50 protein-coding genes (2 of these 50 only partly in view) are annotated in these 56,786 nt (G+C 70.4%); 24 read left to right on the forward strand and 26 right to left on the reverse strand.

What is annotated here, in order from left to right; translation table 11 throughout:
• A protein-coding gene (locus tag AB0436_RS17700; protein ID WP_366468801.1) for a helix-turn-helix transcriptional regulator crosses the window boundary here: on the reverse strand, positions 1-215 show its beginning. The gene continues 652 nt to the left of window position 1, outside the view; only the first 215 of its 867 coding nucleotides appear in the window; the start codon lies at positions 213-215; its stop codon lies off the left edge, out of view.
• Positions 216-477: 262 nt separating this feature from the next.
• Here AB0436_RS17700 and AB0436_RS17705 point away from each other — a divergent pair, with 262 nt between their 5' ends.
• Positions 478-831: an ATP-binding protein gene (locus AB0436_RS17705; protein WP_366468802.1), complete on the forward strand. Its 354-nt coding sequence runs from the start codon at positions 478-480 to the stop codon at positions 829-831.
• A gap of 92 nt (positions 832-923) precedes the next feature.
• On the forward strand, positions 924-1,307 hold the full coding sequence (locus AB0436_RS17710; RefSeq protein WP_366468803.1) for a DUF6302 family protein: 384 nt from the start codon (positions 924-926) through the stop codon (positions 1,305-1,307).
• Positions 1,308-1,359: 52 nt separating this feature from the next.
• Here AB0436_RS17710 and AB0436_RS17715 read toward each other — a convergent pair whose 3' ends face one another.
• Complete coding sequence (locus tag AB0436_RS17715; RefSeq protein ID WP_366468804.1) at positions 1,360-1,953, reverse strand: class F sortase; 594 nt, start codon at positions 1,951-1,953, stop codon at positions 1,360-1,362.
• 125 nt (positions 1,954-2,078) lie between these two features.
• Positions 2,079-2,693 carry a hypothetical protein gene (locus tag AB0436_RS17720; protein WP_366468805.1) on the reverse strand — a complete coding sequence of 205 codons (615 nt, stop codon included), beginning with the start codon at positions 2,691-2,693 and terminating at the stop codon, positions 2,079-2,081.
• 264 nt (positions 2,694-2,957) lie between these two features.
• On the opposite strand from AB0436_RS17720, the gene AB0436_RS17725 reads away from it, so the two are divergent.
• On the forward strand, positions 2,958-4,112 hold the full coding sequence (locus tag AB0436_RS17725) for a D-alanyl-D-alanine carboxypeptidase (protein ID WP_366468806.1): 1,155 nt from the start codon (positions 2,958-2,960) through the stop codon (positions 4,110-4,112).
• A gap of 53 nt (positions 4,113-4,165) precedes the next feature.
• Here the strand turns inward: AB0436_RS17725 and AB0436_RS17730 are convergent, their stop codons facing one another.
• On the reverse strand, positions 4,166-5,014 hold the full coding sequence (locus AB0436_RS17730) for a UbiA family prenyltransferase (RefSeq protein ID WP_366469106.1): 849 nt from the start codon (positions 5,012-5,014) through the stop codon (positions 4,166-4,168).
• Between the two features lie 155 nt (positions 5,015-5,169).
• Here AB0436_RS17730 and AB0436_RS17735 point away from each other — a divergent pair, with 155 nt between their 5' ends.
• From AB0436_RS17735 to AB0436_RS17745, 3 genes are read left to right on the forward strand one after another with little or no spacing between them, the layout of a single operon-like run.
• Entirely contained in the window at positions 5,170-6,237 is a 1,068-nt protein-coding gene (locus AB0436_RS17735) for a 3-oxoacyl-[acyl-carrier-protein] synthase III C-terminal domain-containing protein (RefSeq protein WP_366468807.1), read from the forward strand.
• Between the two features lie 13 nt (positions 6,238-6,250).
• Positions 6,251-6,796, forward strand: a complete 546-nt coding sequence (locus AB0436_RS17740; RefSeq protein ID WP_366468808.1) for an isoprenylcysteine carboxyl methyltransferase family protein — start codon at positions 6,251-6,253, stop codon at positions 6,794-6,796.
• A complete protein-coding gene (locus AB0436_RS17745) occupies positions 6,793-7,806 on the forward strand; it encodes an NAD(P)/FAD-dependent oxidoreductase (protein WP_366468809.1) in 1,014 nt (337 codons plus the stop codon). The genes AB0436_RS17740 and AB0436_RS17745 overlap by 4 nt, the downstream gene beginning before the upstream one ends.
• Positions 7,807-7,911: 105 nt before the next feature.
• Here the strand turns inward: AB0436_RS17745 and AB0436_RS17750 are convergent, their stop codons facing one another.
• The 6 genes from AB0436_RS17750 to AB0436_RS17775 form a co-directional block, all read right to left on the reverse strand.
• Entirely contained in the window at positions 7,912-9,315 is a 1,404-nt protein-coding gene (locus AB0436_RS17750) for an LLM class flavin-dependent oxidoreductase (RefSeq protein ID WP_366468810.1), read from the reverse strand.
• On the reverse strand, positions 9,296-10,102 hold the full coding sequence (locus AB0436_RS17755; RefSeq protein ID WP_366468811.1) for an ABC transporter ATP-binding protein: 807 nt from the start codon (positions 10,100-10,102) through the stop codon (positions 9,296-9,298). Before AB0436_RS17755 ends, AB0436_RS17750 begins: the two co-directional genes overlap by 20 nt.
• Positions 10,078-10,977: an ABC transporter permease gene (locus tag AB0436_RS17760; RefSeq protein ID WP_366468812.1), complete on the reverse strand. Its 900-nt coding sequence runs from the start codon at positions 10,975-10,977 to the stop codon at positions 10,078-10,080. The genes AB0436_RS17755 and AB0436_RS17760 overlap by 25 nt, the downstream gene beginning before the upstream one ends.
• A gap of 3 nt (positions 10,978-10,980) precedes the next feature.
• Positions 10,981-12,039: an ABC transporter substrate-binding protein gene (locus AB0436_RS17765; protein WP_366468813.1), complete on the reverse strand. Its 1,059-nt coding sequence runs from the start codon at positions 12,037-12,039 to the stop codon at positions 10,981-10,983.
• A 54-nt stretch (positions 12,040-12,093) separates the two neighbouring features.
• Positions 12,094-12,597 (reverse strand): flavin reductase family protein, encoded by a 504-nt coding sequence (locus AB0436_RS17770; RefSeq protein WP_366468814.1) that lies wholly within the window; start codon positions 12,595-12,597, stop codon positions 12,094-12,096.
• A gap of 286 nt (positions 12,598-12,883) precedes the next feature.
• Positions 12,884-14,137 carry an ROK family transcriptional regulator gene (locus AB0436_RS17775; protein ID WP_366468815.1) on the reverse strand — a complete coding sequence of 418 codons (1,254 nt, stop codon included), beginning with the start codon at positions 14,135-14,137 and terminating at the stop codon, positions 12,884-12,886.
• Between the two features lie 422 nt (positions 14,138-14,559).
• On the opposite strand from AB0436_RS17775, the gene AB0436_RS17780 reads away from it, so the two are divergent.
• Positions 14,560-18,855, forward strand: a complete 4,296-nt coding sequence (locus AB0436_RS17780; protein WP_366468816.1) for a discoidin domain-containing protein — start codon at positions 14,560-14,562, stop codon at positions 18,853-18,855.
• 83 nt (positions 18,856-18,938) lie between these two features.
• Here AB0436_RS17780 and AB0436_RS17785 read toward each other — a convergent pair whose 3' ends face one another.
• Positions 18,939-19,727 (reverse strand): SAM-dependent methyltransferase, encoded by a 789-nt coding sequence (locus tag AB0436_RS17785; protein WP_366468817.1) that lies wholly within the window; start codon positions 19,725-19,727, stop codon positions 18,939-18,941.
• Between the two features lie 201 nt (positions 19,728-19,928).
• On the opposite strand from AB0436_RS17785, the gene AB0436_RS17790 reads away from it, so the two are divergent.
• From AB0436_RS17790 to AB0436_RS17810, 5 genes are all read left to right on the forward strand, one after another.
• Positions 19,929-21,563 carry an FUSC family protein gene (locus tag AB0436_RS17790; protein WP_366468818.1) on the forward strand — a complete coding sequence of 545 codons (1,635 nt, stop codon included), beginning with the start codon at positions 19,929-19,931 and terminating at the stop codon, positions 21,561-21,563.
• A 49-nt stretch (positions 21,564-21,612) separates the two neighbouring features.
• Positions 21,613-22,119, forward strand: a complete 507-nt coding sequence (locus AB0436_RS17795) for a MarR family transcriptional regulator (protein ID WP_366468819.1) — start codon at positions 21,613-21,615, stop codon at positions 22,117-22,119.
• A gap of 134 nt (positions 22,120-22,253) precedes the next feature.
• On the forward strand, positions 22,254-22,433 hold the full coding sequence (locus AB0436_RS17800) for a hypothetical protein (RefSeq protein WP_366468820.1): 180 nt from the start codon (positions 22,254-22,256) through the stop codon (positions 22,431-22,433).
• A 142-nt stretch (positions 22,434-22,575) separates the two neighbouring features.
• Positions 22,576-23,562, forward strand: coding sequence for a glycosyltransferase family 2 protein (locus AB0436_RS17805; protein ID WP_366469107.1), 987 nt, complete (start codon positions 22,576-22,578; stop codon positions 23,560-23,562).
• A complete protein-coding gene (locus AB0436_RS17810) occupies positions 23,559-24,026 on the forward strand; it encodes a GtrA family protein (protein ID WP_366468821.1) in 468 nt (155 codons plus the stop codon). The genes AB0436_RS17805 and AB0436_RS17810 overlap by 4 nt, the downstream gene beginning before the upstream one ends.
• Here the strand turns inward: AB0436_RS17810 and AB0436_RS17815 are convergent.
• The 6 genes from AB0436_RS17815 to AB0436_RS17840 form a co-directional block, all read right to left on the reverse strand.
• Positions 24,001-25,413 carry a DUF6056 family protein gene (locus tag AB0436_RS17815; protein ID WP_366468822.1) on the reverse strand — a complete coding sequence of 471 codons (1,413 nt, stop codon included), beginning with the start codon at positions 25,411-25,413 and terminating at the stop codon, positions 24,001-24,003. The two genes, AB0436_RS17810 and AB0436_RS17815, sit on opposite strands and share 26 nt — an antisense overlap.
• 224 nt (positions 25,414-25,637) lie before the next feature.
• Positions 25,638-26,786, reverse strand: a complete 1,149-nt coding sequence (locus tag AB0436_RS17820; RefSeq protein WP_366469108.1) for an XdhC/CoxI family protein — start codon at positions 26,784-26,786, stop codon at positions 25,638-25,640.
• A 30-nt stretch (positions 26,787-26,816) separates the two neighbouring features.
• Positions 26,817-28,295 (reverse strand): NCS2 family permease, encoded by a 1,479-nt coding sequence (locus AB0436_RS17825; protein ID WP_366468823.1) that lies wholly within the window; start codon positions 28,293-28,295, stop codon positions 26,817-26,819.
• A gap of 220 nt (positions 28,296-28,515) precedes the next feature.
• Positions 28,516-30,924, reverse strand: a complete 2,409-nt coding sequence (locus AB0436_RS17830; protein WP_366468824.1) for a molybdopterin cofactor-binding domain-containing protein — start codon at positions 30,922-30,924, stop codon at positions 28,516-28,518.
• A gap of 2 nt (positions 30,925-30,926) precedes the next feature.
• Positions 30,927-31,520, reverse strand: a complete 594-nt coding sequence (locus tag AB0436_RS17835) for a (2Fe-2S)-binding protein (RefSeq protein WP_366468825.1) — start codon at positions 31,518-31,520, stop codon at positions 30,927-30,929.
• Positions 31,511-32,410, reverse strand: a complete 900-nt coding sequence (locus tag AB0436_RS17840) for an FAD binding domain-containing protein (RefSeq protein ID WP_366468827.1) — start codon at positions 32,408-32,410, stop codon at positions 31,511-31,513. Before AB0436_RS17840 ends, AB0436_RS17835 begins: the two co-directional genes overlap by 10 nt.
• Positions 32,411-32,682: 272 nt before the next feature.
• On the opposite strand from AB0436_RS17840, the gene AB0436_RS17845 reads away from it, so the two are divergent.
• A complete protein-coding gene (locus AB0436_RS17845; protein WP_366469110.1) occupies positions 32,683-34,383 on the forward strand; it encodes a PucR family transcriptional regulator ligand-binding domain-containing protein in 1,701 nt (566 codons plus the stop codon).
• Positions 34,384-34,541: 158 nt separating this feature from the next.
• The gene (locus AB0436_RS17850; RefSeq protein ID WP_366468828.1) at positions 34,542-35,312 is read left to right on the forward strand and encodes a hypothetical protein; all 771 of its coding nucleotides are present in this window, start codon (positions 34,542-34,544) and stop codon (positions 35,310-35,312) included.
• Positions 35,313-35,334: 22 nt separating this feature from the next.
• On the opposite strand, the gene AB0436_RS17855 is transcribed toward AB0436_RS17850, so the two are convergent.
• Positions 35,335-36,159, reverse strand: coding sequence for a GntR family transcriptional regulator (locus AB0436_RS17855; protein ID WP_366468829.1), 825 nt, complete (start codon positions 36,157-36,159; stop codon positions 35,335-35,337).
• Positions 36,160-36,277: 118 nt separating this feature from the next.
• Between AB0436_RS17855 and AB0436_RS17860 the strand changes: the two genes are divergently transcribed.
• From AB0436_RS17860 to AB0436_RS17870, 3 genes are all read left to right on the forward strand, one after another.
• A complete protein-coding gene (locus tag AB0436_RS17860) occupies positions 36,278-37,129 on the forward strand; it encodes a (2Fe-2S)-binding protein (RefSeq protein WP_366468830.1) in 852 nt (283 codons plus the stop codon).
• A 166-nt stretch (positions 37,130-37,295) separates the two neighbouring features.
• Positions 37,296-38,324 carry a DUF2637 domain-containing protein gene (locus tag AB0436_RS17865; protein WP_366468831.1) on the forward strand — a complete coding sequence of 343 codons (1,029 nt, stop codon included), beginning with the start codon at positions 37,296-37,298 and terminating at the stop codon, positions 38,322-38,324.
• A gap of 117 nt (positions 38,325-38,441) precedes the next feature.
• Positions 38,442-41,504, forward strand: a complete 3,063-nt coding sequence (locus AB0436_RS17870) for a glycoside hydrolase family 38 C-terminal domain-containing protein (RefSeq protein WP_366468832.1) — start codon at positions 38,442-38,444, stop codon at positions 41,502-41,504.
• Positions 41,505-41,549: 45 nt separating this feature from the next.
• Here AB0436_RS17870 and AB0436_RS17875 read toward each other — a convergent pair whose 3' ends face one another.
• Positions 41,550-43,292, reverse strand: a complete 1,743-nt coding sequence (locus AB0436_RS17875) for a pyruvate dehydrogenase (RefSeq protein WP_366468833.1) — start codon at positions 43,290-43,292, stop codon at positions 41,550-41,552.
• A gap of 81 nt (positions 43,293-43,373) precedes the next feature.
• Positions 43,374-44,732, reverse strand: a complete 1,359-nt coding sequence (locus AB0436_RS17880; RefSeq protein WP_366468834.1) for a protein phosphatase 2C domain-containing protein — start codon at positions 44,730-44,732, stop codon at positions 43,374-43,376.
• Positions 44,733-44,935: 203 nt separating this feature from the next.
• On the opposite strand from AB0436_RS17880, the gene AB0436_RS17885 reads away from it, so the two are divergent.
• Positions 44,936-45,418, forward strand: coding sequence for a DUF456 domain-containing protein (locus AB0436_RS17885; RefSeq protein WP_366468835.1), 483 nt, complete (start codon positions 44,936-44,938; stop codon positions 45,416-45,418).
• Between the two features lie 45 nt (positions 45,419-45,463).
• A complete protein-coding gene (locus AB0436_RS17890) occupies positions 45,464-45,847 on the forward strand; it encodes a PPOX class F420-dependent oxidoreductase (protein ID WP_366468836.1) in 384 nt (127 codons plus the stop codon).
• Here AB0436_RS17890 and AB0436_RS17895 read toward each other — a convergent pair.
• The 4 genes from AB0436_RS17895 to AB0436_RS17910 all read right to left on the reverse strand — a co-directional run bounded on the left by AB0436_RS17895 (position 45,844) and on the right by AB0436_RS17910 (position 50,214).
• On the reverse strand, positions 45,844-47,211 hold the full coding sequence (locus AB0436_RS17895) for an AlkA N-terminal domain-containing protein (protein ID WP_366469111.1): 1,368 nt from the start codon (positions 47,209-47,211) through the stop codon (positions 45,844-45,846). The genes AB0436_RS17890 and AB0436_RS17895 overlap by 4 nt on opposite strands.
• A gap of 115 nt (positions 47,212-47,326) precedes the next feature.
• Complete coding sequence (gene rsgA, locus AB0436_RS17900) at positions 47,327-48,451, reverse strand: ribosome small subunit-dependent GTPase A (protein ID WP_366468837.1); 1,125 nt, start codon at positions 48,449-48,451, stop codon at positions 47,327-47,329.
• Between the two features lie 255 nt (positions 48,452-48,706).
• On the reverse strand, positions 48,707-49,594 hold the full coding sequence (locus tag AB0436_RS17905) for a hypothetical protein (RefSeq protein ID WP_366468838.1): 888 nt from the start codon (positions 49,592-49,594) through the stop codon (positions 48,707-48,709).
• Entirely contained in the window at positions 49,591-50,214 is a 624-nt protein-coding gene (locus tag AB0436_RS17910) for an RNA polymerase sigma factor (protein ID WP_366468839.1), read from the reverse strand. The genes AB0436_RS17905 and AB0436_RS17910 overlap by 4 nt, the downstream gene beginning before the upstream one ends.
• A gap of 266 nt (positions 50,215-50,480) precedes the next feature.
• Between AB0436_RS17910 and AB0436_RS17915 the strand changes: the two genes are divergently transcribed.
• Entirely contained in the window at positions 50,481-50,963 is a 483-nt protein-coding gene (locus AB0436_RS17915; protein WP_366468840.1) for a DUF1877 family protein, read from the forward strand.
• Between the two features lie 38 nt (positions 50,964-51,001).
• Here AB0436_RS17915 and AB0436_RS17920 read toward each other — a convergent pair whose 3' ends face one another.
• The gene (locus tag AB0436_RS17920; protein ID WP_366469112.1) at positions 51,002-51,985 is read right to left on the reverse strand and encodes a L,D-transpeptidase; all 984 of its coding nucleotides are present in this window, start codon (positions 51,983-51,985) and stop codon (positions 51,002-51,004) included.
• Positions 51,986-52,161: 176 nt separating this feature from the next.
• Between AB0436_RS17920 and AB0436_RS17925 the strand changes: the two genes are divergently transcribed.
• Positions 52,162-52,536 (forward strand): hypothetical protein, encoded by a 375-nt coding sequence (locus tag AB0436_RS17925; RefSeq protein ID WP_366468841.1) that lies wholly within the window; start codon positions 52,162-52,164, stop codon positions 52,534-52,536.
• 58 nt (positions 52,537-52,594) lie between these two features.
• Positions 52,595-52,987, forward strand: a complete 393-nt coding sequence (locus tag AB0436_RS17930; protein WP_366468842.1) for a VOC family protein — start codon at positions 52,595-52,597, stop codon at positions 52,985-52,987.
• A 179-nt stretch (positions 52,988-53,166) separates the two neighbouring features.
• On the opposite strand, the gene AB0436_RS17935 is transcribed toward AB0436_RS17930, so the two are convergent.
• Positions 53,167-54,330 (reverse strand): YihY/virulence factor BrkB family protein, encoded by a 1,164-nt coding sequence (locus AB0436_RS17935; protein WP_366468843.1) that lies wholly within the window; start codon positions 54,328-54,330, stop codon positions 53,167-53,169.
• A 17-nt stretch (positions 54,331-54,347) separates the two neighbouring features.
• On the opposite strand from AB0436_RS17935, the gene AB0436_RS17940 reads away from it, so the two are divergent.
• Together AB0436_RS17940 and AB0436_RS17945 are read left to right on the forward strand one after the other, a co-directional pair.
• The gene (locus AB0436_RS17940; protein WP_366468844.1) at positions 54,348-55,988 is read left to right on the forward strand and encodes an acyl-CoA dehydrogenase family protein; all 1,641 of its coding nucleotides are present in this window, start codon (positions 54,348-54,350) and stop codon (positions 55,986-55,988) included.
• Positions 55,989-56,286: 298 nt separating this feature from the next.
• A protein-coding gene (locus AB0436_RS17945) for a GAF domain-containing protein (RefSeq protein WP_366468845.1) crosses the window boundary here: on the forward strand, positions 56,287-56,786 show its 5' end (the start). Its footprint extends 790 nt past the window's final position; only the first 500 of its 1,290 coding nucleotides appear in the window; it begins with the start codon at positions 56,287-56,289; its stop codon lies beyond the right edge, outside the window.

The following is a 56,786-nucleotide window of genomic DNA, read 5'->3' on the forward strand; positions in this document are numbered from 1 at the left end:
GCCGGTACGGCGTAGTGCGCCAGCAGTTGACGGACGTAAGGGAGCTTCAAGCCGACTTCGGCCTTCTCCATGCGCCTGATGGTCACCGGTGTGACATCGATGGCCTTCGCGGCCTCGTCGAAGGTCACTCCGGCTGATTCGCGCAATGCTCCCAACCGCTTGCTCAGAACGATGCGCAGGACGGTCGGCGCGGTGCCCGCTTTCGCTTCGCTCACGTATTCGCTACCTCCTGACTGATCATCACGAGCCGTAGTGTGCCAGGCGATTGGCGCGAGAGACAGATGGGTGAGGGCAATCTGAAATTATCAGGTTGCCGGTTGCGATGTGACGGCGTCAGCGAGCATAGTGAACCTCGTGACTCACAGCGCTGATGTCAGAAGCCAGGGACAACTTCCGTTACACACAGGAAGTTTGCACACGGACCAGCGACGGATCGAACACAGGCACGTGTTCACCGTCCCCGGATCTCCGGACTCCGTGGCGGATGCCAGACGCCGCACTCGTGACCGTCTGCGACTGTGGGGGCTTGCGGAGGACACGTGTGATCTCACTGTGCTCATCGTCTCCGAACTCGTCACCAACGCGGTGCGTCACACCGCCAGCACCGCCGTGCTGTGTCAGGTACGCAGCAGCACCGACGGACTGGTGCATGTCGAGGTGCAGGATGAAGGCACCTGCGGCCCCAAGCCCCGGAAACTCGTGCCGGGTCCGGATGCGGAAAGCGGGCGCGGGCTGCTGCTGGTGGACGCCCTGACCGAGGACTGGGGCATCAGAACCGCGGATCCGGCTGCGGGCCGCACCGTGTGGGCGACGCTCCGCGCCATGGCATGAAGGGCCGGACCCGTGATGCAGAGCTTGACGGAACCGACGACCGATCCGGGAGATGACGCGTCGTGAGCAGTGCCCCTTCGACCGTGCCACCCATGGGAGTCAGTCTGTTGCCGGCCCCGGACGCGCACGATTACGCCGCTTACGCCGAAGCCCTGGAGGACTCCGGGCTGCTGGCAGGCGCCGTCGCGGTCAAGGTGTCCCGGATCCCGCTGCTGGCCGTCCCGGTCGGCGGCACCCGCCGGGGCGGATGTCTGGTCGTCGGTACGAACTGCCGCACCGCCCTGGCCATCTGTGACGCGCTCGCCGGCTGGACCGGATTCCCGGAGGTGCGGGTCATGGAGTCCCGCCGCAAGTGGGTGGTGGCCTGGGGCGAGAGCGAACCCGAGCCGGGCTGGGACCTGGTGCACCCCGACCGCCTGCGCTTCTACGGCTATGCCCCCGCCGCGGTCGCCCGGCGGGCCGCAGTAGGCGTCTGACGGTGTACGGCGGCGGCCTCTGCCGGGCACAAGCCGGCCAGCAGGCAACAGATCAGCCACGCGACGAAGTCAGCCGCGCGAAGACGACGACGTTCCCGTCGTAACCGGTCGAGGTCGAATAGGCGCCGCCGCAGGTGATGACCCGGAGTTCGGGCCGACCGGTGCCGCCGTAGACCTGCTGGGCGGGGAACCCCTTCTTCATGAAGGTCTTGACGCTGTAGACGTCGAACACAGCGGTACGGCCGTCCGCTCGCCGTACGTCGATGTGCGCGCCCTTCCGCAGTTCGCCCAGGCGGAAGAACACCGCGGGGCCGGACAGGTTGTCCACATGCCCGACGACCACCGCGGTGCCGTGCTCCCCCGGCGTGACCGATCCGGTGTACCAGCCGGCCAGATTCTTGTTCTCCGGTGGCGGCGCGTCGATCCAGCCGTCCTTGCCCCGGCCCACTTCGGTGACCGGTGCGTCGACGCCGATGGCGGGGATCAGCACCCGCCCGGCACGGGAGGCCGGGAGCGCAGTGACCGAATCCGGCCTCGGGTCGCTGGCCACGCCGTCCGCGACGGACGCTGCCTCCGGCTGCGGAGGGCCCGAGCCCTCGGCGCCGTTGCGCACCAGGGCGATTCCGGCGAGCAGCACGAGCGCCACGGCACCCCAGTGGGACCGGGTCCGGGAACGGGCGCGGTGGCGGTCGCCGTGGTGCGGGACGCCGGGGCAGGCCGTGCCCCGCCATACCCGCACGTCCGGGGCGGGCGCGCCGCTCCCCGTACGGGTCAGGTCCGGTCCCGGAGGGCCCGGCGGCGCAGGTGGAGCACCCCGCCGAGGGCGGCGGCGATGAGCACGCCGCCGGCCACCAGCTCGGCCGGGTCGGTGCCGGTGATCGAGCCGCCCAGACCCGCGTTGACGCCCTTGTCGGCCGCGCCTGGCCCATCCGGCCTACCGGCCTGGTCCCCCCAGCCCGTCTCGTCTCCCTTGCCGTACTGGTTCGGCTTACCGGTCTCATCGCCCTTGCCGTGCTGATCCGGCTTACCGCTTTCGTCACCCTTGCCGGTGGAGACCGTCAGCGGGGTGGTGCCCGTTTCGCCGTCGCAGTCGAAGGTGATGTCGTACTGGACGCCCGGCTTGGCCTCCGGGTCGACCACCGCCTTCGTCGGCTTGCCCTTCTTGACGGTGACGGTGTCGAAGACCCCGGAAGTGACGGTGACGCTCGGGGCGTCACAGCCGGTCACGGTCAGAGTGACCGTGCCGCCGGGCGCGACCGAGGCCGGTGTCGCGGTGTATCCGAAGGAAGTGATGCCGCTGTCGTCGCCGGCGGTCGCAGCCGGGGCGGACAGCGATATCGCGGCAACGCTCAGCAGGGCGGCGGAACCGATACTCGTCCAGCGCATGGGTGTACCTTCCAGCAGAGAATTGCGGCATTTATCGGCACTTAGCAACAAATGCACGCCCTTGCTGGGCAGGCTAGGCCGGTAGTGATCACCTCGCGAGCCCGGTCACCCGAACGAGTCTCCCGCTTGCGCCGAATCGGCCGTGTCTCTCCCTGCGGACGACCGTGCGACGGGACATGTCCGGGCCCGTTCGCCGTACACGAGGGACAGCTCCGGTGCGGTGCCCGAGATGCGGGCAACCATGCTCCTTTTTACCTTAGCTGAATGATCATCAGACCCCTCGTACGAAGTCTCTGTGCGGGCGCCATGGTGTTGGCCGCGAGCATCGGCTTCATCGCTCCCGGCGTCGCGTCCCCGCCATCCGACCAGCACCGTGCCCCCCGCGCCCCCGCTCTGCCCGAGGGGCTGTCCGCCCTGTCCTGGGTGGTCGCCGACGCCACCACGGGCGACGTCCTGGCATCCAGGGCACCCCATATGCACCTCCCCCCGGCCAGCACTCTCAAGACCCTCTTCGCCCTCACCGTGCTGCCCAAGCTCCCTGCGGAGAAGCTGCACACCGTGTCGCCCGCGGATCTGGCCGGCCTCGGCGCGGGGAGCAGTCAGGTCGGTGTCCAGGAGGGGCGTGCCTACCGGGTGGCGGATCTGTGGCGCGGGGTCTTCCTCCGTTCGGGTGGCGACGCGGTGCATGTGCTGGCCGCCATGAACGGGGGTGTGCAGAAGACCATCGCCGACATGCGGCAACGGGCCGAGGAGCTGGGCGCCGACGACACCCGGGTCATGTCCCCGGACGGTTACGACACACCGGGGCAGTATTCCTCCGCCTACGACCTCGCCCTGTTCGGCAGGGCCGGCCTGGCCGACCCGGCGTTCGCCCAGTACTGCTCGACCGCCGTCGCGTCGTTTCCCGGCGGTGTGGACAGCGATGGCCGGGTGGGCTCCTCCTTCGAGATCCAGAACACCAACCGGCTGCTGACCGGTACCACGGACGTCGACCCTTATCCGGGGCTCATCGGGATCAAGAACGGTTACACCACGCTGGCCGGCAACACCCTGATCGCGGCCGCCCACCGCGGGAACCGGACGCTGATCGTGACGGTCATGAACCCTCAGGCGGGTTCCGTGTACGAGGAGGCGCGTTCGCTCCTCGACTGGGGCTTCGCCGCCGACGACAAGGTGCAGCCGGTGGGAGCGCTGCGACCCGCCGGGGTGAATCCCGCCGTACTTCACCGGGCGAAGGCGAACACGAAGCCGACAGCGGAAGCAGCGCCGCTGCCCGCCCAGGCGCCTCCGGCCGACGGCACGTCGCACAGCGACGCCCACGCAGGCCTCATGTCACCGATCGGGATGGCGGCAGTCGGGGCTCTGCTCGTCTCGCTGGTGGGCTCGCTGTGGCTGCTCCGCCGACGGATGCGACGCTGACGGACAGGACGCCGGCCGGATGCGACGCTGACGGGTTGCCGTCCGCACGCCGTTCAGGAGATGCGGGTGCCGCTCGCCAGCAGCAGTGCCACGTCCACCACGGTCACCGCCACGGCCGCAGCGAACGCCGTACGCTCCCAGCGTCGCCCCAGCACGCTGCCCGCCGCCGCGATCCCCACCGCACACCCGAGCGCCATGGCGCCCCGGGTGCCCGGCGGACCGGCGGGACCGAGCACCAGAACGGCGGAGGCGGCCACCAGCGGTACCGGCAGCAACAGCCGGGCACCGTCAGGGCCGAGCCGCTGCGGCCAGCCACGCACCCCGGCCCGCAGATCGGCGCGGATGTCGGGCAGTACATCACCCAGGTGGGCGCCGACTCCCAGCAGCGCCCCCGCGGTGACGATCCACCAGGCCGGCGCGGGCGCTCCGGGGGAGCCGAGCGCGACGAAGGCCGGCAGACTGGCGAAGCCCAGTGCGTAGGGCAGCCAGGACCAGACGGTCGCCTTGAGCCGGAGGTTGTACGCCCACGCACCCGCGACGCCGAGCAGGTGGACGGCGCCCGCCCACGGACCGCAGCCGAACGACAGCGGTACACACAGCGCCAACGCCAGGAACGCGGCGGTCCATACCGTACGCACGCCGACCGCGCCGTCGACGACCGGCTTGCCGCGGCGGCCGGCCGCGATGTCCCTGCGGGCGTCGACCGCGTCGTTGCACCAGCCGACGGACAACTGCCCGGTGAGCACCGCGGCGACGGTCAGCACGCTGCGTGGACCGCTCTGTCCTGCGGTGACGGAGAGACCGGCCATCAGTGCGGTGACCGCCGCCACGGGCCCGGGATGACACGACCCGGCCAGTCCGGCCACCGCGGCGCCCCTTCGCGCGGCCGGCTCATCGGGCACTGACTGTTCGGGCGCCGGCTGCTCGGGAGTTCCCACCCGGCGATCGTAGGGGCCCGGGTTGAGCTCGGGCGGTACCGTTCAGGGTGTCGGGGCGCTCGCCGGGGGCAGGGATGCTGGAATGCAGAGGGGAACCCATCCCCCAGGCGGGAGAGCAGATGACCCGGATCGCAGCCGTCCACGGTGTCCTCGCACCACATCGGCACACGCAGAGCGAGATCACCGACATGGTGGCCCGTGTCTGCCTGCCCGAGGGTACCGACCGGCGGGTTCTCGACCGGCTTCATCGGAGCGCGAAGGTCCGCTCGCGTCATATGACGCTACCGCTCGAGCAGTACGAACGGCTGGACGGATTCGGCGCCGCCAACGACGCGTTCATCGCGGGCGCCACCGATCTCGGCGCCAGGGCCGTGCGGGGCGCGCTGCACGCGGCGGCCCTGTCGGCCACCGACGTGGACCTGTTGGTCTTCACCTCGGTCACCGGCATCGCGACCCCCTCGATCGATGCCCGGCTCGCGGGGCGGCTCGGGCTGCGCAGCGACGTCAAACGGCTCCCGCTCTTCGGCCTGGGCTGCGCCGGTGGCGCGGCCGGTCTGGCCCGGGTGCACGATTATCTGCTCGGCCGGCCGGATCAGGTGGCGGTGCTGCTCTCGGTGGAACTGTGTTCGCTCACGTTCCAGCGCCGGGACGCCTCGATGGCCAATCTGATCGCCACCGCCCTCTTCGGGGACGGCGCGGCCGCCGTCGTCGTCCGCGGCGCCGACCGCCCCGCCCCGGCACCCGGGACCGAGGGGCCGACGATCGTGGACACCCGCAGCCGGCTGTACCCCGACACCGAGCGGATCATGGGCTGGGACATCCGGAGCTCCGGCTTCCAGGTCGTCCTGGACGCCTCCGTCCCCGATGTGGTGCGCCGCCATCTCGCGGCGGACGTCGAGGCGTTCCTCAGCGAGCACGGCCTGAAGACCAAGGATGTGGCAGCCTGGGTCTGCCACCCGGGCGGTCCCAAGGTGCTCGATGCGGTCACCGAGGCGCTCGAACTGCCCGACGGCGCACTGGACATCACCTGGCGCCATCTGGCCGACGTGGGCAATCTGTCCTCGTCGTCCGTGCTCCATGTGCTGCGCGACACGCTGGCGGAGCACCGCCCGCCGCCGGGCACCCCGGGGCTGCTGCTTGCCATGGGGCCGGGCTTCTGCTGCGAACTGGTGCTGCTGCGCTGGTAGGTCGGAGGACCGCATGATCTGGTACGTACTGCTGGTGGCCGTCGTCGCGGCCGAGCGGATCGCCGAACTCGTCGTCGCCCGGCGCAATGAGCGGTGGAGCATGGCACGCGGGGCGACGGTCGCGGGCCAGGGCCACTATCCGCCGATGGTCGCCCTGCACACCGGTCTGCTGGCGGCCTGCGTAGCGGAGGCGTGGCTCGGCGGCCGGCCGTTCCTGCCGGAGCTGGGCTGGCCGATGGTGGCCGTGCTGCTCGCCGCCCAGGGGCTGCGCTGGTGGTGCATCGGCACCCTCGGCCCGCGCTGGAACACCCGGGTGATCGTCGTCCCGGGGCTCCCGCTGGTACAGGGCGGCCCCTACCGCTGGCTGCGGCATCCCAACTACGTCGCCGTGGTCGCCGAGGGAGTCGCCCTCCCCCTCGTGCACACCGCGTGGGTGACCGCGGTCGCGTTCACGGTGCTCAACGCTGCGCTGCTGACCGTCCGTATCCGTTGCGAGAACCAGGCACTCACCGCCGCGGCCGCGCCACCGTTCGCCACCGGCAGGGACCTCACCGCGTGATCGATGTGCTGGTGGCGGGCGGTGGCCCGGCCGGGCTCGCCACGGCGATCCGGGCCGCCCTGGCGGGACTCGATTCGGTGGTGGTCGAACCGCGGGCCGCGCCCGTCGACAAGGCCTGCGGGGAAGGCGTGATGCCCGCGGGCGTCGCCGCGCTGCGGGACCTGGGGATCGGCCTGCAGGGACGGGAGTTGCACGGCATCCGCTACCTGGACCGGGCATACCGTGCCGAAGCCCGGTTCCGCGAGGGGACGGGTCTCGGGGTACGGCGGACCGTGCTGCACGCCGCCCTGCACCGGCGCGCCCGCGAAGTCGGCGTACGGATGATCGACGGCAGGATCGGCGTGGTGCACCAGGACGCGGACAGCGTCACCGCAGGCGGCCTCACGGCCCGTTGGCTGATCGCCGCCGACGGACTGCACTCGCCGTTGCGCCGCCGCCTCGGCCTTGACCTGCCTGCCCGGGGCCCCGGCCGTTACGGGCTGCGCCGCCACTACCGGTGCGCACCGTGGACCGATTTCGTGGAGGTGCACTGGTCCCGGTACGGCGAGGCGTATGTGACCCCGGTCGGCGACGATCTGGTGGGAGTCGCCGTCCTCAGCCACAGCCGTCAGGGCTACGACGCGCATCTGGCCGGCTTTCCCGCCCTCTCGGCTGCGCTGCGCGGCCCGTACGCGAGCGCGGTGCGCGGCGCCGGGCCGCTGCGCCAGCGGGTACGACGCCGGGTGGCCGGCCGGGTCCTGCTCGTCGGCGACGCCGCCGGCTATGTCGACGCGCTCACCGGCGAGGGCATCGCCCTGGCACTCGCCACGGCCGGCGCGGCGGTGCGCTGCCTGCTGGCCGGACGGCCGGAGGACTACGAACGGGCCTGGGCGGCGCTGACCCGGCGCCACCGGCTGCTGACCGGTGCGCTGCTGACAGCGAGCCGCAGCCCGCACACGGCCCGCCTGATCGTGCCGGCCGCCGCACGTATGCCGTCGGTCTTCGCCGCCGCCGTGCACGCGCTGCAGTAGCCGAGGGCTTGCACCACCGCCGGCCACTGCCCCGGCATCGGTGAAAGGCCCCGGTCCGCCGGGCTGATCCCGGCGGACCGGTCACCTGCACCGTAGTGCCGGCCGCTATGCCTCGGTGAGACCGATGCCGAAGTGGCCCGCGCTCCGGTCGATGGCATCGAACAGCCGGTTGGCGGGACGTGGCAGGCCGTAGTGTTCGCGCAGCGTGTGTCCGGTGTACTCGGTGCGGAACAGGCCACGCTCCTGGAGGATCGGGACCACCTGGTCGACGAAGACCTCCAGGCCGGAGGGGAGCACCGCAGGCATGATGTTGAAGCCGTCGGCCGCCCCGCTGTCGTACCAGTGCTCGATGGTGTCGGCCACCTGCACCGCGGTACCCGCGAAGGTCCGGTGGCCACGGCCGCCACCGAGCCTGCCGATCAGCCGGCGCACCGTCAGGCGCTCCCGCTTGGCCAGCTCGACGATGAGTGTGTAGCGGCTCTTGGCACCCTCGATCTCGGCCTCGGTAGGGATGTCGTCCGGCAGTTCCTCGTCCAGCTCGAGGTCGTCGGGGTCCAGCCGCAGGGTCTTGGCGAGCTGTCGTTTCGCATACTCGGGGACGATCAACCGGTCGAGTTCGTCGTCGAGTGTCCGGGCCTCGGCCTCGGTGTCACCGATGACCGGGACGATGCCCGGAAGGATCTTGATCCCGTCGGGGTTGCGGCCGATCGCCTCTGCCCGCTGCTTCACGTCCTTGTAGAACGCGACGCCTTCCTCCAGCGTCTGCTGCGCAGTGAACACCGCCTCCGCGTAACGGGCCGCGAAGTCCTTGCCGTTCTCGCTCGATCCGGCCTGTACCAGCAGCGGATAGCCCTGCGGCGGCCGTTCCACGTTGAGCGGGCCGTCCACCCGGAAGAACTCGCCGCGGTGGTTGATCTGCCGCACCCGGTCGGCCCGGGCATGCACGCCCTTCTCCTTGTCCGCGACGACCGCGTCATCCGCCCAGCTGTCCCACAGCTTGGTGGCGACCTCGACGAACTCGGCGGCACGCCGGTACCGGTCGTGGTGCAGCGGAGTGTCGTCCAGGCCGAAGTTGCGGGCGGCATCCGCACCCGCGGTGGTGACGATGTTCCAGCCCGCCCGGCCGTCCGACACATGGTCGACGGAGGCGAACCTGCGGGCGAGGTTGTAGGGGTCGTTGTAGCTGGTCGACGCGGTGGCGATGAGGCCGATGCGCTCGGTGGCCCCGGCCAGCGCCGTCAGCAGGACGGTGGGCTCCAGCTTGGCTGCCGGGCGCCGGCCGGGGTCACCCATCAGAACCGGGCTGTCGGCGAAGAACACCGAATCGAGCTTGCCGCGTTCGGCGGTCCGCGCCAGATGCCGGTAATGCTCGATGTCTGCGTTGGCCCGTGCGGGGCTTTCCGGGAGTCGCCAGGAAGCCTCGTGGTGGCCTGTGGACATCAGAAAGGCGTTCAGGTGCAGCGGCTTGCGGCCGGACCCGGCGGGCCTGCTAGCGGACGTACGCGTCATGGCGGTTCTTCTCCTCGATGATCTGGGGTTGCGCCACGCCGAGTGCGGCGAGCAGGGTATCGCGGTACTCCTGGAACCGCGGGTCGCGCCGGGTCCTGGGTGCCGGAAGGTCAAGGGTGAGATCGACGGAGATGCGACCCTCCTCCAGTACCAGCACCCGGTCGGCGAGCTCGACTGCCTCGTCGACGTCATGGGTGACCAGCAGTACCGCGGGGCGGTGCCGCTCGTAGAGCTCGCGCAGGAGTCCGTGCATCTTGATGCGGGTCAGCGCGTCCAGTGCGCCGAACGGTTCGTCGGCGAGCAGCAGTTCGGGGTCGCGCACCAGGGCGCGAGCCAGCGCGGCGCGCTGCTGTTCGCCGCCGGACAGCTCATGCGGCCAGGCACTGTCCCGGCCGCCGAGGCCGACCTCGGCAAGCGCCGCGAGCCCGCGCGCCCCGGCTCCGGGACCACCGACGCCCAGCACCACGTTGTCGAGCAACCGGAGCCAGGGCAGAAGCCGGGAGTCCTGGAAGGAGAGCGACACCCGCTCGGCCACCTCCAGCTGACCGGAGCCCTGGACCTCGTGGTCCAATCCGGCGACGGCCCTCAGCAGCGTCGACTTGCCCGAACCGCTGCGGCCGAGCAGTGCGGTGAACTCCCCCGATGCCAGCGTGAGATCGAGCTCACGGAGGACCGCACGGTCTCCGAATCGCCGGACCAGCCGCGCCGTCCGCACCGCAGCCCCTGCCGCGCCGACCGCGGGGGTCGGTGGATCCGTGCGGGTCAGCCCGCCAGTGTGCGTCGCCATGACAGGACCCTCCTCTCGACGGCGCGCACCAGCGCGTCCGATGCGAATCCGAAGATGCCGTAGACCAGCAGACCGACCAGGATGATGTCGGTCTGCGCGTACTGCTGGGCCTGGAACATCATGTAACCGATACCCGCGGTGGCATTGACCTGTTCGACGACGATCAAGCCCAGCCAGGAAGCGGTGACGGCCAGCCGCAGACCCACGAAGAAGCCGGGCAACGCGCCGGGCACGACGACCTTCCTGATGAACTGCGCCCGGCTCAGTCCGAGCGACTCGGCGAGCTCCACGTACCGCTTGTCGATGCTGGTCAGCGATGCATAGGTGTTGATGTACACCTGGACCATCACGCCGAGTGCGACGGTGATGACCTTCATGCCCTCGCCGATGCCCAGCCAGAGGATGAGCAGCGGCAGCAGTGCCAGCGACGGGATCGCCCGCTTCACCTGCATGGCGCCGTCGATGGTGGCTTCGCCGACCCGGCTCAGTCCGGCGGCGATCGCCAGTGCGGTGCCCACCACGACGCCGAGCCCGAGGCCCAGGCCCGCGCGCTGCAGGGAGACCAGCAGGTTGTTTTGCAGCCGGCCGTCGGAGATCAGGTCGCCTGCGGTCCGCACGACCGTCCAGGGCGCCGACAGGATTCTGGTGTCGAGCAGACCCAGACCGGTGCCGGCCGCCCAGATCCCGATCAGCAGCAGCGGGCCGACGAGCCTGCCGTACGGGAACAGCTTGCCGGGGCTCAGCCTCCGGCGCCGCGGCCCCGGACCCGCCGTACCCTTGCCCTTCTCCCGGGCAAGCTCGGCGCGCGCGTCCGTGACCAGCGGTTCGGTCGGGGGCGGGGCGGTGTCGCGCACCTGCGTTGTCACGTCAGTCATGACTCACTTCCGGTACTCGGCGGGAACGGACCGGGCGGCGATGGACTCGAAACGCCGGTCGAACAGGCTGTCCACCCGGGTCTTGGGAATGAAGCCGTTCTCCGTCAGCAGATCGGCGGTCTCCTGCTCCCAGGCGATGGCCTTGTCCCAGCTCTTCGGGAAGACGGGCACCGACAGCGACTTGACGATCCGTCGTCCGTCCTGTGCGGTGACACCTTGGTCCTTGACGTAATAGACCTGGTTCCAGCGCTCCTTGTGCTCCCACGCCCACACGCTGCCCCGCGCCCAGAAAGGGATGAAACTCTTGACGGCGGCGAGCTTGTCGCCGTTCTCCAGCACCGAGGTGGGCGCCCACAGCACCGAGAGCAGGTCCACCACCTCGGTGTTGATCCTTCGGGCTCCGTCCTTCCCGAACTGGTCGACATACTTGGTGAGGACGGGCTCGGCCAGCGGGGCGACGTCGACCTGTTTGGTCTGCAGCGCGGTCAGGAACTGGTTGCTGGTCAGTGGCACCAGCGTGACATCGTCCTTGCTCAGTCCGGCCTCCTTGACGGCGCGCAGCAGTACGGCTCCCTGGGCCTGCCCCTGAGAGAAGCCGAGCTTCTTGCCGCGGAAGTCCTCGGCGGAGCGGATGTCGGTACCGGGCGCGGTGGCGAACACGTACAGCGGCTTCTCGTGCAGCTGCACGGCGACGATCTTCGTGTCGAAGCCGATCGCCTGGGCCTGGATGGGCGGCAGCCCGGCATTGCTCGCAAGCTGTATCGACCGGGCGCGGAAACCCTGGATGACGTCGGGACCCGCCGTGAAATTGGGCCAGTGGGTGACCCGGAAAGGAAGTTCCGCCAATTTTCCGGACGCCTTCAGCTGAAGCTCCGTCGAATGGATCGATATGCTCAGTTCCGTTCCCGGTGGTGGTGCGCCGGAAGGGAGCTTTCCGGTGGGCGCGGACCCGACCGATGCGGCTGTTCCCTCGGCGCAGCCTGCGAGGCCGAGCAGCGCGCCACTGCCGAGGGCGAGAAAGGAACGGCGGGCGAGCGGCGTGCGTGAAGCCACGGTTGACATCATGTATTCCCTGAGAGGTGGGTAGTGCCCTGATAGGTGGGTACGGAACGGATTTCAGAGGGAGTGGTAGGCGCCGTCGTGGAAGACCAGCGGGCGGCGTTCCGGGTCGAGCCAGGAGTCCTCGACCCGGGCCACCACGATGCGGTGGTCGCCGGCCGGGACGGTCTGCTCGACGGAGAGCCGGAGCCAGCCGGCCACCTCATCGAGGACGGGCTCCCCGGTGGGCAGCCGCCGCCATGCCGTCGGTGCGGCGAACCTGTCGATACCACTGGTGGCGAATCGCCTGGCCAGTGGCTCCTGGTCGGCTCCGAGGAAATTGATGACCGCCGTCGCGGCCCGTTCGATGTGCGGCCAGGACGAGGCGGCCTCCGCGATGCCGAAGGACGCCAGCGGCGGGTCGATGGACAGGGAGGTGAGCGAGGTGGCGGTGAATCCGACCGGCCCGCTGCCGGCGTCCGCGGTCACCGCGACCACGCCGGCGGGATACCTGCGGAACACTTGCCTGAACCGCTCCGGGGCAATTCCCGTTGCGGAATACGAAGATATGGTGACAGTCATGTCTCCCCCAGGAGAAAGAAGGAAAAGGGCAGAACCGGAAAGGACATCGGTCCGGAAAACAGCATGGCGATATAGCGTGGCATGCCTGCACGGGAGCGCTCTTCGGTTATCGGGAAACCGAACAGGAGCGACAACAGAAACAGCGGGTGGAAACCAGCACCGGCTCGACCCCGCGGCAGCGCCGTGCCGCTGCGGGCACGTAACGAGAAATCCACTGCCGACTGGTCATGAATCCATTGTCCGGTCCGAGTTCTGCGTGGTCAACAATGCAACCTGCTGAATTAAGTCAACTCGCTGCGGTCAGCGCGGGCCAGGGACCGAGCGGGTCAGCGTAGAGGGCCGCCAGAGCCACGGCGCCGCCGGCGGTGGCCGGCACCGATCCGGCGAAACTGCCGGGCAGCACGGCCCGTTCGGGGTCGTCGCAGATCGCGGAGCGCTCGGCCACCTCGGCCCGCAGATCCGCCAGGCACTCCGGCAGCCGTGCGATCCCCGGCTCGACGACGACCAGGACTTCCGGGTCGAACAGGTCGAGCAGCAGGGCCGCCGCTCGGCCCACGAGCTCCGCCCGATGCCGGAAGAGCGCCACAGCCCGTGGATCGCCGGCCATCGCCGTATCCAGCAAGTGCCCGAACGCCGGGACGAACAGACCCCGTTGCGCCGCGAGCCGCACCATGGCCGGCTCCGACACCGCTGCGTGCAGACATCCGGGCCTGCCACAGATGCAGGGCTCCGCCGCGCCGGCCACTTCCCCGGTAGCGACCGGGAGGTGCGCCACGCTCCCTGCTCCGGCCCGGGGGCCCAGATGCACGGACCCGGCGGTGCTGAAAGCCGCATCGATCACCGTGCCGACGAAGAGCAGGACCACGCCGGCCCGGGTGGCCACCTCACCGAACAACTGCTCGGCCCTGGCCAAGGCCCGGGAGTGATTGTCCACTTGGACCGGCAGGCCGGTACGACCGGTGAGGTGCTCGCGCACGGCCACGCCGCGCCAACCGAGCTGTGGATGGTCCACGACCATTCCCGCCACGGGGTCCACCCGGTGACCGGTCGCGACGCCCAGTGCGAGGACGGTACGTCCGGCCGCGTGCGCCTCCACCAGCCGGGGCAGCCGCACAGCCAGACGGCTCAGCACTTCCTGCGGACCGGTGCCCCGGTGCGGCTGCCGCTCCTCGGCCACGACCCTGCCCCGTAGATCCATCAGCGAGAGCGTCGAGTGCGCCACCGCGATGTGCGCGCCGGCCACCAGATACCGCCCGGTGTCGATCTCCAGCGGCACGTGCGGTCGGCCAAGGCCTCGCGGTCCGGCGGTCTCCGAGCTCTCCCGGATGAGGCCGCGGGCCAGCAACTGTGCGCAGTGGCCGGTCACCGAGGCGGGGGAAAGGCCGGTGAGCCTGGCGACCGTGGAGCGCGCGACCGGGCCGTGGTCGAGGATGGCCCCGAGCACTGCTCCGGTGCCCGAGGGCCTACGGGGCCGGCCGGCCGACGGCATCGCTGAACGGCGCAGCGGGGTGGGGCGGTTGGGCGCGGGCAGACGGTCCACGGATGACCTCCCGGTCCTCGACGTGACGGCACTCCATGACAGACGTGCGCGCCCGTACCCGGTGGTGCGAAGGGGGCAGCGGATGATGCCGGCGGAATGCTCCTGGAGGCCGGCCCGCGCGGGCGCCGTACGGTCAGGCCCGGTGACACGCCGCGGAGCACACACGCTTCAGGTCGACATGACCTCGAGTCGTCAGGTGTGCGGAACGCTGCATGGCGCGCAACGTATCCGGCACGGCGGAACCGGGTCAAACAGCCGACCACATCCTGGACAGCCGCCGGGGCCCCGGCCGGCTTCACCACGCCCCGGCCAAGAGGGGGCTAGGCAATTTCCTCTGTCAGAGCTGTAGACCTCTCTACAAAGCTCTGCAATTCTCCAACAATTGAACGCAAGAACAGGAACTTCCCACGTTAGGAACGCTCATGAAAAGATCCCTGGCCCGCTGGCGCGCGCTGACGGCCGCCCTCGCAACCACCCTGTTACTGCTGGGCCTGCCCGCGCTGGCCGCATCAGCGGCCGGCGGACCTGACATCGCAGCAGGGCACCCCACCCGAGCGAGCAGCTCCGCCGCGGGGTATGCGGCGACGAACATCACGGACGGCAACCCCTCGACGTACTGGGAGAGTTCGAGCGGGACCTTCCCGCAGTGGGCGGAGGCCGACCTCGGGTCCACGGCACGCGTCGATCAGGTCGTACTGAAACTCCCGGCGGGCTGGGAGACCCGCAGCCAGACCCTCTCGGTGCAGGGCAGCACGGACGGCACCGGCTACAGCACGCTGGCCGGCTCCGCCGCGTACACCTTCAGCCCCGGCTACAGCAATACGGTGACGGTCGACTTCCCCGCCACCCTGGCCCGGTACGTGCGGGTCACCATCACCGCCAACTCCGGCTGGCCCAAGGCGCAGCTCTCCGAACTGCAGGTGCACGCGGCCGACACCACAGGTGCCTCCGGCAACCTGGCCCTCGGCAGAACGCTCACGGCCAGCAGTTACACCGACGTGTACAGCGCGGACCATGCCAACGACGGCAACCGCGCCACCTACTGGGAGAGCAGGAACAACGCCCTCCCGCAGTGGATCCAGGCCGATCTCGGCTCGTCCGTGCCGGTGGACCAGGTGGTGCTGCGCCTGCCGGACGGCTGGGGGTCCCGCACCCAGACGCTGAAGATCCAGGGCAGCACCGACAACACGGACTTCACCGACCTCAGCGCGTCCAAGGGGTACACCTTCAACAGCGCCGACGACCAGACGGCGACGATCTCCTTCGACGCCACCACCACCCGGTACGTACGGGTGCTGGTCACCGCCAACACCGGGCAACCGGCCGGTCAGGTGTCGGAGCTGGAGGTCTACGGTCCCGCATCCGGCGACGTCACAGCCCCGTCCGCCCCGCAGGGTCTCGCCTTCACCGAACCGGCCACCGGTCGGATCAAGCTCACCTGGCAGGCCTCGGCCGACGCCGTCGGCGTCACCGGCTACGACATCTACGCCAACGGCGAGCTGCGCTCCACGGTCGCCGGCGATGTCACCACGTACACCGACGACCAGCCGGGCAGCAGCACCGTCGCCTACTACGTGCGCGCGCACGACGCGGCGGGCAATCAGTCGGGCAACAGCAACACCGTGACCCGTAAGGGCGACACCGGCGACACCCAGGCGCCCACCGCGCCCGCCGACCTGGCATTCACCCAGGGCGCGGCCGGCGATATCAAGCTCACCTGGGGCGCCGCCACAGACGATGTGCGGGTCACCGGATACGACGTCTACGCCAACGGCAGCCTGCTGAAGTCCGTCGCCGGCGATGTCACCACGTACACCGACAACCCACCGGCCGACGCCACCGTTTCCTACTACGTACGGGCCAAGGACGCGGCGGGGAACGTGTCGGGCAACAGCAACACCGTCACCCGCCCGGGAACCACCGGGCCCGGTTCGAACCTGGCTCAGTCCAAGCCGATCAGCGCCTCCTCCAGCGTCTTCACCTTCGCCGCCGAGAACGCCGACGACGGTCTGACAAGCACGTACTGGGAAGGCGCGGGCGGCAGCTACCCCAACACCCTCACCGTGAAGCTCGGCGCCAATGCCGACGTCAGCTCCGTCGTGCTGAAGCTCAATCCCGACAGCGCCTGGTCCACCCGCACCCAGAACATCCAGGTGCTGGGCCGTGAACAGAGCGCCACTTCGTTCACCAGCCTGGTGGCCGGCAAGGACTACACCTTCAACCCGGCGAGTCAGAACACCGTCACCATCCCGGTGACCGGACGCGTCTCCGATGTGCAGCTGAAGATCACCTCCAACACCGGTTCCGCCGCCGGCCAGATCGCGGAGTTCCAGGTGATGGGTGTCCCCGCCCCCAATCCGGACCTTCAGGTCACCAAGATCACTTCCACGCCCGCAGCGCCGGTCGAGTCCGACGACATCAGTCTCACCGCGACCGTCATGAACAGCGGTACCCAGGCGTCGGCCGCCACCGACCTGGCCTTCAGCCTCGGTACCGGCAAGGCGGGCAGCGCCGCCGTCCCGGCGCTGGCTGCGGGCGGGACGGAGACCGTCACCGCCTCCATCGGCGCGCACGACGCGGGCAGTTACCCACTGAGCGCCGAGGTCGACCCGGCGAACAAGGTGATCGAGCAGAACGAGGGCAACAACACCTGGGCCGGCCCCGCACCGCTGGTCGTCAAGCCGGTCGCCAGCTCGGACCTGGTGGCCTCCCCCGTCAGCTGGTCACCGAGCTCGGCCTCTTCGGGCGACTCGGTGAAGTTCTCGGTGGCCATCAAGAACCAGGGCACCGTGGCCTCGGCCGGCGGCAGCCATGGCATCACCCTGGCCCTGACCGACTCCAAGGGCGCGACGGTCAAGACCTTCACCGGTTCCTACAGCGGCGCGATAGCCGCGGGCGACACCACCTCACCTGTCGAGCTGGGCAGTTGGACCGCGGTGAACGGCACCTACCAGGTCAAGACCGTGATCGCGGACGACAGCAACGAGGTGCCGGTCAAGCGGGAGAACAACACCAGCAGCCGGTCGTTGTTCATCGGCCGCGGCGCCGACATGCCCTACGACGCGTACGAGGCCGAGGACGGTGTCCTCGCGGGCGGCGCCAAGGTGATCGGACCGAACCGCACCATCGGTGATCCGGCCGGCGAGGCCTCCGGCCGGAAGGCGGTCACCCTGAACAGCACCGGCGAATCGGTCGAGTTCACCACCAAGGCCAGCACCAACACCCTGGTCACCCGCTTCTCCATCCCCGACGCGGCGGGCGGCGGCGGCATCAACTCCACCCTGGACGTCTACGTCGACGGCACCTTCCTCAAGGCGATCGACCTCACCTCCAAGTACGCCTGGCTGTACGGCGCCGAGACCGGCCCCGGCAACGATCCGGGCTCCGGCGCACCACGGCACATCTACGACGAGGCGAACGTCATGCTGGGCATGACCGTCCCGGCCGGCCACAAGATCAAGCTCCAGAAGGACGCCGCCAACACCTCGACGTACGCGATCGACTTCATCAACACCGAGCTGGCGACGGCGATCGCGAATCCGGACCCTGCCGCCTACACGGTGCCGGCCGGCTTCTCCCAGCAGGACGTGCAGAACGCGCTGGACAAGGTCAGGATGGACACCACGGGCAAGCTGGTGGGCGTCTACCTGCCGGCCGGTGACTACGAGACGTCGAGCAAGTTCCAGGTCTACGGCAAGGCCGTCAAGGTCGTCGGTGCGGGGCCGTGGTTCACCAGATTCCACGCCCCGTCGTCCCAGGACAACACCGACATCGGCTTCCGGGCCGAGGCCACGGCCAACGGCTCCTCGTTCGCGGACTTCGCCTACTTCGGCAACTACACCTCGCGTATCGACGGCCCCGGCAAGGTGTTCGACTTCTCAGGCGTCTCCGACATCACCATCGACAACATCTGGGACGAGCACACGGTGTGCCTCTACTGGGGGGCCAACACCGACGGCATCACCATCAAGAACTCCCGCATCCGTGACACCTACGCCGACGGCATCAACATGACCAACGGCAGCACGGACAACCACGTGACCAACAACGAGTCGCGTGCCACCGGTGACGACAGCTTCGCGCTGTTCTCGGCGATCGATGCCGGCGGCGCGGACGAGAAGAACAACGTCTTCGAGAACCTGACCTCGCTGCTGACCTGGCGCGCGGCAGGAGTGGCCGTGTACGGCGGCTACGACAACACCTTCCGCAACATCCGCATCGCGGACACCCTGGTCTACTCCGGCATCACCGTCAGCTCGCTGGACTTCGGCTACCCGATGAACGGCTTCGGCACCGATCCGACCACCCTGGAGAACATCACCATAGAACGGGCGGGCGGCCACTTCTGGAACGGCCAGACCTTCCCCGGAATCTGGCTGTTCTCCGCCTCCAAGGTGTTCCAGGGCATCCGGATCAATGACGTGGACATCATCGACCCGACCTACAGCGGGATCATGTTCCAGACCAACTACGTAGGAGGACAACCGCAGTTCCCGATCAAGGACACCATTCTCACGGACATCACGATCACCGGTGCCAGGAAGAGCGGCGACGCCTTCGACGCCAAGTCCGGTTTCGGACTCTGGGCGAACGAGATGCCGGAGTCCGGGCAGGGCCCGGCGGTCGGTGAGGTCACCTTCCACAACCTGAAGATGAGCGGGAACGCTCAGGACATCAAGAACACGACGTCCACCTTCACGATCAACAACCTGCCGTAACAGCGGGGAAAGCGCCGGCCGCCGGGCATTCCCCGGCGGCCGGCGCTGTGCCGGAGATGTCCCTCCACCGAGAGGAAGCGGTACTACCGGACGCGGCCGACTCCGGCGTACACGCCGTTCGGCTCGTACACCGGCGCGGCGGTGTCCTTGTACCACTCGGGGCCGGACACCAGTCCGGGAGCCACCATCTCCAGCCCGTCGAAGAACCGCTCGACCTCGGCGCGGGTGCGTGCGCAGAGGCTCATCCCACCGGCCCGGTACGTACCGGTGATCTTGTGCGAGAGTTCGGCAGGCAGGAAATCCGCGGTGCCGTGCGAGAGGAGCAGCAAACTGCCCGAGGGCAGGGCGTCGACCAGCGTGCGGGTGACGCCGTACGGGTCCTGGTTATCGGGGAGGAAGTGCAGGAGGGCGATGAGGGACAGCGCGACGGGCCTGCTGAAGTCCAGGAACCCGCGGGCACGGTCCAGGATCACCTCGGGCTCCCGCACATCGGCCTCGATGTAGTCGGTCGCTCCCTCGGCCTTGCTGACCAGCAGGGCCGCGGCGTGCGAGAGCACGATCGGGTCGTTGTCCGCGTAGACGATCCGGGCCTTCGGGTTGATCTCCTGCACGATCTGGTGGAGGTTCGGGGCGGTGGGGATGCCCGTTCCTATGTCCAGGTACTGGTCGATACCGATACCGGCCGCCCACGCACAGGCACGGCGCATGAAGTCCCGGTTGAGCCGGCAGCTGACCTTGGCCGCCTCCGGCAGTTGTTCCCCGACCTTCTGATCGACGAGGTAGTTGTCCTTGCCACCCAGGAGGTAGTCGTAGACCCGGGCAGGATGCGGCTTGCCGGTGTCGATCCTGGACTGGGGCAGACCTGCGGCCATGAGGGGCTCCCAACGTAGGCAAAGGGAGGACCCGCCAGTCCTCTCCGGGAGTTTGCCACAGCGCCTCGGCCTGTGATCCGGATACGGGCAAGCGAGTTATTTCACGAGTAAAACACCTGCTAAGCTTTACTCGTGCCCCAACATGCCAGAAGCAGCCGAGCGGGCGGGAAGCTCCGCCCCACATGGATTCGACCGCTGCCCATGCGAAGCACCGTCCAACTGCGCCGCCCCGCCGACATCTGGCACAAGCCGGCGCTGAGCGCCGCGGCCGCGCTGGCGGTGCCCGACGTGACCCTGCTCGCGCTGGGCCGGATGGACCTCGTGCTCTACACATCGGCCGGCGCGATGTGCGCGCTCTACGGACATGGCCTGCCCTATGCCGCGCGAGCCCGCACCCTGGCCTGGGTGGTACTGGCCATGGTCGCGAGCCTGGGGGCCGGCTTGCTCGCCGCTTCGCTGGTCAGCTCGGCGGTGCTGCTGGTCCTGCTGGCCTCGCTGCTCGCCGCCGTCCACCGGATCGGCTGCGATGCGACCCGGATCGGACCGCCGGGCAGTCTGATCATCACCTTCATCGCGGCGTCCGCCTTCTTCGTCCCGCAGCAGCCCGCCCGGATCCCCGCGCACCTGGCCCTCGCGCTGGCGGGTGGCGCGGTCGCCTGGCTGGTCGGGATGGCGCCCGCGCTGGTCAGGCCACACGGTCCGGAGCGGATCGCGGTCGCGCGAGCGCTGGAGGCGGCGGCCGGGCTCTGGCGCAGCGAACGGACCGGCTCGCTGGCGGGCCGGCAGTCCACCGCCGCGGCGGTCGGCGCGGCCTGGCACACCCTCTTCCTGGTTCCGGCGCACGACGAGAACCGGGCCCGGCTCGAACGCCTGCTGGTCCACGCCGAGTCGGCGCTCGCCGCACCCGCCGCACACCCGGCGCCCGACCTGGCCGGGGAGGCGCAGCGGTGCGCGGACCTGGCGAGCGAGCTGCGGCGCGGCGGTCCATTGCCGTCGATCGGGCTGACTCCGGCCGAGTACCGCGAACTCACCCGGCAGCTGCGGCTCCCCGCGCCGGACCGGGCCCAGGGCGTACGCGCGGTGCTGGCGCGGCTCCGCCCGGGGTCGCCGCTGCTGCCGATCGGGGCACGCGTCGCGGTCGGGTGCTCACTGGCGGGCTGGGCCTCCCTGGCGGCGGGAGTGGGGCATCCGTACTGGGCGGTGGTCACCGCGGCCTCGATCTTCCAGGCCAACACCACGCTCTCCTGGCAGCGGGCCGTGCAGCGCTTCATCGGCAATGTGCTCGGCCTCGCCCTCTTCTTCGCCCTGCTGCCGCTGATCCACACCGGCCGGCCGGCGATGGTCCTGCTGGCCCTGGCCTTCCAGATCGGTGCCGAAGCATTCATGACCCGTAACTACTGGCTGGGTTCGGTGTGTGTCACGCCGATGGCGCTGCTGCTGACCCAGTTCGGCAACACACTGCCCGCCCGTACCCTGATCGCCGACCGTGGGCTGGACACGCTGAGCGGCGCGGTCATCGGTCTGGCCTGCTGTCTGCTGGTCACCAACCGCCGCGCCACCGACCGTATCGACGCGGCCCTGGAACACCTCACGGCCGCCGAGGCGACGGCCCGGCGGGTGCTCGCCGCGCGGGCCGTTCCCGACCACACGACGGGGTGGGCCCGCGACCGGCTGGCCCGTTCCCTGGTGGAGCTGCGGGAGGCCGTCGATGTGGCGTCGGGCGAGTGGTGGCAGCGGGCGCTGCCCGCGGAGCGGGTCGCGGTCGCCGAGTCCCAGGGGCACCACACCCTCTCCCTGCTGGTCCGCGATACCGTCCCGGTGGCGCCGGCCGCCTGAGCTGCCGCCTGTCAGAAGCTGGTGTCCGACGAGAGCGAGGCGGGTGCAGATGACCGAGGACATCGTCGCGGCGGTGATCCGGCAGTGGGAGGAGGTGCTCCCCGGTCTCGACACGGGTCCGATGGCGGTGATCGGACGGCTCAACCGCTGTTCCGCACTACTGCAGCAGGCCGCCGACGCACCGCTGCGGCGCGCCGGGCTCTCCCGGCCGGAGTTCGACGTGCTGGGCACCCTGCGCCGGGTCGATCGCGAGCTGACGCCCGGCCGGATCGCCCGGGAGACCTTCGCCTCCGGCGCGGCGGTGACCAAGCGGGTACGGCAGCTGGAGGAACGCGGTCTGGTGCACCGCCGGACCGACGACCGGGACCGCCGGGTCACGCATCTGTCCCTCACCGAGCAGGGCCGGACGCTCCTCGACCGGCTGCTTCCCCAGCAGCTGGGGTACGAGGCCGCCCTGCTGGACGGCATCGATCCCCGGAGCCAGCAGGAGCTGTCCACCTCGCTCGGTGAACTGCTCGTCCTTCTGGAGGGACGTCTCGGCAGCCTGCTGAGCTGACTCCGTGCAGGTCATGGGGGTGGTCCGGAACTTCCGTGGAGATCCGGTGGCGACCCGGCCGAGGGCACATAGGCTGCTCGTTCCTGGGCATTCGCCGCAGGACCGGACCGACCGCGACCGAAGGAACGTACGCAGTGGAATCCCTCCCCAACCCCGGCTCACCCATATACGACCAGCTGGTCCAGGAACACGGTGATGTGCTCGCCGAGGTACGGAAGCTGGCCGTCGAGGCGCTCGAGCAGGCGGACCCTGCGCAGTTCTGGGGCAGCGCACCGGCCTGGCACCTCCCTGCCGAGAGCGCCAAGTCGGCGTGAGCACCCTTCCGCAACCGCCTTTCTGGTGACAGGAGGCAACCCCGGCCTCTCTCCTGTCGTTCTTCATGTGTGGCGCTTCTCCGTTGCCCGGCGCTCCCACCGGTGCAACGCCGTTCGCATGACAGACACGGAGTGAATGACGATGGTCCACCTTTCGGTTGTCGTACCGTGTTTCAACGAGGCCGAGGTGATCGACACCTTTCACACCGCGCTCGTCGCGGCGCTCGAGCCCACCCGGGAGACCTTCGAGATCTGCTACGTCGACGACGGCAGCAGCGACCGTACGCTGCAACGACTGCGGCACCTCGCGGCGAACGACCCACGCGTACGGTTCACTTCCTTCAGCCGCAACTTCGGCAAGGAGCCCGCCATGCTCGCGGGCCTGCGGATGGCCGGCGGTGATGCCGTCGTCCTCATGGATGCCGATCTGCAACATCCGCCCGGACTCGTCCCGCGCATGCTGGAGATGCACCGGCACGGCTACGACCAGGTCGTCGCGCAGCGCGACCGGACCGGCGAGGGGGCCGTACGGTCCGCGTTGAGCCGTGCCTACTACCGCCTGGTCCGACGCTGCATGGATGTCCAGCTGGTCGACGGCGAGGGAGATTTCAGACTGCTGTCCCGCCGCGCGGTGGACTGTGTGCTGTCGCTGCCGGAGAGCAACAGGTTCTCCAAGGGGATTTTCTCCTGGATCGGCTTCGACTCCGTCAGCTTCACCTACCAGAACGTCGAACGGGCGGCCGGGGAGTCCAAGTGGGGCGGCCGCCGACTGCTGAACTACGGTATCGACGGGCTGCTGTCCTTCAACACCCGTCCGCTGCGCCTGGCGATCCACACGGGTCTCTGCCTCTTCCTGTCGGCGCTCGCCTACGCGCTCTGGATCATCGGGAGCGATGTGTTCGTCGGCATCGACACACCGGGCTATACGACGCTGCTCACGGTGATCGTCGCACTCGGCGGAATCCAGCTCGCCACCCTCGGCGTCGTCGGCGAGTACGTGGGACGGATCTACCACGAGGCCAAGCGCCGCCCGCACTATGTGGTGCGGGAGACGGAGACCTCCGGGCCCCGGGTGGCGGCCCGCTCCGGGCTCGGGACTTCGGGCGGCCGGGCAAGGACGACGTCATGAGCGCGGCAGCGACGCGTAACCCGAGGTCCCGCACGCTCGGCCAGTTCGTGAGCTTCGCGGCGATCGGCGTCGCGAACACCGCGGTGTACTACGCGGTCTACGCGACGCTGAACCACTGGCTGCCCTATCTGGCGGCCCATGCGCTCGGCTGGACGGTGAGCATCACCGGTTCGTTCCTGCTCAACTCGTACATCACCTGCCGCACCCGCCCCACCTGGCGCGCGTTCCTGCGTTACCCGCTCTCCGGTGCGGTGAACGTCGTGGGCAGCGGGGTCCTGCTCTATCTTGCGGTGAGCCTGCTCGGCATGAACGAGGACATCGCCGCGATCGCGGCCGGCGTCCTGGTCACCCCGCTGTCCTTCCTGCTCGCCCGCTGGGCCATCGCAGCCGGCGCGGTCACCGCCGGCCCGGTCGCCCCCGGCCCGGAGGCCCCTGACGTCAGTGCAGCCGCTTCGCCTTGGTGACCTGCCGTACGTGGTAATAGTCGGCGACACACACCGCGGGCCAGCCGCCGGGCTTGCCGCCGAACGGTTCCAGCATTCTGCCGACATGCAGCGGCTTGTACGGGAGCACCTGGGCGCCGGCCGCCGATTGCTCCCGTAGCCACCGGTCCTGGCGGTCCCACTGCTGGGCACGCACCTGCATCTGCCGGCCGAGACCGTGCAGCGGTACCGCGAGCGACAGGCAGACCCCCGCGCAGACGAGCGCCGCTGCTCCGGCCGCTCCCGCCGTGAGCAGGGACGCCGGCCTCCTCACCCGGGTGCGCACCGCACGACCGAGCAGCGCTCCGATCCCGGCGAGCACCAGCACGTAGAGCAGCAGGTAGTCGTTCCAGGTCCGCTCGGTGGTCACCACATGGCGTCCGAAAACGGGGTAGGTGATCACCGTGCAGAGGTAGCCGCAGAGCAGGAAGGCGAGCAGCCCGCCGGCGGCCGACAGCCACGGCGTGCACGGCAGCAGCACCCTGCCCGGCCGGCCCTTCGCCGACAGACCGAGCACCAGACCGGCGGCCACGGCCCCGAGGTACTGCCAGGTGGAGAGGATCGTCGCGAGGATGTGCGCGAACTGGGCGAGCGAGGCGGCCAGGGAGTGCGGGGCGAGCATCGAGGCGCCGGCGCCGTACTTCTCCCGGCGCTGGCGTGAGCCCGGGGACGTCACCAGCAGCAGTACACCGATGGCCACCCCGGCCATGGTGGCCAGTGACCAGCGGCGCACGTACCCCCGCGCCCGCTGGGTGAAGAGCCGCCCGGCGAGGAGCACCGCGGCCGACAGCACGACCAGCATCACGACCGACGTCTCCTCGGAAAGCGTCCCCAGGAACGCGCCGGCGATCACCGCGGCGGCCAGTACGGCGATCCGGCCACGGCGGCCCCGTACGAGCAGCGGCGGAATGACCGCCGCGCAGGCCAGCACCGGCGCGAGTGTGTGCGAGACGGAGGCGGCCGGCCAGTAGAAGGTCTTGTACGTATTGGCGGAGGCGAACAGAAAGACCGCCGCTGTCATGGACGCCACCAGCAACGGGACTCCGCTCGCCACGCTCACCCCGACCCGGCGCAGCCCGAGCGCGACCACCGCCCACAGCAGGCCCAGCATCAGCACCCCGCTGACCGGCCCGAACCACTGGTGCCCGGGGACCCCGGGTTCGGCGTACAGCCCGACCAGCCAGCCGTTCGCGATGCGCCCGTTGTCGTGGAAGTAGAACTTGCCGGTCAGCCCGGAGATGCCGTGGTCACGCACATACGGCAGGAAGCACCACTCGTCCGCGCTGGGGCGCACGAACCGCCCCAGCACCATCGCCATCGCGAGCAGCCCGAGGGGCAGCAGGGACAGCACGGCGGGCCAGGATGCCATCAACGCCCGGGTCGGCCGGCGAAGGCCGGTCCGCCCCGCGGTCGGGGCGTCGTCACCCGACCGCCTGGGAACGGTGACGCTCGATGCGCCGACGGCCATGGTGCACCACTGCCTCTCGGGGTTGTTGCCGGTCGGCCCCGAAGACGTGATTCCTTGCGTCGGCGTTCCCGTTGATCGGCGCGGGATCGGCGGCCGCGCCGACGGCGCCTTCGGCGGGTTCCGTGTCAGGCGACAAACCCTATCCGTCCGGCCGGATCCGTCGGGTCGTGGTGGATCGGCGTGTGTGCCCCGGTGAGCGATGCCCCGGTGCCGCCCCGCCGGTTGGCGACGATCTCGGCGCCGATGGACAGCGCGGTCTCCTCCGGCGTACGTGCCCCGAGGTCCAGGCCGATGGGCGAGCGCAGCCTGGCCAGTTCCAGCTCGGTGACGCCGGCCTCGCGCAACCGCGCGTTGCGCTCGAGGTGGGTGCGGCGTGATCCCATCGCCCCGACGTAGGCGACGGGCAGCGTGAGCGCCAGTTCGAGGAGCGGGATGTCGAATTTGGCGTCGTGGGTGAGCACGCACAACACCGTCCGGCTGTCGACGGCGGCCGACGCCAGATAGCGGTGCGGCCAGTCGATCACGATCTCGTCGGCGTCCGGAAAGCGGTCGGCGGTCGCGAAGACCGGCCGGGCGTCGCAGACCGTGACGTGGTAACCGATGAGTTTGCCGACCCGGGCCAGCGCGGAGGCGAAATCGATCGCTCCGAAGATGACCATCCGGGGCGGCGGCACGCTCGACTCGACGAGCACGGTGAGCGGCCGGCCGCAGCGGGAGCCGTCCTCGCCGATGGTGACCGTGCCGGTACGGCCGGCGTCGAGCATGGCCCGGGCCTCGGCCGCTGCCGTGCGGTCCAGCTCCGGGTGACCGCCCAGGGTCCCCTCGCCGGCGCCGTCCGTACGAACCAGCAGGGCGCGGCCCAGCAGCTCGGCCGGGCCGTCCGTGATGCGGGCCAGGGCGGCCGTTCCGCCGACCGCCGCGGTGGCCAGCGCGGCCGCGTACACCTCGCGCGACGGCGCCTGCGCCTGGACCGGTGTGATCATGATGTCGATGACTCCACCGCAGGTCAGGCCCACGGCGAAGGCGTCGTCGTCGCTGTACCCGAAGCGCTCGACGATCGTGGAACCCGATTCCATCGCCTCGCGGCACAACTCGTACACGGCCCCTTCCACACACCCGCCGGAGACCGACCCGACCGCTGTTCCCTCGCTGTCGACAGCGAGGGCCGCACCCGGTTGCCGGGGCGCACTCCCGCCGACCGCCACCACGGTGGCGACGGCGAACGTACGTCCCTGCTCGACCCACCGGTTCAGATCTTCGGCGATGTCCAGCATGTCGGTCTCCTCACGCATGTACGAACCAGGCTAGTTGACGCCCAACCAGCTCTCGATGGGATGGAGTGCGAAGTAGGCGAGAAACACCGCGCCCAGCACCCACATCAGCCAGCCGATTTCGCGCACCCTTCCCTGAGCCAGCTTGATCACGACGTGCGAGATGACGCCGGCGGCGATGCCCACGGTGATCGAGTAGGCGAACGGCATCAGCACGGTGGTCAGGAAGACCGGGATGGAGGTGGCCTGGTCGTTCCAGTCGATGTGCTTGGCGTTGGTCAGCATCATCGAGCCGATGACGACGAGGGCGGCGGCCGCGACCTGGGTCGGGATGAGCTGGGCGAGCGGCGTGAACACGAGGCAGAGCGCGAAGCCCAGACCGGTGACGACGCTGGCGAGGCCGGTGCGTGCACCGTCGCCGACACCCGCGGTGGACTCGACGAAGACTGTCTGGCCGGAGGCGCCGGCGAGGCCGCCCATGATGCCGCCCGCGCCGTCGATGGTGAGGGCCTTGTTGAGGCCCGGCATCTTGCCGTCCTTGTCGACGAGGTTGGCCTGCTGGCCGACGCCGATGATCGTGCCGATCGCGTCGAAGAAGCCGGCGAGCACCAGGGTGAAGACGATGACACCGACGGTGATGCCGCCGACGTTCCCGATGCCGTTGAAGGAGACGCTGCCGAAGAGGCCGAAGTCGGGCGCACTGACGATGGAGCCCTTGAGCGCGGGGGCGTTGAGGCCCCAGTCCTTCTGGCTGAGTCCCGCGACCTGATGGACGATCGCGGCGAAGATCGTGCCCCCGACGATGCCGATCAGGATCGCACCGGGAACCTTGCGGACCTGCAGCACGAAGATCAGCAGAACGGTGACGCCGAAGCAGAGCACCGGCCAGCCGGTGAGCATGTCGGCGGTGCCGAGCTGGAGGGGCTTCGCGCCGGAGATACCGCCGGGGCCCTTCATACCCGTGACGAAGCCGGCCTGGACCAGGCCGATGAGACAGACGAAGAGGCCGATTCCCATCGTGATGGCGTGCTTCAGCGCCAGCGGGATGGCGTTCATGATCAGTTCACGGAGGCCGGTGACGACCAGCAGCACGATGATGGCGCCGTAGATGAGGCACATCGCCATCGCGTTGCCCCAGGTCATTTCCGGGGCGACCTGATAGGCCATGACGGCGGAGACGCCGAGTCCCGCCGCGAGGGCCAGCGGCACATTGCCGATGAAGCCCATCACGAGGGTGGTGACTGCGGCGGCAAGCGCGGTGGCGGTGGTGATCTGGCCGCCGTCCAGGTGATGTCCGGTCACATCGGCGCCACCCAGAATGACCGGGTTCAGGAGGACGATGTACGCCATCGCCATGAAGGTGGTGATGCCGCCGCGCACCTCCGTCCCGACGGTCGAACCGCGCTGGGTTATGTGGAAGTACCGGTCGAGCCAAGATCTGCCGGCGGGCTGACGCGTTCCTGCGCCTGCCTCCTCCGACACGATCTTGGGGTCAAGGGACTGCTGGGTCATGGTGCCTACTCCCAAGGTTCAAAGGGGCACCCGCATGGAGACTGAGATCGCGGGATTTGGGATGGTGCTTGGGCTGCACGACCCGGGGGACGGCCCGAGACGACGTGGGTGGTGCTGTGTGGGGGCAAGGACCGCGAGCGGAGCGGTACCGATGGGGGCTCCGGGCGGCGCGTGGGAGGTGTGACGTTCCCGTGAAGCACGCGCCGCCCGGAGGGCTGGGTCAGGTGCCGGTGAGGTGTTCGGGGCGGACCGGCGTCCTGTTCAGTTCCAGTCCGGTCGCGTTCCGGATCGCCGCGAGGACGGCCGGGGTGGAGGAGAGGGTCGGGGCCTCACCGATGCCCCGCAGACCGTACGGCGCGTGCTCGTCGGCGAGTTCGAGCACATCGACGGGGATGGTCGGCGTGTCGAGGATGGTGGGGATCAGGTAGTCCGTGAAGGACGGGTTGCGCACCTTCGCGGTCTTCGGGTCGACGATGATCTCCTCCATGACCGCGACGCCCAGGCCCTGGGTGGTACCACCCTGGATCTGGCCGAGCACGGACAACGGGTTGAGCGCCTTGCCGACGTCCTGGGCCACGGCGAGTTCGATCACCTTGACCAGTCCGAGTTCGGTGTCCACCTCGACCACCGCGCGGTGCGCGGCGAAGGAGTACTGGACGTGTCCGTTGCCCTGACCGGTCCGCAGGTCGAAGGGTTCGGTGGGCCGGTGGCGCCACTCGAGCTCCAGGTCCACCGACTCGCCGTCGAGTACGTCGACGATGTCGGCGAGTACCTCGCCGCCGTCGGTGACGACCTTGCCGCCTTCCAGCAGCAGCTCCGCCGTCGCCCAGGCGGGGTGGTAGGTACCGAACTTGACCCGGCCCAGCTCCAGTACCTTCTCGCGGACGTGCTCGCAGGCGTTCTTGACGGCTCCGCCGGTGACATAAGTCTGGCGGGACGCTGACGTCGATCCGGCCGACCCGACCTGGGTGTCGGCCGGGCGGATGGTCACCTGGGACACGCCGAGTTCGGTGCGGGCGATCTGCGCGTGGACGGTGACGCCGCCCTGGCCGACCTCGGCCATCGCGGTGTGCACGGTCGCCACGGCTTCGCCGTTGATGACCTCCATCCGCACCCGGGCGGTGGAGTAGTCGTCGAAGCCCTCGGAGAAGCCGACGTTCTTGATGCCGACCGCGTAGCCGACACCGCGCACCACGCCTTCGCCGTGTGTGGTGTTGGAGAGCCCGCCGGGCAGCGCCCGTACGTCGGCCTGCTCGCCGGCCGAGAGCCACTGCTGCTCGGGCGGCAGCGGCCGGGCCTTGACCAGGCGGAGCAGTTCGGCGACGGGTGCCGGGGAATCGCAGCTCTGTCCGGTGGGCAGCAGCGTGCCCTGCTCCATGGCGTTGAGCCGGCGGAACTCCACCGGGTCCATGTCGAGCGCGGCCGCGAGCTTGTCCATCTGCGCCTCGTAGGCGAAGCACGCCTGGACCGCGCCGAAACCGCGCATGGCGCCGCAGGGCGGGTTGTTCGTGTAAAGCGCGAGCGCCTCGATGTCGACGTTCTCGATGACATACGGGCCGGCTGAGAGGGATGCCGCGTTGCCGACGACGGCCGGGGAGGCGGAGGCGTAGGCCCCGCCGTCCAGCACGATGCGGCACTTCATGTGCGTGAGCTTGCCGTCCCTGGTGGCGCCGTGCTCGTAGTGCAGCTTCGCCGGATGGCGGTGCACGTGGCCGAAGAAGGACTCGAACCGGTTGTAGACGATCTTGACGGGCTTTCCGGTGCGCAGCGCGAGGAGGCAGGCGTGGATCTGCATCGACAGGTCCTCGCGGCCGCCGAAGGCGCCGCCGACGCCAGAGAGCGTCATCCGGACCTTGTCCTCGGGCAGGCCGAGCACCGGTGCGATCTGGCGGAGGTCGGAGTGCAGCCACTGGGTGGCGACGTAGAGATCGACGCCGCCGTCCTCGGCCGGCACCGCGAGGCCCGACTCGGGACCGAGGAAGGCCTGGTCCTGCATGCCGAAGGTGTAGTCGCCGGAGACGATGACGTCGGCCCGCGCGGCGGCCGCCGCGGCGTCGCCGCGGATGATCGGCTGGCGGTGCACGATGTTGGGGTGCGGGACGTGACCGATGTGGTGGTCGTCGCGGCCCTCGTGGACGAGCAGCGCGCCCGGCGCGGTGGCCGACGCCTCGTCGGTGATGACGGGGAGTTCGGCGTAGTCGATCCGGATCTTGGCGGCGGCCCGGCGTGCGGTCTCCGGGTGGTCCGCGGCGACGATGGCGACCGGCTCGCCGTGGTGGCGGACCTTGCCGTGGGCGAGTACGGGCGTGTCCTGGATCTCCAGGCCGTAGTTCTTCACCTCGGTGGGCAGGTCGTCGTAGGTGAGTACGGCGTAGACACCGGAGGTGGCGAGCGCCTCGGAGGTGTCGATCGACCTGATCTCGGCGTGCGCGGTGGTGGAGCGGAGGGTGAAGCCCCACAGCATGTCCTCGTGCCACATGTCCGACGAGTACGCGAACTCACCGGTGACCTTGAGGGTGCCGTCGGGGCGGAGCGTGGACTCGCCGATGCCGCCCTTGGTCTGCGAGCCCTGCTTGATGCTGGTGGGCGAACCGCTCGGAGCGGTGCTGACCCGTGTCCGGTTACCCATGGTCAGACCGTCTCTTCCTGGCGGGCGGCAGCGAGCCGGACCGCGTCAAGGATCTTCTCGTAACCGGTGCAGCGGCACAGGTTGCCGGAGAGCGCCTCGCGGATGTCCGCGTCGGACGGGGAGGCGTTCTGCTCCAGCAGCTCGTCGGCCGCCACCAGCAGGCCCGGCGTGCAGAAACCGCACTGCACGGCGCCCGCGTCGATGAACGCCTGCTGAACCGGGGAGAGTTCAGCGGCTTCACCGGCGCGGCCGTCGGTGGGCCGGGCCTGCCAGCGCTGGGCGGCGTCCAGGGTGGTCCCGCAGGCACCCGAGGCGCAGCCGGCTCCGGGGTGGGCATCGTCGCGGTGCTTGGCGTAGTCCGCGAGGCCCTCGACGGTGACGACCTCGCGGCCCTCGACCTGACCGGCGGCGACCAGACAGGAGCAGACCGGGACGCCGTCGAGGCGGACCGTGCAGGAACCGCACTCGCCCTGCTCGCAGGCGTTCTTGGAACCGGGCAGGCCCATCCGTTCCCGCAGGACGTAGAGCAGGCTCTCGCCCTCCCAGACGTCGTCGGCTTCCTGCTGACGGCCATTGACCGTGAAGTTCACGCGCATGATGCGACTCCCTCAGTGTCGCGGCCGTTGCCGCGGTAGGACTCCCAGGTCCAGCCGAGCGTGCGGCGGGCCATGATGCCGACGGCGTGGCGGCGGTAGCTCGCGGTGCCCCGGACGTCGTCGATCGGGTTCGCGGCCCCGGAGGCGAGTGCCGCGAACTGCTTGGCGATCGACGGGGTGATGATCTTCCGGCTGTCCCAGAAGCCGCCCTCCTCGAGCGCGGCGTTCAGGAAATCCTCGGCCGCCTTCGCCCGGATCGGGGTCGGGGCGGCGGAGCCGATGCCGGTACGGACCGTGCGGGTCTCGGGGTGGAGCGCGAGGCCGAAGGCACATACGGCGATGACCATGGCGTTGCGGGTGCCGACCTTCGAGTACTGCTGGGGCCCGTCGGCCTTCTTGATGTGCACCGACTTGATGAGCTCGTCCTCGGCGAGCGCGTTGCGCTTCACGCCGGTGTAGAACTCATCGATCGGGATCAGCCGGGAGCCGCGCACCGACTCGACCTCGACCTCGCAGTCGGCGGCGAGCAGCGCCGGGTGGGCGTCACCGGCCGGGGATGCGGTGCCCAGGTTTCCGCCGACGCCGCCACGGTTGCGGATCTGCGGGGAGGCGACGGTGTGCGAGGCGAGGGCGAGGCCGGGCAGTTCGCTGCGCAGATGCTCCATGATGTGGGCGTACGGTACGGACGCGCCGAGCTCGACGGTCTTCTCGCCCACCTGCCATGCACGGAGCTCGCCGATACGGTTCAGGTCCAGCAGGTACTCGGGGCGTCGGTGGTCGAAGTTGATCTCGACCATGATGTCGGTGCCGCCGGCGATCGGCACAGCCGTCGGGTGCTCGGCCTTGGCGGCGAGCGCCTCCTCCCAGCTGGCGGGGCGAAGGAAGTCCATGAGGTGGCTCTCTTCTCATTCGGGTTTTCGCCGGGCCCGGAGACGGCCGGCCCTCGATGGCGTTCATCAGCATGGGTGGCGATGCTGCGAATACTTGATGGCACAAGTACACAAGCCGCGCCGGGCAGGGTGCAGTCACCGAAACCATGAAGGAGTTGGCTGGTGACCATGGTCGTCTTGTATGTTCGAACGAAAGACCGGCTGTGGTTACCTCTCCGCTTCCCACCGGCAACATCAAGACACACCTGACTACACAGATCGGCGGCGACGAGATGCGGCTGCGCGCACTGCTCGACCACGACGCGCTGGGCCTGCGGCTGCTCGGCGGAGCGGACGAACTGGATCGCACCGTCCGCGGGGTGATGACCACCGATCTGCGCGATCCCAGCCGGTATCTCACCGGCGGGGAGCTCGTCCTGACCGGGCTCGCCTGGTATCGCACCGCCGAGGACTCGGAGCCCTTCGTACGGATCCTGGTGAGCGCCGGGGTCGCCGGACTCGCGGCCGGCGAAGCAGAGTTGGGGGATGTGCCGGAGGACCTGGCGGTGGCCTGCGCACGCCATCGGCTGCCGCTCTTCGCGGTGAACGAGTCGGTCGCCTTCGCCACCATCACCGAGTACGTGGTCCGCCAGGTGTCCGGCGAGCGGGCCGGGGACCTCGCCGCGGTCGTCGACCGGCACCGCAGGCTGATGACGTCCGGTCCGGCGGGTGGCGGCCCCGATGTGGTACTCGACCTGCTCACCACCGACCTCGATCTGCATGCCTGGGTACTCTCCCCCACCGGACGGCAGATCGCCGGCGCGGGCGCGCAGCTGCCGGCGGACGTGGGCGCGCTGCTGGCCGCCGAGCATCTCGCGGCCACCCGCACCGGACGCCGGGGGCCGCACCGGGTCACCGTCAAGGGCACCGCCTACTCGCTGTTCCCGGTCCGGGGACACGACCGGGGTAGCGATCGTGGCGCCGGCGCGACGGCGCAGGATGTGCGCCAGACCCTGCTCTCCGACTGGCTGCTCGCCGTGGAGGCGGACGCCGGTGACTGGCCGGCCGCGCGGCTGGACCTGCTGCAGGGTGTGACCCAGCTGATCGCGGTGGAACGCGACCGCCGGGACGCGGCCCGCACGGTACGGCGCAGACTCGCCCAGGAAGTGCTCGAACTGGTCCAGTCGGGCGCGGCGCCGCCCGAGATCGCGGCCCGGCTGCGGGTCGCCGCGCCGGTACTGCTGCCCGGTATCGGCTCGGCGCCGCGCTGGCAGGTCGTGGTAGCCCGGGTCGAATGGGACGAGCGGGACGGGGCGACCATCGACTCCGGGCCGGTCGCCCAGTCGTTGCTGGAGGAGATCCTGGTGGAGCAGTCGTTGCCGGACGGTACGACGGCCCCGGGCTCCCTCGACCGGATCGCGGTGGCCCGTACGGGTGAGGAGGCGATCGCGCTGGTACCGCTCGCGGCGCTGCCCTCCGAAGCCGGCGACACCGAGGCGGGACTGTACGCGGACGCGCTGCTCGGCGCGGTGCGCGAGCCGCTCTCGGCGGGCCTCGCCGACGACGGGCGGCTCACTCTGGGGCTCTCGGCCTCGGTGCACTCGGCCGACGGACTGCGCGGCGCGCTGGAGGAGGCCAGGCACGCCCGCCGGGTCGCCGCGGCCCGGCCGGGCCGGGTGTGCGCGGCGGGCCACCACGAGCTGGCCTCGCATGTGCTGCTGCTGCCTTTCGTGCCCGATGACGTACGCCGCGCTTTCACCGCCAGGCTGCTCGACCCGCTGCGCGACTACGACCAGCGCCACCGGGCCGAGCTCATCCCGACTCTGGAGGCGTTTCTGGACTGCGACGGCTCGTGGACCCGATGCGCCACCCGACTGCATCTGCACGTCAACACTCTGCGCTATCGGGTGGGCAGGATCGAGCAGCTGACGAGTCGTGACCTTTCGCGTCTCGAGGACAAGCTCGACTTCTTCCTGGCCCTGCGGATGAGCTGACTCCGGGGGCCGGGGGAACCGCTGGGCTCCCGCGACCACCAAGATTGTGAATTCATTCACCCGACCCCTTGGCCCGGCGTGCCATTCCATGCTGAGATGCGCGCAGACTCAACAGGCTCGCCGGCGCGCTAGGGGAGGGTGATGTGGCCTATACCGCCATGTCTGGTTCCGGAACGACAGCTCATGACGATCCTCCGCTCCAGACCGCGGTATGGCGGCTGCGCTCCCGCGGCTGCTGGGTGGACGCGGCCGCCGTGCTCGAACCACATGCGCGGCACGACGCCGAGGACGCGCTGCACCGGGCCGCGCTGCTGATCGAGCGGTGTCTCTACACCGAACGCGGCTGGACGGACGCGGAGGACGCGCTGCGTACCGCGGAGGCGTTGGCCCGCGACGACGAGGCACGGGGTGCCGCGGCCTGCGAGCGCGGCCAGCTCGCATACGCCGCCACGCTGCTGGGGGCCCGGGACCGGGCCGACGAGGCGCGGGCGGCGATGGGCAGGGCCGCGGCGCTGCTCGCTCCGGGAGCGCCGGGCAGGCCGCTGCTGGACTTCCGCCGGGGTCTGATCGCGCAGAACCTCGCCCATTCGGCCCAGTCGGCCCGAGCCGCTTTCCGCCGCGCCCATGCGGGGGCGACGGCGCACGGCCAGACGCTGCTGCTCTCCTGCACCTGGCGCCATCTGGCGTCGCTCGCGCTGCGCGAGGGGGAGCTGGCGGAAGCACGGCACGGCTTCGCCGAGTCGCTGCGGATTCGGGAGGAGCTCGGCTACCTGGTCGGCACGGCACCGGCCCTCGCCTCTCTCGCGGAGGCCGAGCCCGAGCCCGAGGCGAGCCGGCTGCGGGCCGAGGCGACACGGCTTTTCCGGCTGCTCGACGGGGTGCCGACCTGGCTGGCCTCCCAGCTGGCGCCGCCGGCAGCGGCGGTTTAGCCCGACCGGCGCACGCGGGGGCTCAGGCCGGCGCTCCGGTGAAGTGCTCGTGGACCAGGGACTGGACCACCAGGAGATCGCGGGCGATCAGGGCGTCGAGCAGGGCGGTGTGTTCCGCGGCGTCGGCCAGGAGGTCGGCACGGCGGGTGGCGGGGGCGCCGGCCGACGGCCACTGCGCGCGGCGGTGCAGGTCGTCGGCGACCTCGACCAGGCGCCGGTTACCGGAGAGGGAGAGCACCGCGCTGTGGAAGGCGCGGTCGGACTCGGCGTAACGCGCGCGGTCGCCGATCGCTGCGGCCGCCACCGAGGCGTCGGCCAGCGGCCGCAGTTCCGCCCAGTGCCGGGCCGGTACGGCACGGGCCAGCCGCAGCATGACCGGGACCTCGATCAGTGCGCGGACCTCGGCCAGCTCGGAGAGCTCGCGGGCACTGCGCTCGGCGACCCGGAAGCCACGATTGGGCATCACCTCGACGGCGCCCTCCAGGGCGAGTTGCTGCATCGCCTCGCGGACCGGCGTGGCGGAGACACCGAAGCGCTCGCCCAGCACCGGCGCCGAGTAGACCTCGCCGGGGACGAGGTCACCGCCGACCAGCGCGCCGCGCAGCGCGTCGAGGACCTGTCCGCGCACCGAGTGACGCTGCACCGCCCCGGCTGCGGGCGCGGGTCCCGGCAGGGCCGGCGCGGTCGGCTCGCTGTGCGTGTGCTCGCCGCGCGCCTGATCGCGCGCCTGATCGCACCGCAACCGGTCGGGAGGACCGCCCGGTGAGGGGACCCGGGTCTGCGCCGGGTCGGCCGGACGCACGGACGCGGCCGGCCGTGCGGCATCGCGTGCTGCGCCCTGTTCCACCGTGTCCTCCTTCTGGGTCCTGTCAGCACGATAGGCGGACGAGCCGCCAGTTCAAACATCAATCGGATCGGATAAGGTAAGCCTTACCTGCAAACGATCGTGATTCGGTGGTGCCTGCATGACCGTCCCCACCCTGCTGCGCAGCCCTGTCACTGCCGCTTACGAGCGGCTGTCCGAGGTCTTCCCCGGACTGTCCGTGACCGAATTGCCGGACTCCGAGCAGCTCCCGGCCTCCGACGGCTGGCTGCCGGCGGCGGGGCTTGCGGCAGGTGGCGAGGTGCTCGATGCCTTTCTCGGCTGGGACGACGCCCAGGTGCTGCGGGACTACGGACGCCGGGCCCGTCCCGACGTCATCGCCAGTTTCGGCTTCCACCGCTATGCCTGGCCCGCCTGTCTGCTGATCACCGTCCCCTGGTTTCTGCACCGCAGGGTGCCCCGCGTCCCCGTCGGCTCGGTCGCCTTCCTGCGCGACCAGGGCCGGATGGCGGTACGGATCGACGCGTTCGCCTGTCTGCCCGGCGATCCGGCGGCCGATCTGCCGGGGGCCCGGGCCGTACCGAACGAGGACGCGCTGCGCGCCGAGGTGCGGACGGCCGTCGCCGAGCATCTGGGCCCGGTGCTGGAGGGTTTCGGCCCGCGGATGCGACGGGGCAGGCGTGCCCTGTGGGGCATGGCGACCGACGAGGTCGTCGAGGGCCTCTGGTACCTCGCGCATCTGCTCGGCGAGGAGTCGCGCGGGATGACGGAGCTCGGGCAGCTGCTGCCGGGAGCCACCGCTCCCTTTGTCGGCACCGCGGGCTTCCGTGAGCTGGCCGGCCCACAGGGCCGGCCACTACCGACCCGCGACCGGGCGAGCTGCTGCCTCTTCTACACGCTGCGCCCCCAGGACACCTGTGTCACCTGTCCGCGCACCTGTGACGCCGACCGAGTCACCGCACTCAGCGCCGACACCCCTCGTTCGACTGACTGAATTCGAACTCGAACCGCCCTGTACGCAAGACAGTTCGAACCGATCGCACCTATCCGGTGCCCCTCCGACCACGTTGGCGTTCTCTTGCCCCGAAACCCCTTGTGGGTCAGGGATTGTGGGCCACTATGACGGCCGCAAGGCACTGACGCGATGCAAGGGACGCCGCATGCGACTGACCGACATATCTCTGGACTGGCTACTCCCCGCTGGCGTGATGATCGCGGGGGTCCTGGTCGCGGTGGCGGTGCTCGCGCGCGGCAGGCGCGCCGCTGACAAGGCCGCGACCGACGACTCATGGGAACGCAGCGAGGAACGCAGACGGCACAAGGAAGCGGTGTACGGCACCGCCTCGTATCTGCTGCTGTTCTGCTGTGCGGCGGTTGCCGCCGCGCTCTCCTTCCATGGCCTGGTCGGCTTCGGCCGGGAAAATCTCGACCTGTCGGGCGGCTGGGAGTACCTGGTGCCCTTCGGCCTGGACGGCGCAGCCATGTTCTGCTCGGTGCTCGCCGTGCGGGAGGCCAGCCACGGTGACGCGGCGCTCGGCTCCCGTCTGCTGGTGTGGACCTTCGCAGGGGCCGCCGCCTGGTTCAACTGGGTTCACGCGCCACGGGGACTCGACCACGCCGGCGCCCCGCAGTTCTTCGCGGGCATGTCGCTGTCGGCCGCGGTGCTCTTCGACCGTGCGCTGAAGCAGACCCGGGTGGCCGCGCTCCGCGAGCAGGGGCTGGTGCCGCGCCCGCTGCCGCAGATCCGGATCGTGCGGTGGCTGCGGGCCCCCAGGGAGACGTTCGGCGCCTGGTCGCTGATGCTGCTCGAAGGGGTGCGGACGCTGGACGAGGCCGTCGACGAGGTCCGGGACGACCGCCGGAAGAAGGAGCAGAACCGGCTGCTCAGGCGGGAACACGACAAGCTGGAACGGGCGCATCTCAAGGCCATCAACCGCCAGCACCGGTCCTTCGGCCGCAGCGGCCGACAGGTGGAGGCAGCGCCCGCGGTGACCGCGTCACAGGCAGCCGCGGAGCCCGCCATACCCGAGCCGGGACAACTGCCACTGCGCCCAAGGCCCTCCCTGCAGGCCGTAACCGGCCCTGAGCCGGCCTTCGTCGACCTGACAGCCGAGGACGACACTCAGGCGCTGCCGCGGCTGGACTCCCTGGAACGGAAGCTGAAGGATCTGGAGCAGCAGTTCGGCTGAGGCGGTTTCCGGACCGGCTGCGGCACGGCGGCCGGTCCGGAACAGGTGGGTACGGAGTGCTCCGCGGGGGAAGTGAAGCGGTGAACGTCTCGCCGAGCCGATCCTGTAGGAGCCGCGATGCACGACGACCGCGCGCTGGTCGATGGCCGCCTGGAGCGGGCCCTGCGCCAGTTCATCCGACCGGCGCAGTACGCGGACCGGGTCCCGCTCACGCTTTCCGTGTGGCATGTGCCGGGTGAACCGGTGCCCGTGGCAGAAGCACGGAAGGGGACGTACGAGCCCTTCGCGACGGGGACCCCGTGGGGCAGCCCCTGGTCCACCAGCTGGTTCCGTCTCGAGGGCGCTGTTCCCGACGCCTGGGCGGGCCGCCGGGTGGAGGCCGTCATCGACCCCGGCTTCACCGGGGACGGACCGGGGTTCCAGGCCGAGGGAATGGTGTACGACGCCCGGGGCATACCGCTCAAAGGCATCCATCCGCGCAACCGCCATGTACCCGTCGGGGCCCCGGCGTCCGGTGGTGAACAGGTGAGTCTGCTGCTGGAGGCGGCGGCCAATCCGGCGGTGCTGCACGACTACGAGCCGACCCTGCTCGGCGACGTGCTGACCGCAGGCGACCGGCCCCTCTACACCTTCGCGTCGGCGGAGCTGGCCGTCCTGGACGAGACCGTCTGGCATCTCGTGCTCGACATCGAGGTGCTCTCCGAACTGATGCGGGAGCTGCCCGCCGACCGGACCCGGCACCACGAGATCGTGCGTTCCCTGGAGGACATGCTCGACGCGCTGGACCTGCACGACGTGGCGGGCACGGCGGCCGCCGCACGGGCAGCGCTGGCCGGAACGCTGTCCCGGCCGGCGTCCGCGAGCGCGCACCGGATCTCCGCGGCCGGCCATGCTCATATCGACTCGGCCTGGCTGTGGCCGCTGCGCGAGACCGTACGGAAGGCGTCCCGCACCTTCGCCAATGTGACCGCGCTCGCCGCCGATTACCCGGAGCTGGTCTTCGCCTGCTCCCAGGCGCAGCAGTACACCTGGGTGAAGGAGCACCAGCCGCACATCTGGGAACGGATCAAGAAGGCGGTGGCGGACGGCAACTGGGCGCCGGTCGGCTCCATGTGGGTGGAGTCCGACGCCAACATGCCGGGCGGTGAGGCGCTGGCCCGGCAGATCGTGCACGGCCGCCGGTTCTTCGCCGAGGAGCTCGGCGTGCAGACCGAGGAGATCTGGCTGCCCGACTCCTTCGGCTACACGGCCGCCTTTCCCCAGCTGGCCAAGCTCGCGGGGATCAAATGGTTCCTCACCCAGAAGCTGTCCTGGAACCAGGCGAACAAGATGCCGCACCACACCTTTTGGTGGGAGGGCATCGACGGGACCCGGGTGTTCACGCACTTCCCGCCGGTCGACACCTACAACGCGCAGTTCCACGCACGGGAACTCGCCCACGCGGAGCAGAATTTCGCCGACAAGGGGCGCGCCACCCGCTCCCTGGTGCCGTTCGGATGGGGAGACGGCGGGGGCGGCCCGACCCGGGAGATGCTGGAGAAGGCGCGCAGGCTCCGGGACCTTGAGGGTTCGCCCCGGGTGGAGATCGAGAAGCCTTCGGCGTTCTTCACGGCCGCCGAGGAGGAGTACGGGCCGCAGGCCCCGGTCTGGTCCGGCGAGCTCTATCTGGAGCTGCACCGCGCGACGTACACCACCCAGGCGAAGACCAAGCAGGGCAACCGGCGCAGTGAACACCTGCTGCGGGAAGCGGAGTTGTGGGCGACCACCGCGGCCCTGAGGTTGCCGGACCAGCCCTATCCGTACGACACGCTGGACCGGATCTGGAAGACGGTGCTGCTGCACCAGTTCCATGACATCCTGCCGGGCTCGTCGATCGCCTGGGTGCACCGGGAGGCGCGGGACACCTACGCCCGGGTCCGGGAGGAGCTGGAGGCGATCATCGGTGACTCGGTGGCCGCGCTGGCCCGGACAGCCGGGGGCGGCGACCGTCCGATGGTTCTCAACGCCTCCCCGTACGGACGCAGCGAGGTGGTGCGGATCGAGGGGGGCGCGCTGGGCTTCGTGGACGTACCGCCGCTCGCCTCCGCCCCGGTCACCGACTCGGTCACCGGATCCCCGGTCACGGTGACCTGGGAGGCGGCCGGGATCGTGCTGGACAACGGCCTGCTGCGGGTGGTGGTCGACGGTGACGGGCTGCTGTCCTCGGTACGCGATCTGGCGGCCGGCCGCGAAGTGCTCGCCCCCGGCAGCCGCGGCAACCTCCTCCAGTTGCACCCCGACCACCCCAACCAGTGGGACGCCTGGGACATCGACCAGCACTACCGGCGCCGGCACACCGATCTCACCGACGCCGAATCCGTGGAGCTGGTCGAGGAGGGGCCGCTCCGGGCGGTGGTGCGGGTGGTGCGGACCTTCGGGAAGTCCCGTATCACCCAGGACCTGCTGCTCAGTGCGGCGAGCCCGCGCCTCGATGTCGTCACCGAGGTCGACTGGCAGGAGTCGGAGAAGGTCCTCAAGGCCGCGTTCCCGCTCGATGTGCATGCGGAACGCTCCACGGCGGAGATCCAGTTCGGGCATGTGCACCGGCCCACCCACACCAACACCAGCTGGGACGCGGCCCGTTTCGAGATCTGCGCGCACCGCTGGCTGCGGGTCGCCGAGCCGGGGTACGGGATCGCGGTGCTCAACGACTCGACGTACGGCCATGATGTGACCCGTGCCGAGCACCGGGACGGACTCGGCACGACCGTACGGCTCACCCTGCTGCGTGCTCCGCACAGCCCCGACCCGGAGACCGACCTCGGCAGCCACCGCTTCAGCTACGCCCTGTTGCCGGGGGCCGGGGTGACGCAGGCGGTCCGGGAAGGTCTGGCGCTCAACCTGCCGCTGCGGGCCGCCGCTGCGCCGGAGCTGACGCCGCTGGTCTCCACCGACCATCCCGCGCTCACCGTCGAGTCGGTGAAGCTCGCGGAGGACCGCAGCGGGGACGTGGTGGTGCGGCTCTACGAGTCGGCCGGCGGCCGGGCGGATGCCACGCTCCGGCTCGGCTTCCCGGTCGCGCGGGCGCAGATCACCGATCTGCTGGAGCGGCCGCTGCGGGACGCCCCGATCGGAGATGAAGGGCTCACCATCGGCCTGCGGCCCTTCCAGATCCTGACGCTCCGGCTCCGCCCGGCGTGACCGGCTCCGCCCGCCCCGGTGCTGTTGCCGGGGCGGGCGCATCCGTCACGGCCTGGGTACGTGCCGCAGGTTGGAGCGGGCCATCTGCACCATCCGGCCCACCCCGCCGGCCAGCACGATCTTGGACGCGGAGAGCGCGAAACCGGTGACCATGTCGGCACTGATCCTCGGCGGGATGGAGAGCGCGTTGGGGTCGGTGACCACATCCACCAGGGCGGGTCCCTTGTGCTTGAAGGCGTCCTTCAGCGCCCCGGCCAGCTGCTTGGGCTTCTCGACCCGTACGCCGAAGGCACCGGATGCCCGGGCGATGGCCGCGAAGTCGGGGTTGTGATTGTCGGTGCCGTACGACGGCAGACCGGCCACCAGCATCTCCAGATCGACCATGCCGAGGGAGGAGTTGTTGAAGAGGACGATCTTCACCGGCAGGTCGTACTGGACGAGGGTGAGGAAGTCACCCATCAGCATCGAGAAGCCACCGTCGCCGGACATCGAGACGACCTGCCGGTTCCGGTCGATGAACTGGGCTCCGATGGCCTGCGGCAGAGCATTGGCCATCGAGCCGTGGCTGAACGAACCGATCACCCGGCGACGTCCGTTGGGCGACAGGTAGCGCGCCGCCCAGACATTGCACATGCCGGTGTCCACGGTGAACACCGCGTCGTCGTCGGCGAGTTCGTCCAGAACCGAGGCCACGTACTCGGGGTGGATGGGGACGTGCGCCTCGACCTTGCGGGTGTATGCCTTGACCACCCCCTCGAGGGCGTCGGCGTGCTTCTTCAGCATCTTGTCGAGGAAGGTGCGGCTGGTCTTCGCGCGCACCCTGGGCATCAGCGCCAGCAACGTCTCGCGGACATCACCCCAGACGGCCAGATCCAGCTTGGTGCGCCTGCCGAGGTGTTCGGGACGGACGTCCACCTGGGCGATCTTGACATCATCGGGGAGGAAGGCGTTGTACGGGAAGTCGGTGCCCAGCAGGAGCAGCAGGTCGCACTCATGGGTCGCCTCGTACGCGGCGCCGTAACCGAGCAGCCCGCTCATCCCGACGTCGTACGGATTGTCGTACTGGATCCATTCCTTGCCGCGCAGCGCGTGGCCGACCGGAGATTTGATCCGCTCGGCGAACTCCATCACCTCGGCGTGGGCGCCCGCTGTCCCGCTGCCGCAGAAGAGCGTGACCCGGTCCGCCTCGTCGATCAGGCGGGCGAGCTTCTCGATCTCCGCCTCTCCCGGACGCACCGAGGGCCGCGCGGTGACCAGGGCGTGTTCGACACCTCTGGTGGGCGCCGGCGCGGCCGCGATGTCACCGGGGAGAGTGACCACACTGACACCGCTGCGGCCGACCGCGTGCTGGATGGCGGTCTGGAGCAGGCGGGGCATCTGCTGGGGGCTGGAGATCATCTCGCTGTAGTGGCTGCACTCCTGGAACAGCCGGTCGGGATGGGTCTCCTGGAAGTATCCGAGCCCGATCTCGCTGGAAGGGATGTGCGAGGCGAGGGCGAGCACCGGCGCCATCGAGCGGTGGGCGTCGAACAGGCCGTTGATCAGATGCAGATTCCCGGGACCGCAGGAACCGGCGCAGGCGGCGAGTTTTCCGGTGAGCTGGGCCTCGGCGCCGGCCGCGAAGGCGGCGGCCTCCTCGTGTCTCACCTGGATCCAGTCGATGGCGGGGTTGCGCCGGATGGCGTCCACGACGGGGTTCAGGCTGTCGCCGACGACGCCGTAGAGGCGCTGCACGCCGGCGCTGACGAGGATGTCGACGAACTGCTCAGCGACGTTCTGTTTGGCCATGGCTCCATCAACCCATGTCCGGAGCCGTTGCGCCCGCATTAGTACGCCTCTACATGAGGTACGCAGACATGAGGTGCGTCCCTATCGCTCCCAGACCGCGGCGGCCGTCCGGTCGTCCGCGTACCCCTTCACGCGCAACTGCGTGTCGGCCAGGAACGCGGCGAGGCCGGGGGGCTCGGCGGGCCCCCAGCGCCCGGCCAGTTCGTCGGCCAGCGCGGGCTCACCACGCAGCGGATCGGCGAGCCCGGCACTGCACAGCAGCAAGGTGTCCCCGGGGTGCGCCACGGACGCACGGAAGCGGAACGGTTCGCTGGGTGGCGGGGGCGGGCTCTCGACGTACGGGGACGGGGGTGTGGTGATGGCGAGGTCCATCGTCAGCCGGTCGCCTTCGGGGGTCTCGGCGGGTTCCGAGCCGAAGCCGACGACGGCCTCACCGGTGACCGCGGAGTGGGCCGGGAGCCGTGGCTCCAGATCGTGCCAGGCGCCGTCACGCAGACGGAAGAGTCCGCCGCCGCCGACCCCGAAGAAAACCCGGGTGCGGCACTCCGGGTCGCCGGAGAGCAACAGACAGCGCAGCGTGGCGGTGTAATCGTCCGGTGCCAGCCCGAGTTCGGCGGCGCGGGCCCGCAGCTTGCCGTAACCGCGTCCGGTGAGCCGGTGCAGACCTGATTTGAGGTCGCCCCTGCGGCCCGCCCTGATGTCCTCGGCGAGACGTAGCCGGCTGCGTCCGACGGCTCCGCCGATCCAGCGGCAGGCGTCCGCCGCCGCCAGATGGGCCCCGTCCGAGACGCGCGCACCGCTGGCCACGGCGACCAGCACCAGTGCGTCGGCGCCGCTGCCGAACCGGGCGGTGAGCAGGGCGTCGCGGCGGAGCTCACCGCGGTAGCGGGCGGAGTCGCCGCGCACCGATGCGGCCCGCAGGGTGTACGAGCCGTAGCTGGCGCCGTCCAGGACGGTGTCGGCGATCAGACCGCCGAGAGCGTCGGGATGCGCGGCGGGGAGTGCGGTGGGTTCGGCGTCGTAGGTGGGTGGGCCGTCACCCACATGGTCGACCGCGGGGCGCGGCGAGGGATCGTCACCGGTGGCCTGCTGAACCGGGGCGGACGCCGCTTCCGGCACGGGGGGCGGCGGGCTGTCCCGTGCGGCGCGGCGTACGGGCAGACCCGGGGGGAAGGTGCGGGGCGGCTGTTGCGTACCGGCGGGCGGCTCCCAGGGAGCACGCGCCCGGGGCACGGCGGGCGGCCGGGGGACTTCCTCCCCGAAGGCCGGTGCTCCGCCGGGCGGAGACTCCGGCACTGCGTTCACCGTGTCGGCCACGGAGTCGAACCGGTCGTCGAGGCTGTCGCCCGTGGCGGCGGCCCCCTGGTCCTCGGCGGTCTCGTCGTACAGCCGGCTCCACCAGTCGTCGTCGGCGGCCGGCCTCTCCCCCTGCTGACTCATGACCCTATTGTCCATCGATGCGGTGGTCCCGGTACAGGGCGCGCGATATTGGCCCCCGCGCCGTGGCTGCTATGTCGATCGCCCTCAACGCGGCTCTCCGTCGCGGCAGTTGCGGCCCGGTCCTGTACGCCGGTCGTTGCCTGCAGTTGCAGCAGGTCGGACGCCGTGCTGCGGGACCCGGCCGCTTCCGGCACGCTGGGCAGATGAGTGCGTGGCAGCTGCTCGCGGTGGGCCTGGTGATGCTGCTGGGACTGATCGGGGTGCTGATTCCCGGGGTGCCGGGCCAGGCGATCGTCTGGGCGGCGGTGGCCTGGTGGGCGCTGACCGACGCCACCGGCCTGGCCTGGGGCGTACTGGCCGGTGCCACCGCCGTACTGCTGCTGAGCCAGGCTCTGCGCCTGCTGCTCGCCCGGCGGCCCCGGCAATCCGGGGCGCCGCGCCGGACCGTTCACATCGGCGGGGCGGCCGGGATCGTCGGCTTCTTCGTGGTGCCGGTGGTGGGCGGCATCGCCGGGTTCGTCGGCGGGATCTATCTGGCGGAACGAGCGCGGCTCGGCAGCCACCGCGCCGGCCGCGCGTCCACTCGGACCATCATGCGTGGCATCGGTACCTCGCTGCTGGTCCGGCTCTTCGCCGCGCTGCTGGTCGTGGGCGGCTGGCTGGGTGTGGTGTTCCGGGGTTACTGACCCGAACCCGGCGACGGGGGCACCTCCCTGCGCGATGCTGGGTCCATGAGCGAATTCACCGAGGCCGAGCGCGAATATCTCGCCACCCAGCGTGTGGGACGGCTGGCGACGGTCGACCCGCGGGGGCAGCCGCAGGCCAATCCGGTCGGTTTCTTCCCGCAGCCGGACGGCACCATCCTGATCGGCGGCTACGCCCTGGGGACGACCAAGAAGTGGCGCAACCTGCAGGCCAATCCCAAGGTCGCGCTGGTCGTCGACGATGTGGTGAGCGTGCGGCCGTGGAAGGTGCGCGGGGTGGACATCAGGGGCGAGGCCGAGCTGCTGACCGGCCCGCACGATCTGGGCCCGCACTTCAGCGAGGAGCTGATCCGAATCAAGCCGCAGAAGATCCACAGCTGGGGGCTCGACCCGGACCGGGCATCGGGCTAAGCAGCAACTGGAGACCTGGGAGAGTGCTGCGGGTTGCCCGTCGGCGGCCGGTCGTCCAGCCAGATGTGCCGCACGGCGTACGACCTCCAGGGGCGCCAGCTGTCGGTTTCCGTCTCCCCCACCGGGGCCACGTCGGGATCCCCCAGCGCACGCATCCGGATCAGCGCCGCCGCGACCGGGGTCATGCCGGGCAGGGCGAAAAGTGCCCGCTCGGTGTCGTCCCGGTCGGCGCCGGGATCGAGCCGTACGTCGGCCACCGCGCCCAGTGACGGCTCGTCCGCCAGCAGGTCGGCCGGCGCGGGGAAGAGGTGGGTGAGGCCGCCGCACGGCTGGTCGAGCGGCGTCCCGTACCGCTCCGCGAGCCATTCGGACTTCGCCCGGCCGGCCAGCGCCCGTACCGCGAACTCCTCGGGCTCCGCGGCGCCGGGCGAGCGCAGCCCCGGCCGGCGGGAGACCAGTGGGGCGAGGCGGGGATCCGCGGAAAGCCGTTCGTCGATGGCCCGGGGATCGGCGTCGAGATCGAAGAGACGCCGCAGACGTTGCACCGCGGTGGTGAGGTCGCGCAGGTCGGTCAGCTGGATCCGGGCGTCCAGCCAGCGACCGGCGGACCGCTCGGCCACGGCGACGATGCCGGAGCCGTAGGGCAGCCGCAGGGTGCGCCGGTACGTACGGGCGCCGGACACGCCCAGCATTTCCTCGACGCGCGGGATGGCTTCCCTGGCGAGCAGATCGAAGACCTCACGCGCCGCATAGGGTCCGCGGTAAGCGAGCCGCAGCGGGATACCGGCCGTGTCGCGCGCGACGGGCACCGCGGCTTCGGCGCGGAGTTGGCTGGGGGTGCGGGCGTAGATCTGCCGGATGGTGTCGTTGAACTGCCGCACGCTGGCGAACCCGGACGCGAAGGCGATCTCGGTGACCGGCAGGCCGGTGGTCTGCAGCAGCACGCGTGCGGTGTGCGCGCGCTGTGCCCGCGCGAGAGCCACCGGTCCGGCCCCGAGTTCGGCGGTGAGCTGTCGCTGCACCTGCCGGGTGCTGTATCCGAGCCGGAGGGCCAGGCCCGGCACCCCTTCACGGTCCACCACCCCGTCACTGATCATGCGCATCGCCCGCCCCACCGCGTCGGCACGCACGTTCCACGCGGACGAGCCGGGCACCGCGTCCGGCCGGCAGCGGCGGCAGGCCCGGAACCCTTGTCCCTGGGCCGCCGCCGCGGTCGGATAGAAGAAGACGTTGTGGCGCTTGGCGGTCACTGCCGGGCAGCTCGGCCGACAGTAGATCCCCGTGGTGCGCACCCCGAAGAAGAACTCGCCGTCGAAGCGTGCGTCCCGGCTGCGCACCGCTCGGTAAGCGGTCTCGTCATCCATCACAGGACCAGTGTGCGTCCGGGTCCGGTCGTGGGCCAGCGGGATTCGGACAACCAGCTGCTCGGCGGCCGCCGGTTGCCTGTTCGGTCGGCCGGCTGCCCGTTCGGGCCGGGTTTCAGGAGCGGCGGGTCCTGCCGCGCTTGGCCTCCATGTTCGCCCGGCCCTCCGCTCCCTTCATCTTCCAGTCACGCCGGATCTCGGCGCGCAGCCTGGCGTCCGTCTTGGCGATGATGCGCTGGTTCTCGCGCAACAGCTTGCGATAGCTCTCGAGCCGGCGAACCGGCAGCGAGCCGTCCTCGATCGCCGCGAGCACCGCGCATCCCGGCTCGGCCTCATGCGCGCAGTCGTGAAAACGGCACTCCCCGGCGAGCACGTCGATCTCCGAGAAGACCTGGCCGACTCCGCTCGATGCGTCCCAGAGCCCGACGCCGCGCAGTCCCGGCGTGTCGATGAGCACGCCTCCGCCGGGCAGCACCAGCAGATTGCGGGTGGTCGTGGTGTGCCGGCCCTTGCCGTCGATGTCACGGACGGCCTGCACCTCCATGACGTCCGCCCCGATGAGGGCGTTGGCCAGGGTGGACTTGCCCGCGCCGGAGACGCCGAGCAGCACGCTGGTGCCGTCCGCCACGATGGCGGCGAGGACGTCGATGCCCTCGCCGGTGGCCGAGCTGACGGGCACCACCTGAACGCCGGGCGCCGCGCTCTCGGCATCCGCGACCAGATAGGAGAGCCCGGTGGCGTCCGGGACCAGATCCGCCTTGGAGAGGACGATCAGCGGTTCGGCGCCGGACTCCCACGCCAGCGCGAGGAAGCGCTCGATCCGGCCGAGGTCGAGCTCGACGGACAACGGCACCGCGATGATCGCGTGATCGACGTTGGCCGCGAGCACCTGTCCCTCGGAGCGCTTCGAGGATGTCGACCGGACGAATGCGGTGCGGCGCGGCAGGAGTGTCCGGACGAACTGCGGATCGCCGGCCGGATCGACAGCCGCCCAGTCACCGGTGCACACCACCCGCATCGGGTCGCGCGGCACGACGTACTCGGTGTCGGCCCGTACGGTGCCCGCCGGGGTGACGACATCGCAGAGGCCGCGGTCGACCCGTACGACCCGGCCGGGCAGCAGCCCCTGCTCGGCGTACGGAAGGAACTCCGCCTCCCAGCGCTCGTCCCAGCCGTAGCGGGACAGCGGGTGCGGAGCAGCGGAGGTCGAAGGGGAGGAGGACAGGAACGAGGAAGACAAGGGGTGACCCTTCACATGGGCGGACCCCGGCGGCGCGCTGACCACGCGCGGAAGTTGAGTGAGTGTCAGCCGGAGACCACAGGGGTGGAAAAGAGGAAGTTCTGCAAGCGGGCAGCGCCCGTCACCATGACCGTCATCAATGTCCTCACCTCCTGCTTCCTCGACGAACCGACGTGTCTTCCGTCCGCAAGCGGCGCTCGGCCGCGTCCGGGAACGTGGAGACTCTAGCCCCGCCCGGCGGCCGGTGCCAGCGATTTACCGGGCGTCCGACAGGCGTCCACTCCGGCCCTGTTCGCCCTTTCCCTGTGCCCCATTGCCGTGTGCCCCAGTGCCCTGCGCCCCAGTGCCCTGCGCCCCCTTGCCCTGGGCGGCCTTGCCCTGGGCGGCCTTGCCGTGCGTGGCGTTGTCCTGGGGGGCCTTGCCGTTCGCTCCGCCGTTGCTCTGCGCCCTGGCGTGCTTCTCCGCTTCCTGCGCCGCCTTGGCGCCGTGCCCCTGCGATACCCCCGGTCCGGTCGGCGGGGCGGAAGCTCCGGCGGCCGGAAAAAGGAGGTGGGCGCAGTACGTGTCCACCGAAGCCGGTCCGCCTGCCGCTGCCACCAGGCGGCCGTAGGCAGCTCCGTGCCGGGTCCGGTTCCCGTGCAGCAGCGCCTTGCACAGCCCGGCCTCGGCAGGGCCGGGTGCCGTCGCGGGCGGGGTCGTCGGCACGGGCCGGTGCGGACGTGCCGACTGGGCCGGGGTTTCCGCGGTGGTTGCCGCCGGCCCGGGACCGGTGGCCTTGGGGACATGGTCGGGCGGGTGGGCGGGGTCGGTGTGCCGGTGGAAGGGCTGAGGAAGCGATCCCGTTCCGGCGGCCAGTGCCACCCCGCCCACTACGACGCCGGCGAACAGGGCACCGAGGACGGCTCGGACCGGCAGGCCGGCGCCGCGGCGCCGACGGGCCGGGCGCCAGTCGTCGCGTCGGCGCCGCGGGCCGTCGTCGTCGGCGGCGGCGGCGGCGGCGGCGATGCGAGCCTCCCGGTACGCGGATACGGCCGCATCCTCGCCGAGCTGCCCCGCCGCTCCCTCGCGGCACAACGCGGCGGCGAAAGCTTCCAACTCGGGTGCCGGGCAATCCTCCGCAGCCCACTTGTCTTCGCGTCTCATGTCTCGTTCCTCTGCGTCCGGAGCGCCCCGGCCGTCACTCCCGCCGCGCCTGCCCCGAGCTTCGCTGCCAGTTGCTTGAGTCCCCGGTGCGATGCCATCCGTACCGCCCCCGTCCGCTTGCCCAGCACTCGAGCCGTGGCGGGGCCGTCCAGTCCGACCACCACCCGCAGGAGCACCGCCTCGGCCTGGTCCTGCGGCAGCGTGGCGATGGCCGCCAGCGCCCGGCGGGTGGACAGGTTGTCCAGCGCGTCCGCCGCGGTGTCCTGGCCGCCGGGGAGTTCCAGCACGTCCTGTTCGATGAGCGCGGTGCGCGGTCTGCGCCGGTTGCGGCGGAGATGGTCCAGCGCCCGGTGGCGGGCGATGGTCGCCGTCCAGCCACGGAAACCCGCTCCGTCACCGCGGAATCGCCACAGGTCGCGCGCGATCTCCAGCCAGGCATCGGATGCCACATCCTCCGCCTCCTCCCCCACGAGTCCTCGTAGGTAACCGAGAAGTCCCGGGTGCACCAGCCGGTAGGCGGCAGCGAAGGAGCTTTCATCGCCTCGCTGCGCACACGCGACAGCGAGGGTCAGTTCCGCGTCGCGGTCCGGCGCGTCACGCTGTTCCCCGCCTCGGATCACACTTCCCTCTTCGTGCCCGGCCTCTTCGTGCCCGGTCTTCTGGCTGCCCGGACTATTGCACCCCGCCCCGTCAGCGACGTCCCAGGAGCCTAATCCACCGCCGCCGGGTCCCGCCCCGGTGGACCGCAGTGACGTTTCGCTCCGGGAACACGCTGGATATGCCAGAAGCGCCCCGGAACGGCGCGCCGTACGTGGAATCGTCTGAGGGGTGGGGCAATGAGTCCGCGCACATCATCCGAACAGTGGTCGCTGAGGGGGGACCTCCGGTGAGCCGTGCCTATCATCTGCGGTCGGTGTCCGCTGCCGCGCTCACGTATGACCCCGACTGGCTGGCCGCCCAATTCGCGGACGACTGGGACGATTTACAGTCACTGTGCGCAGTGCATCTGGCGGGCGTACTGCAGCAGGACTTCGCCGATGTGGACCGGCTCTACACGGCGCCCGGCCAGGACCGTGCGGGCAGCCTGCCGGTGCTCGGCGGCCGCACGGTCCCGCACCATGACGGCCGGCTGCCGCCGTTCGCCGTCCTCACCCCGCCGGGAGTGAAGGAGGCCGCAGCCTTTCTGATCGGCGTCTCCTTCGACTCGCTGTGGCAGGCGGTCCGCACCGAGCTCACCGCCCCCTACGGCTCGCGGGTCCCCGAGTCGGAGGTGCGCGAGCACTTCTCGCGCACCCACGAGGGCCTCGCCGGCTTCTACGCGCGCGCCGCGCACGAGGAGCGCTCCGTCGTGAAGTGGCTGCTGTTGTGAGCGACGGCCCGACGGGGCAAAGCTTGCCGGGAGCGGCGCTAGAGAGTCCCCGCCGTCTGCTGGGCCCCCGTCGCGCTGCCCTGCAGCCACTTCGACCAGGTCAGGTTGAACGCCGCGTAGCCGTTGTCCCCGTCGGCCTTGCCGCGCGGCGACCCGGTGATGGTGACGGGGTCGCCCTGCTTGACGAAGTCGTAGAACCACTTGGAGTCGGCCAGCGACAGGTGGACACAGCCGTGTGAACCGTAGCTGTGGCCCGGGTAGGGGTCTCCGGTGGAGTAGTGGATGTAGGTGCCGGAGTTGGTGAGGTGCACGTCCCAGGGCAGGGTCAGATCGTAGAAGTTCGGGCTGCCCTTGGTGCAGCTGATGTGGACGCTGCAGGAGGTCATATGGACCTCACGCGCCTTGTCCATCACTGCCATGGTGCCGTCCCAGGACGGGAAGCTCGGGCTGCCCGCGTCGATGGGCAGGGTCCGCACCAGCTTGCCGTCGCGCATCACCTTCATCGAGTGGCCCGGCACCGAAGCGGTGACCTCCACGTCGTCGCCGATCGTGAAGGTGTGCTGGTAACCATGGGTGCCGTAACGGCCGTTGCCGTTGCTCACATCCTTCAGGTCGGCGTCCAGCTTCACCTTGGTGCCGGGCTTCCAGTAGTCCTTGGGCCGCCAGTCCACCCGCTGGCTGCTGAACCAGTGCCAGGCTCCGGTGACCGGTGCCGAAGAGGTCACCTTGAGATGCTTCTCGATCGTGGAACGGGCCGATGTGCCCACCGGATTGCTGAAAACCACCGAAATCGGCATGGCCACCCCGACGGTGGCACCGGACTTGGGTGCGATCGAATCCAGCAGCATCGGCGGTCCTGCCGGGTGCGTCGGCTCGGGGTGCGCGCTCGCCTTCGCTTTCACGGAAGCTTTCGCGCCGGTGGGCGTCCCCGTGGCCGCTGCGTTCCCCCCGCAGGCACTCGTGCCGGCCAGCAGCGCGCCGACCACCCATGCGATTCCTATGCTGCCCCTGACCCCGCCCATGCCCATGCTCCGCTCAATCACTTCCGAAAGCCAACATCCCTAGAGACAAGGGCGCCGCAGTGACGGTTGCACCGCTTGTGTAAAGCGCAGACCAAGTCTGTTGTGCCAGGAAACGGAATCCGAAAGCCCGGTCTCCTGCAGACATCACCCCCGAGGAATCGGACACACGCATGGATATGACCACGCCAGAGACCGAACCAGTCGAAAGCGCAGAGCCGGCCGAGGACGACCGGGTGGGCACCCGCTACCGCTCGGAGGTCGAGGCGGCCTACCGGAAGTCGGCGGCGTCGGCCGAGGAGCCGGCTCGGCAGAGCCAGCTCACCCGCGGTCTGCTGACCGGCTACCGCTGGGCTTTGGGCCATTCCGCCGTCGCACCGGTCACCGGGGGCACGACCACCGGGGCACCCGACCTCGGCCTGCTGATCGCGGAGGTGGACGCGGCGACCGTGCAGCTGGAGGGCGCAGAGCAGCGCGGCGTCTCCCACGACCACATCCAGGGGGTGTACGACGCCCTCGCCTGGGTCTGCGGCCAGCTCGAACAGCGCCCCTGACCCGGCGGTGACCGATTCGTACAAGACGGCGCGTGACCGGTCCGCCTACGGTGCCGTCATGACTCCACGACTCGATGCGATCGGCCTGGTCGTCGCCGATATGGCCGCTTCCCTCGCCTTCTACCGCCTTCTCGGTCTCGACATCCCCGCAGCGGCCGACAACCAGCCGCACGTCGAAGCGGCGCTGCCCGGTGGGCTGCGGATCCTGTGGGACACCGAGGAAACAGTCCGCTCCTTCGATCCCGACTGGCAGCCGCCGCGGTCGTCCGGGCGGACCGGGCTCTGTTTCGTCTGCGCATCCCCCGCCGAGGTCGACGCCACCTACGCAGCACTGACCGGAGCGGGCTATCAGGGTCACCTCAAGCCCTGGAACGCGGTCTGGGGACAGCGCTACGCGACGCTGCTCGATCCCGACGGCTGCGAGGTTTCGCTGTTCGCCGCCGCCACGTAGGCGCTCATCGGCATCCTGGCGAGATCGCGCTGCGGCCGGATCAGCGGCCGTGTCGATCCGCTCGGTGTGCCTGCGGGCCCCTGCACGGTGCGCGTCCAGACGACGGCACCGTCCAGCCGGGACGGCCACTGTGCGTACGCGTCGCCGACGTAGCGCCGGCGGTCCATGGGCCGATCGGCTCAGTCGTGCCTCTCGTCTGTGCGCCTCTCGTCTGTGCGCCTTTCTTCGGGCTTTCTGGTGCGCAGGCGGGAGGTGACGTCCTCCGGGGGCAGGAAGCGCGACCAGCGCTCGGGGAATTCCGAGGGCATGTCCGATCCGGCGTCGTCCTCGTCCTCGTCGGCTCCGTGGTCCCGGGCGCCCGGGGGGCTCGGTATGCCCAGGCGCCCGGACCCGGGCCGGGGGACGTGCGCGGCGCGGGCGGCGGCGGTGGCCACCGAGGGCCAGACCCGGTCGATGGCAGCGTTCACCGCCGCGCCGACCAGCACCGCGAAGGCGGAGATGCCGATCCACAGCAGCACCGCGATCGGCGCGGCGAGTGAGCCGTAGATGGTCGGGCCCTCGACCTCACCGGTCAGATAGATCCGCAGGAGGAAACTGCCCAGGAGCCACATGCCGAGCGCCACCAGTGCGCCGGGGATGTCCTCTATCCAGGGTGACCGTACCGGCACCGACACGTGGTAGAGCGTGGTGAGGAAGATGATCGACAGGACGACGAGCACCGGCCAGTACAGGATCGCGACGACTTCCTCGCCACCGGGGACGAATTCCACCACCCGGTCGGGACCGACCACTGCCAGCGGCAGCACCACGGCCCCGATCAGCAGCGCGACCATGTAGAGCAGCAGCGAGAGCAGCCTGGTCATGACAATGCCGCGCCGGCCGTCCAGGCCGTACATCACGGTGATGGTGTCGATGAAGACGTTGACCGCGCGGGAGCCCGACCACAGGGCGAGAGCGAATCCGATGGAGACCAGGTCGGGACGTCTGCCGTGGGTGACGTCCTCCAGCAGCGGTTTGGCGAACTCGTGAACACCGCGGTCGGAGAGGACCGTGCTGGCGGCGTTGAGGATGTTCTGCTCGAGGCTCGCGACGGTGTGCGTGTCCGTCCAGCCGTCGACGTAACCGAGCAGGGCGATCAGACTGAGCAGCAGCGGCGGCAGGGAGAGCAGCGTGAAGAACGCCGCCTCCGCCGCGAGTCCCAGAATGCGGTACTCCATGCATGAGTTGACGGTGTCCTTCACCAGCAACCAGGCCATCTGACGCTTGGAGACGTTGCGATAGAGGGCTCTCGCGCGGTGGAGCAGGCCTGAATGCCGCTCCCCTGTTTCATTTGCTGCCTGCACCTCCATACCGTAGCCCCATGGCAACCATCACCCACACCGTGACCAACCAGCCTCCGCCCCTGGTGGGGCATGACGTCTTCGCCTCCGACCTCGCCCTGGTGGAGGCGGTGCAGCGGCACACCCCGCCGGAGATCCTCGAAGGCGTCCAGGAGGAGCTCGGTGTGCTCGGCCGGGCCGCCGGTTCGGCGCAGGTCCAGGAGTGGGGGGCGCAGGCGAACGAGAACCCGCCGAAGCTCCGCACTCATGACCGGTACGGGCACCGGATCGACGAGGTGGAGTTCCACCCGGCGTGGCACCGGCTGCTCGGCAAGGCCGTCTCCGCCGGGCTCACGGATGCCTGGGGCAGGCCGGGCGGCCATGTGCGGCGCGCGGCCGGGTTCCTGGTGTGGACGCAGGCCGAGGCGGGGAACGGCTGCCCGCTCTCCATGACGCATGCGGCGGTGCCCGCGCTGCGCGCCGATCCGGCACTGGCCGCCGAGTGGGAACCGCGGCTCACCTCCCACGTGTACGAACAGGAGCTGCGGCCCGCCGGACTGAAACCGGGCGCCCTCTTCGGGATGGGCATGACGGAGAAGCAGGGCGGCAGCGATGTGCGCGCCAACACCACGGCCGCGGTGCCGATCGACGGCGAGGCCGAGTATCTGCTCACCGGTCACAAGTGGTTCTGCTCGGCGCCGATGTGCGACGGCTTCCTGGTGCTTGCGCAGGCGCCGGGCGGCCTGACCTGTTTCCTGGTGCCCCGGGTCCTGGCGGACGGCACCCGCAACGTCTTCGCCCTGCAGCGTCTCAAGGACAAGCTGGGCAACCGGTCCAACGCGTCGAGCGAGGTCGAGTTCGACGGGACCTGGGCCCGCCGGGTGGGTGAGGAGGGCAGGGGGGTGCGCACCATCATCGGGATGGTGGCGGCGACCCGGCTCGACTGCGCGGTCGGTTCCGCTGCGCTGATGCGGCAGGCGGTGGCGCAGGCGGTGCACCATACCGGTCACCGCAGCGCGTTCGGCGGGGAGTTGATCGACAAGCCGCTGATGCGCAATGTGCTGGCCGATCTGGCGCTGGAGTCCGAGGCGGCCACCACGCTGGCCCTGCGGCTGGCCGGCGCGTACGACACCGACACGGACGAGGAGCGCGCGCTGTTGCGGCTCGCGGTGCCTGCCGCCAAGTACTGGGTCACCAAGCGATGCACCCCGGTGGTCGCGGAGGCCCTCGAATGCCTGGGCGGCAATGGCTATGTCGAGGAGTCGGGGCTGCCGAGGCTGCTGCGTGAGTCGCCGCTCAACTCGGTCTGGGAGGGCTCGGGGAACATCCAGGCGCTGGACGTACTGCGGGCTCTGCAGCGGGAGCCGCAGGCGCTCAACGCGTTCCTGCAGGAGGTCGGCAAGGCGCGCGGCGCCGACCACCGGCTCGACCGGGCGATCAAGGACCTGCTCACCGACCTCGCCGACCTGGAGGGCGTCGAGGCGCGGGCCCGCCGGCTGGTCGAGCGCATCGCGCTGGTTCTGCAGGGTTCGCTGCTGGTGCGCTGGGCGCCGCCGGCGGTGGCCGACGCGTTCTGTGCGTCGCGGTTGGGCGGTGACTGGGGCGCGGCGTTCGGCACCCTGCCGCACACGCTGGATCTGGCGTCGGTCGTCGACCGGGCCGCCCCGTCGCAGGGCGCGTAACAGCCGGGGTCGATGCTGCGCCGACACGGCACCACCCCGGCTGGTGACCCAGGTTCGTCCAACCGGCCGCCCGGGTGCGAGGGTTGCAGACGGTTGCAGACGGTTTCGGACGGTAGAAGGCGGACCGGGAGCGGACAGAAAGCGGCCGGACCGGATCTGCCGAGTGCCGTGCATCGCGGCCGTCGGGGATGCACCATGAACCACGGCACCTCGACGGTCCGCGCACCATCCCCAAGGAAGCCGCCCCGGAAAGAAGCCGCCCGGAAGGAAGCTGCCCAGAAGGAAGCCGGGAGACCTGATGAGGACCGGAGCCGCGAATACCGCTGGTCCGACCGCTCCGCACACCCGGGAGACGGCGCGCGTCCTGCACGGCTTGTATGAAGCAGCGCTGTCGGGCGACCGCTCCGGTACGGCGCCGCGTCCCGTCATCGATGCCTCCTGGCAGCGAATGCTGCGGATCGGCGTCGATCCCGACGGGGGCACCAGCAGCGCACTGCTGCGCAGGGAGGATCTGGAGCACCGTCGCAGAGCCACCCCGCTGGGCGAGGTGCTGCCGGCGCTCAGCGAGGGACTGCGCTCGGCCGCCGACGCCTCGCGGCAGATCGTGGTCGTCACCGACGCCGAGGGCCGGGTGCTGTGGCGCGACGGCAACAAGGCGGTCATCCGCCGGGCCAACGGCATCTGCCTGCAGGAGGGCGCCGCCTGGAACGAGGAGTCCGCGGGCACCAATGCGATCGGCACCGTGCTGGCAGCCGGCCGGCCCGTGCAGGTGCACTCGGCGGAACACTTCGTCCGAAC

Origin of the sequence: Streptomyces sp. NPDC051322 (assembly GCF_040689485.1) — a bacterium.
Taxonomy (GTDB): domain Bacteria; phylum Actinomycetota; class Actinomycetes; order Streptomycetales; family Streptomycetaceae; genus Streptomyces.

Excerpts from the sequence above, each read along its gene's own strand:
- AB0436_RS17805 (WP_366469107.1), top strand. The coding sequence starts at position 22,576 with ATGGTCCACCTTTCGGTTGTCGTACCGTGTTTCAACGAGGCCGAGGTG.
- AB0436_RS17810 (WP_366468821.1), top strand. The coding sequence starts at position 23,559 with ATGAGCGCGGCAGCGACGCGTAACCCGAGGTCCCGCACGCTCGGCCAG.
- AB0436_RS17770 (WP_366468814.1), bottom strand. The coding sequence starts at position 12,597 with ATGACTGTCACCATATCTTCGTATTCCGCAACGGGAATTGCCCCGGAG.
- AB0436_RS17725 (WP_366468806.1), top strand. The coding sequence starts at position 2,958 with ATGATCATCAGACCCCTCGTACGAAGTCTCTGTGCGGGCGCCATGGTG.
- AB0436_RS17815 (WP_366468822.1), bottom strand. The coding sequence starts at position 25,413 with ATGGCATCCTGGCCCGCCGTGCTGTCCCTGCTGCCCCTCGGGCTGCTC.
- AB0436_RS17925 (WP_366468841.1), top strand. The coding sequence starts at position 52,162 with ATGACCACGCCAGAGACCGAACCAGTCGAAAGCGCAGAGCCGGCCGAG.
- AB0436_RS17765 (WP_366468813.1), bottom strand. The coding sequence starts at position 12,039 with ATGTCAACCGTGGCTTCACGCACGCCGCTCGCCCGCCGTTCCTTTCTC.
- AB0436_RS17780 (WP_366468816.1), top strand. The coding sequence starts at position 14,560 with ATGAAAAGATCCCTGGCCCGCTGGCGCGCGCTGACGGCCGCCCTCGCA.
- AB0436_RS17885 (WP_366468835.1), top strand. The coding sequence starts at position 44,936 with ATGAGTGCGTGGCAGCTGCTCGCGGTGGGCCTGGTGATGCTGCTGGGA.
- AB0436_RS17860 (WP_366468830.1), top strand. The coding sequence starts at position 36,278 with ATGACCGTCCCCACCCTGCTGCGCAGCCCTGTCACTGCCGCTTACGAG.
- AB0436_RS17930 (WP_366468842.1), top strand. The coding sequence starts at position 52,595 with ATGACTCCACGACTCGATGCGATCGGCCTGGTCGTCGCCGATATGGCC.
- AB0436_RS17940 (WP_366468844.1), top strand. The coding sequence starts at position 54,348 with ATGGCAACCATCACCCACACCGTGACCAACCAGCCTCCGCCCCTGGTG.
- AB0436_RS17740 (WP_366468808.1), top strand. The coding sequence starts at position 6,251 with ATGATCTGGTACGTACTGCTGGTGGCCGTCGTCGCGGCCGAGCGGATC.
- AB0436_RS17785 (WP_366468817.1), bottom strand. The coding sequence starts at position 19,727 with ATGGCCGCAGGTCTGCCCCAGTCCAGGATCGACACCGGCAAGCCGCAT.
- AB0436_RS17880 (WP_366468834.1), bottom strand. The coding sequence starts at position 44,732 with ATGAGTCAGCAGGGGGAGAGGCCGGCCGCCGACGACGACTGGTGGAGC.
- AB0436_RS17710 (WP_366468803.1), top strand. The coding sequence starts at position 924 with ATGGGAGTCAGTCTGTTGCCGGCCCCGGACGCGCACGATTACGCCGCT.
- AB0436_RS17890 (WP_366468836.1), top strand. The coding sequence starts at position 45,464 with ATGAGCGAATTCACCGAGGCCGAGCGCGAATATCTCGCCACCCAGCGT.
- AB0436_RS17840 (WP_366468827.1), bottom strand. The coding sequence starts at position 32,410 with ATGGACTTCCTTCGCCCCGCCAGCTGGGAGGAGGCGCTCGCCGCCAAG.
- AB0436_RS17795 (WP_366468819.1), top strand. The coding sequence starts at position 21,613 with ATGACCGAGGACATCGTCGCGGCGGTGATCCGGCAGTGGGAGGAGGTG.
- AB0436_RS17825 (WP_366468823.1), bottom strand. The coding sequence starts at position 28,295 with ATGACCCAGCAGTCCCTTGACCCCAAGATCGTGTCGGAGGAGGCAGGC.
- AB0436_RS17790 (WP_366468818.1), top strand. The coding sequence starts at position 19,929 with ATGCGAAGCACCGTCCAACTGCGCCGCCCCGCCGACATCTGGCACAAG.
- AB0436_RS17750 (WP_366468810.1), bottom strand. The coding sequence starts at position 9,315 with ATGACGCGTACGTCCGCTAGCAGGCCCGCCGGGTCCGGCCGCAAGCCG.
- AB0436_RS17760 (WP_366468812.1), bottom strand. The coding sequence starts at position 10,977 with ATGACTGACGTGACAACGCAGGTGCGCGACACCGCCCCGCCCCCGACC.
- AB0436_RS17720 (WP_366468805.1), bottom strand. The coding sequence starts at position 2,693 with ATGCGCTGGACGAGTATCGGTTCCGCCGCCCTGCTGAGCGTTGCCGCG.
- AB0436_RS17845 (WP_366469110.1), top strand. The coding sequence starts at position 32,683 with ATGCGGCTGCGCGCACTGCTCGACCACGACGCGCTGGGCCTGCGGCTG.
- AB0436_RS17735 (WP_366468807.1), top strand. The coding sequence starts at position 5,170 with ATGACCCGGATCGCAGCCGTCCACGGTGTCCTCGCACCACATCGGCAC.
- AB0436_RS17865 (WP_366468831.1), top strand. The coding sequence starts at position 37,296 with ATGCGACTGACCGACATATCTCTGGACTGGCTACTCCCCGCTGGCGTG.
- AB0436_RS17875 (WP_366468833.1), bottom strand. The coding sequence starts at position 43,292 with ATGGCCAAACAGAACGTCGCTGAGCAGTTCGTCGACATCCTCGTCAGC.
- AB0436_RS17830 (WP_366468824.1), bottom strand. The coding sequence starts at position 30,924 with ATGGGTAACCGGACACGGGTCAGCACCGCTCCGAGCGGTTCGCCCACC.
- AB0436_RS17820 (WP_366469108.1), bottom strand. The coding sequence starts at position 26,786 with ATGCTGGACATCGCCGAAGATCTGAACCGGTGGGTCGAGCAGGGACGT.
- AB0436_RS17920 (WP_366469112.1), bottom strand. The coding sequence starts at position 51,985 with ATGGGCGGGGTCAGGGGCAGCATAGGAATCGCATGGGTGGTCGGCGCG.
- AB0436_RS17835 (WP_366468825.1), bottom strand. The coding sequence starts at position 31,520 with ATGCGCGTGAACTTCACGGTCAATGGCCGTCAGCAGGAAGCCGACGAC.
- AB0436_RS17870 (WP_366468832.1), top strand. The coding sequence starts at position 38,442 with ATGCACGACGACCGCGCGCTGGTCGATGGCCGCCTGGAGCGGGCCCTG.
- AB0436_RS17755 (WP_366468811.1), bottom strand. The coding sequence starts at position 10,102 with ATGGCGACGCACACTGGCGGGCTGACCCGCACGGATCCACCGACCCCC.
- AB0436_RS17895 (WP_366469111.1), bottom strand. The coding sequence starts at position 47,211 with ATGGATGACGAGACCGCTTACCGAGCGGTGCGCAGCCGGGACGCACGC.
- AB0436_RS17850 (WP_366468828.1), top strand. The coding sequence starts at position 34,542 with ATGTCTGGTTCCGGAACGACAGCTCATGACGATCCTCCGCTCCAGACC.
- AB0436_RS17905 (WP_366468838.1), bottom strand. The coding sequence starts at position 49,594 with ATGAGACGCGAAGACAAGTGGGCTGCGGAGGATTGCCCGGCACCCGAG.